At 71.7% G+C, this 41253-nt stretch carries 20 protein-coding genes and 2 pseudogenes; 10 read left to right on the forward strand and 12 right to left on the reverse strand.

Annotated elements, in window-relative coordinates; translation table 11 throughout:
- The first annotated feature begins 93 nt into the window (after nucleotides 1-93).
- From IEJ02_RS06170 to IEJ02_RS06195, 6 genes are all read left to right on the forward strand, one after another.
- On the forward strand, nucleotides 94-651 hold the full coding sequence (locus IEJ02_RS06170) for a (2Fe-2S)-binding protein (protein WP_191063758.1): 558 nt from the start codon (nucleotides 94-96) through the stop codon (nucleotides 649-651).
- Nucleotides 648-1640, forward strand: a complete 993-nt coding sequence (locus IEJ02_RS06175; RefSeq protein ID WP_191063759.1) for an FAD binding domain-containing protein — start codon at nucleotides 648-650, stop codon at nucleotides 1638-1640. The genes IEJ02_RS06170 and IEJ02_RS06175 overlap by 4 nt, the downstream gene beginning before the upstream one ends.
- Complete coding sequence (locus tag IEJ02_RS06180; RefSeq protein WP_191063760.1) at nucleotides 1637-3787, forward strand: xanthine dehydrogenase family protein molybdopterin-binding subunit; 2151 nt, start codon at nucleotides 1637-1639, stop codon at nucleotides 3785-3787. Before IEJ02_RS06175 ends, IEJ02_RS06180 begins: the two co-directional genes overlap by 4 nt.
- A 234-nt stretch (nucleotides 3788-4021) precedes the next feature.
- Entirely contained in the window at nucleotides 4022-4906 is an 885-nt protein-coding gene (locus tag IEJ02_RS06185; protein WP_191063761.1) for a DNA/RNA non-specific endonuclease, read from the forward strand.
- Nucleotides 4907-5074: 168 nt separating this feature from the next.
- The gene (locus IEJ02_RS06190) at nucleotides 5075-5608 is read left to right on the forward strand and encodes a ferritin-like domain-containing protein (RefSeq protein ID WP_137981635.1); all 534 of its coding nucleotides are present in this window, start codon (nucleotides 5075-5077) and stop codon (nucleotides 5606-5608) included.
- Nucleotides 5609-5628: 20 nt separating this feature from the next.
- Nucleotides 5629-6381 (forward strand): pentapeptide repeat-containing protein, encoded by a 753-nt coding sequence (locus tag IEJ02_RS06195; protein ID WP_191063762.1) that lies wholly within the window; start codon nucleotides 5629-5631, stop codon nucleotides 6379-6381.
- Here the strand turns inward: IEJ02_RS06195 and IEJ02_RS06200 are convergent.
- The gene (locus tag IEJ02_RS06200) at nucleotides 6294-6683 is read right to left on the reverse strand and encodes a hypothetical protein (protein WP_191063763.1); all 390 of its coding nucleotides are present in this window, start codon (nucleotides 6681-6683) and stop codon (nucleotides 6294-6296) included. The two genes, IEJ02_RS06195 and IEJ02_RS06200, sit on opposite strands and share 88 nt — an antisense overlap.
- 247 nt (nucleotides 6684-6930) lie before the next feature.
- On the opposite strand from IEJ02_RS06200, the gene IEJ02_RS06205 reads away from it, so the two are divergent.
- Nucleotides 6931-7797, forward strand: coding sequence for an AraC family transcriptional regulator (locus IEJ02_RS06205; protein ID WP_191063764.1), 867 nt, complete (start codon nucleotides 6931-6933; stop codon nucleotides 7795-7797).
- A gap of 68 nt (nucleotides 7798-7865) precedes the next feature.
- Here the strand turns inward: IEJ02_RS06205 and IEJ02_RS06210 are convergent, their stop codons facing one another.
- Nucleotides 7866-9302 carry an APC family permease gene (locus IEJ02_RS06210; protein ID WP_191063765.1) on the reverse strand — a complete coding sequence of 479 codons (1437 nt, stop codon included), beginning with the start codon at nucleotides 9300-9302 and terminating at the stop codon, nucleotides 7866-7868.
- Nucleotides 9296-10141, reverse strand: a complete 846-nt coding sequence (locus tag IEJ02_RS06215) for a carbon-nitrogen hydrolase family protein (protein WP_223863416.1) — start codon at nucleotides 10139-10141, stop codon at nucleotides 9296-9298. The genes IEJ02_RS06210 and IEJ02_RS06215 overlap by 7 nt, the downstream gene beginning before the upstream one ends.
- 114 nt (nucleotides 10142-10255) lie before the next feature.
- Between IEJ02_RS06215 and IEJ02_RS06220 the strand changes: the two genes are divergently transcribed.
- Nucleotides 10256-11017, forward strand: coding sequence for a FadR/GntR family transcriptional regulator (locus IEJ02_RS06220; protein WP_191063766.1), 762 nt, complete (start codon nucleotides 10256-10258; stop codon nucleotides 11015-11017).
- A 286-nt stretch (nucleotides 11018-11303) separates the two neighbouring features.
- A complete protein-coding gene (locus IEJ02_RS06225; protein WP_191063767.1) occupies nucleotides 11304-12584 on the forward strand; it encodes a YeeE/YedE family protein in 1281 nt (426 codons plus the stop codon).
- Nucleotides 12585-12638: 54 nt separating this feature from the next.
- On the opposite strand, the gene IEJ02_RS06230 is transcribed toward IEJ02_RS06225, so the two are convergent.
- Complete coding sequence (locus IEJ02_RS06230) at nucleotides 12639-13427, reverse strand: hydrolase (RefSeq protein ID WP_191063768.1); 789 nt, start codon at nucleotides 13425-13427, stop codon at nucleotides 12639-12641.
- A gap of 296 nt (nucleotides 13428-13723) precedes the next feature.
- Between IEJ02_RS06230 and IEJ02_RS06235 the strand changes: the two genes are divergently transcribed.
- Nucleotides 13724-14131, forward strand: a complete 408-nt coding sequence (locus tag IEJ02_RS06235) for a RidA family protein (RefSeq protein ID WP_191063769.1) — start codon at nucleotides 13724-13726, stop codon at nucleotides 14129-14131.
- A gap of 73 nt (nucleotides 14132-14204) precedes the next feature.
- Here the strand turns inward: IEJ02_RS06235 and IEJ02_RS06240 are convergent, their stop codons facing one another.
- From IEJ02_RS06240 to IEJ02_RS51350, 8 genes and pseudogenes are all read right to left on the reverse strand, one after another.
- Nucleotides 14205-15089: an alpha/beta fold hydrolase gene (locus IEJ02_RS06240; RefSeq protein WP_191063770.1), complete on the reverse strand. Its 885-nt coding sequence runs from the start codon at nucleotides 15087-15089 to the stop codon at nucleotides 14205-14207.
- A 117-nt stretch (nucleotides 15090-15206) separates the two neighbouring features.
- Nucleotides 15207-15815 carry a TetR/AcrR family transcriptional regulator gene (locus IEJ02_RS06245; RefSeq protein ID WP_191063771.1) on the reverse strand — a complete coding sequence of 203 codons (609 nt, stop codon included), beginning with the start codon at nucleotides 15813-15815 and terminating at the stop codon, nucleotides 15207-15209.
- An 89-nt stretch (nucleotides 15816-15904) separates the two neighbouring features.
- Nucleotides 15905-16954 (reverse strand): ACP S-malonyltransferase, encoded by a 1050-nt coding sequence (locus tag IEJ02_RS06250; protein ID WP_223863417.1) that lies wholly within the window; start codon nucleotides 16952-16954, stop codon nucleotides 15905-15907.
- Nucleotides 16951-18387, reverse strand: coding sequence for a class I adenylate-forming enzyme family protein (locus tag IEJ02_RS06255; protein WP_191063772.1), 1437 nt, complete (start codon nucleotides 18385-18387; stop codon nucleotides 16951-16953). The genes IEJ02_RS06250 and IEJ02_RS06255 overlap by 4 nt, the downstream gene beginning before the upstream one ends.
- A 130-nt stretch (nucleotides 18388-18517) precedes the next feature.
- Nucleotides 18518-25429, reverse strand: coding sequence for an SDR family NAD(P)-dependent oxidoreductase (locus IEJ02_RS06260; RefSeq protein WP_370466986.1), 6912 nt, complete (start codon nucleotides 25427-25429; stop codon nucleotides 18518-18520).
- A 139-nt stretch (nucleotides 25430-25568) separates the two neighbouring features.
- Nucleotides 25569-33299, reverse strand: a pseudogene (locus IEJ02_RS06265) (SDR family NAD(P)-dependent oxidoreductase); the annotation flags it as partial.
- A gap of 53 nt (nucleotides 33300-33352) precedes the next feature.
- Nucleotides 33353-36739: an SDR family NAD(P)-dependent oxidoreductase gene (locus IEJ02_RS51345; RefSeq protein ID WP_263407907.1), complete on the reverse strand. Its 3387-nt coding sequence runs from the start codon at nucleotides 36737-36739 to the stop codon at nucleotides 33353-33355.
- Between the two features lie 22 nt (nucleotides 36740-36761).
- Nucleotides 36762-41253: pseudogene (locus IEJ02_RS51350) on the reverse strand (SDR family NAD(P)-dependent oxidoreductase); the annotation flags it as partial.

The following is a 41253-nucleotide window of genomic DNA, read 5'->3' on the forward strand; positions in this document are numbered from 1 at the left end:
CGTATTTCATGTCCCCGGGACTTCCTGCCCAGGCCCCGGGCCCCTCCATCGGACGACTTCAACGCGCCCCACACCCGCGAAAGAAGGCTGATCATGGCCCCATCGACGTCCAGCGTCATCACGCTGACCATCAACGGCGAGAAACACACGCTGCCCGTCGACCACCGCACCACCCTGCTCGACGCCCTGCGGGAGCAGCTCGATCTCACCGGCACCAAGAAGGGCTGCGACCAGGGTCAGTGCGGTGCCTGCACGGTGCTGATCGACGGCCGCCGGGCCGTCTCCTGTCTCCAGCTCGCGGTGGCGGCCGAGGGCCGTGAGGTCACCACGATCGAAGGCGTGGCCGAGGGCGACGAGCTGCACCCGGTGCAGCAGGCATTCCTCGACCTCGACGGCTACCAGTGCGGTTACTGCACCCCGGGACAGATCTGTTCCGCCCTCGCCGTGATCGAGGAGCACGCGGCGGGCTGGCCGAGCGCCGCCACCGCCGACGTCCGCCCCGAAGCGGGGCCCCCGCCCCTCACCCCGGACGAGATCCGGGAGCGGATGAGCGGCAACCTGTGCCGCTGCGGCGCCTATGTGTCGATCGTCCAGGCGGTCGCGCGGGCGGCCGAGGCGCGCACGGCCGGGACCGAGGAGGCCCTCGCATGAAGGAGTTCGGCTACCAGCGGGTTCTCGAGGTCTCCGAGGCGGTCTCCGTGCTCGGCGCGGACCCCGACGCGCGTTTCCTCGGCGGCGGCACCAATCTGGTCGATCTGATGAAGACCGGCGTCGAGCGGCCGGGACGCCTGGTCGACGTGCGCGAACTGCCCCTGGACCACGTCGAGGTGACGCCGGACGGGGACGTGCGCATCGGGGCCACCGTCACCAACAGCGATCTCGCCGCCCACCCCGAGGTGCGGCGCCGCTACCCGGCCCTCGCCCAGGCCGTCCTGGCCGGTGCGTCCGGGCAGCTGCGCAACATGGCCACCGTCGGCGGCAACCTCCTGCAGCGCACCCGCTGCGGCTACTTCACCGATGTGGCCGGGCCCTGCAACAAGCGCCTCCCCGGCAGCGGTTGCCCGGCCATCGAGGGTGAGCACCACAACCACGCGATCCTCGGCGCCTCCGAGCACTGCGTGGCCACCCACCCCTCGGACATGGGGGTCGCGCTCGCCGCCTTCGACGCCGTCGTACGGTACGAAACCGCCGACGGGCCCGGCGAGTTGCCGCTCGCGGACTTCTATCTGCCCGTGGGCGACACCCCGCACCTGGAGACCGCGCTGCCGTCCGGCGCGCTGATCACCGGTGTCACCCTGCCCCCGGCCCCGGTGGCCGCCCACTCCCGCTACCGCAAGGTCCGCGAGCGCGCGTCCTACGCCTTCGCGATCGGCTCGATCGCCGCCGCCCTCGACGTCCGCGACGGGGTCGTCCACGAGGTCCGCCTCGCCTTCGGGGCCGTCGCCTCCCGGCCGTGGCGGGCCCTGGAGGCCGAGCGGGCGCTGACCGGAGGCCCGGCCACCGCCGAGGCGTTCACCGCCGCCGCGGACGCGGAGCTGACCGCCGCCGCGGCACTGCCCCACAACGGATACAAGGTGCCGCTGATGCGCAACCTCGTCGTGGCCCTGCTGACCGAACTCACCGAGGAGGCCGCCCGATGACCACGACGACCGGAACCACCACGACGACGGGCGCCTTCGGCACCGCGCGCACCCGCGTGGAGGGCCGGGAGAAGGTCACCGGAGCGGCCCGCTACGCGGGCGACATCCCCCTGCCCGACCTCGCCCACGGCTGGATGGTGCTGTCCACCGTGGCCCGCGGCCGTATCAGCTCGATCGAGTCCGAGCCGGTCCTCGCCATGCCCGGTGTCCTCGCGGTCATCCACCACCAGAACGCCCCGCGCGTCAACCTGGACTACATGGGCATGATCGGGAAGCCCGACCCGATCGTCGGGGTCTTCCAGAACGACCGCGTCCCCTTCATGGGCTGGCCGGTGGCGCTGGTCCTCGCCGAGCGGCCCGAGCAGGCCAGGGAGGCGGCGGAAGCGCTGGTGGTCCGGTACGACCAGGAGCCGCACGACATCGGCTTCACCGCCGGACACCCGGATGTGTACACCCCTCCGGATTCGCCCTTCGGGCCGGCGGTGGCGACGAAGGGCGACGTCGAGGCCGAACTCGCCGCGTCCACGTTCGTCGTGGACTCCGAGTACACCACCCCGGAAGAGCACCACAACCCCATGGAGCCGCACGCGGCGACGGCCCACTGGGACGGCGGCCGGCTCGAGGTCTTCGACTCCAACCAGGGCAGCACGATGGTGGCCGCCGAGCTCGCGCAGATCTTCTCCCTCGACGCGGAGTCGGTGCGGGTGCGGTCCGAGCACGTCGGCGGCGGCTTCGGCTCCAAGACGGTCCGCCCGCACCAGGTGGCCGCCGCCATGGCCGCGACCGTCCTCCAGCGCCCGGTGCGCGTCGTCATGACCCGCCGCCAGATGTTCTCCACCATCGGCTACCGCAGCCCCACCGCGCAGCGGGTCAGGCTCGGCGCCGACGAGTCGGGGCGGCTGCGGGCGCTCGACCACCGGTCCGAGTGCGTCACATCGACGGTCCACGAGTTCGTCGAGCGGAGCGCCTCGGTGGGCCGCGTGATGTACGACGCCGACGCGCACTACACCAGCGACCGCGTCGTACGGCTCGATGTGCCGACCCCGACCTTCATGCGCGCGCCCGGCGAGGCACCGGGCTCGTTCGCGCTGGAGTGCGCGCTGGACGAACTCGCCGAGAAGTCCGGCATCGACCCGATCGAGCTGCGCGTCCGCAACGAACCCGACCGGGGCCCGATCTCGGGCCTGCCGTTCAGCAGCCGCAATCTGGTCGCCTGCTACGAGGAGGGCGCCCGCAGGTTCGGCTGGGCGGACCGGGATCCCCGTCCGGGGGTGCGCCGCGAGGGGCGGTGGCTGCTCGGGACGGGTATGGCGGCGGCCAGCTTCCACTCCGGGGCCGGGCCGTCCACGGCGGCCGTGACGGCGGAGGCGGACGGCACCTTCACCGTGCGCATCAACGCGGCGGACATCGGCACCGGCGCCCGGACCGCCATCAACCTGGTGGCCGCGGACGGGCTGGCGGTGGATCCGGAGCGGGTCCGGGTGGTCATGGCGGACAGCGACCTCGGCCCGGCGATGCTCGCCGGTGGCTCGATGGGCACGCGCTCCTGGGCGTGGGCGGTGGCGATCGCGGTGAGCGAACTGCGCGAGCGGCTGGCCCTGGGCGGCGACATCCCGCCCGAGGGGATCACCGCGCGCTCCGACACCACCGAAGCCATCGGCGCCCTCGCGCAAAAGGAGCGGCACTCCTTCGGCGCGCAGTTCGCCGAGGTGGCCGTGGACGTCACCAGCGGAGAGGTCCGGGTGCGGCGGATGCTCGGCATCTTCGCGGCGGGCCGGATCGTCAACCCGCTGACCGCGCGCAACCAGCTCGTCGGCGGGATGATCTGGGGCATTTCCATGGCCCTGCACGAGGAGGCGGCCAGGGACCGGGCCTCGGGCGGCCTCGTCTCCCCCGACCTCGCGGGCTATCACTTCGCCGCCAACGCCGATGTGCCGATCGTCGAGGCGGACTGGGTGGACGACCCGGACCCGGACGACCCGGTCGGCATCAAGGGCGTGGGTGAGGTCGGCATCGTGGGAGCCGCGGCGGCGATCGCCAACGCGGTGTGGCACGCCACCGGCGTCCGCCACCGCAACCTGCCGATCCGCCCGGACCGGGTCCTGTCGGCGGGGACGAACGTGCCGGAGCCCGGCCACGCGGGCTGACGCTCTCACCGTCGAGTGCTCGGCGCCGGCCAGGCTTCCCGCCTGGCCGGCGCCGAGTCCGTAGGGGCGCGGTTCGGCCGCTCGGAACGCGTAAGGGCGCCGTCCGCCACGCCGGCTCGTAGGCACGCAGCCCTAACGCGGTGTGGCCTTGTGGGGCGAGTCCGCTCGACCATACGGGCGGGATGGGAGGCCCAGTCCGATTATGTGATCGGGTGGCACGGTACCGACAACGGCATGGCCACTCCCCCCGATCCCCCGCAGAACGCGGAGACCACGAGCCCCGCATCCCTGGTGGGCCGCAAGGGCTACAACGAGCGCTTCCTGGGCCCCTCCCTGCCGCTGCCCCGGCCGGTCGGCCCCGATACCCAGACGACGGTCCTGCCCTACACCCACTTCAGCGTCGTCTTCCGCCCGGACCGCCGGCTGGCCGCGGCGACGGCCGTCACGATCGACGGCGCGCACCTCGTCGATGTGGAGCGCGAGGACGAATGGCGCTTCGACCCCCGCCTGCCCGAGGCCCAGCAGGCCGGTGACCCCGTCTACCGGGACAACCCGCTGGACAAGGGACATCTGGTCCGCCGTCTCGATCCCGTATGGGGTCGGAACGCGTCCATGGCGAACGACGACACCTTCCACTACACCAACGCCGCTCCCCAGATGAACGTCTTCAACCAGGGCAAGAAGCTCTGGCAGGGGCTGGAGAACTTCCTGCTGGACCACGCCGAGGAGTTCGATAGGAAGCTGACGGTGTTCACCGGGCCCGTGCTCGAGGACTCCGATCCGCCCTACCGGGGCATCCAGGTGCCGCTGCGGTTCTGGAAGGTCGCCGCCTTCCTCCAGGACGGGGAGCTGGCGTCCACCGCCTATGTGCTCGACCAGAGCCCCGACCTCAGCCGGGACGCCGCCGCCCGGGTCATGGCGGAGGCCGCGCGAGCGGGAGACCCTCCCCCGCTCGGGGCCTTCCGCACCTTCCAGGTGCCGGTCGCCGACATCGCCCGCCTCACCGGCCTGGACCTGGGCCCGCTCCCGGCGGCCGACCGGCTGACCGCCGGAAGGCGCGCCGCACCCCGCTGGACCCTCCTGGAGTCCTACGACGACATCACCGTGCGTGCCGCATGAACCCCTCGACCGACCGCACCTGAGGCCGCGTCGACGCCGCACCGGCGCCGGATACCGCCGATCGGCTGGCGCTGTGCGGCGATCCAGTCATCTTCCCGCTCCGCCCGCTCCCCTCCGGGCCCCGGCGGGGAACACTCGCCCAAGCCGAGGAGAGCAGAGAGGGCACCGATGAGCGACGACTTCGTGCTGGACGTGACCAGGATCCGCGACGAGGCCCGCCGGAAGATGGCGGCGGGCCCGGTGACGGACGCCTACGGTCTGGACAAGGACCGGGTCATCGGCATCCTCAACGACGTCATCGCGACCGAGGTGGTGTGCTGGCTGCGCTACACCCGCCACGCCATCTCGGCCAGCGGGATCGACCGCGCCCAGGTGTCCTCGGAGTTCACCGAGCACGCGAAGCAGGAGATGCAGCACGCGCTGCGCGCCGCCGAACGCGTCTCCCAGCTCGGCGGCGACCCCGACTTCGACCCCGCCTCGCTGACCCAGCGCTCCCACACCGACTACACCACCCCGGCCAAGAACGACCTCAAGGCGATGCTGGAGCACAATCTGCTCGCCGAGCGCATCGTGATCGCCAGCTATCAGGAGATCATCCGCTGGCTGGGCGAACACGACCCGACCACCCGGCGGCTGATGGAGTCGATCCTGGAGGAAGAGGAGGAGCACGCCGACGATCTGGTGGATCTGATCGGCGTCTGACACCCGTGGTGGATCGGCCCATGACCACGCGGTGGCCCCGCTCGCTCTCCTGCCTCATGGTGGCCGCCCTGTGCTCGGCCCTGTTCGCCGGGTGCGGGGAGGGTGACGACCACGGCCGGAGCTGTACCGGCCGTACGGGCAAGGATCTCTCCAGCCGCACCGTGGCCGGTGGCGACCTGTGGCAGAAGAAGCTGCGGTGCGTCAATCTCGAACGGTCCACCCTGACCGGGTTGGTGTCCGAGGCCAATCTGCGGCGCGGCAATCTCTACGCGGCGCGGCTGACCGCGGTGTCGCTGGAGAACGTCGATCTGCGGGGCGCCGACCTCCGGCGGGCGGACCTCACCTCCGCCACCCTCTCCCAGGTCGATCTGCGCGGCGCCGACCTGAGCGGCGCCAGGCTCGGCAGGGGTCTGCTCACCGATGTCAGTTTCGAGGGCGCACGGCTGGACGGCGTGTATCTGCGGGCGGCGTCCCTCACCCATGTCGGCCTCAACGGAGCGGATCTGAGCGGCGCCGACCTGGCCGGAGCCACGGTGTCCGACTCCGATCTCCGCGGCGCGAAGCTGCGGGATGCGGATGTCTCGACGACGAGTTGGGAGAACGTCCTCTGCCCGGACGGCTCCCGGTCGAGCGCACGGGTCTCCTGCGCCGACCATCCGGCCCGGGCCGCGATGGGGGCCCCGGGTCAGCTTCCCCCGCCGTCGGCCGCCTTGTCGGTCTCCCCCTTGCCGGTCTCCCCCTTGCCGGTCTCCCCCTTGCCGGTCTCCCCCTGAGGGGTCTTCCGCGCGGCGCGATGCGCCTGTTCGAGACCCTTCATATAGGCGTCCAGATAGTCGGCGTCCGACAGCCGGGCGCAGGGCGCGGGGGCGGGGTGGGAGCGGACCGCTCCGCCCTTGTGGGCGGCGGCCCGGTCGGCGATGGCATCGACACAGGCCCGGGTGACCTCGGCCTTCTCGGCGGCGGCCGGGGTGCTGCTCGGGGTGGTCCTGTCGCGGGCGTCACCGCCGGTGGAACAGCCGGTCAGGAGCAGGGCGATGGCGATGACTGCCGCGGCTTGGACGGTGCGGGTGCCCATGTGTCTCCCCGGTGCGTGGATGGTGGGGTGCATCATGCGGCGCGGCGGCGGCGAAGTGGGAGAGTCGTGTATGCGTTGTGATGAAACGGTGACCGAACGGACGTACCGCTGAACCCACCCCGGAACCCGGGCAAAGCGACGGCCGGGCCGTGGCGAACCGGCGTACCCGACCGGACCGGGCACAGGATGTCGGGTCCGGCAGGGTGCCGGCTTCCTAACGTGATCAGCGTCAAGGAAGGAGACCGAGGTGCTGGAGCGGCTGAACGAGGCCCTGGACCACATCGACGCACATCTGGATCAGCGGATCGAGGTGGCCGAGCTGGCGCGGATCGCGATGACGTCGGAGTACCACTTCCGGCGGCTGTTCTCGGCGCTCGCGGGGATCTCGCTGTCGGAGTACATCCGGCGCAGACGGCTCACCCTCGCGGGGGCCGAGGTGCTCGCCGGGAAGCGGACGCTCCTGGAGATCGCGGTGCGCTACGGCTACGGCTCGGGGGAGGCGTTCGCGCGGGCGTTCCGGGCCATGCACGGTGTGGGCCCGGGCGAGGCCCGGCGGGCGGGTGCCTCGCTGAGCTCCCAGCCGCGGATGTCCTTCCGCCTCATCGTCGAAGGGAGCAGCAGTATGCGATACCGGGTCGTGGAGAAGGAGCGGTTCCAGGTGGTCGGCAGGAAGGTCCGGGTTCCGCTCGTCCATGAGGGGGTGAATCCGCGGATCGCGGAGTTCATCCGGGGGCTCGGCCAGGAGACGATACGGCGGATCGCCGCCCTGTCCGATCAGGAGCCGGAGGGGATCCTGGGGGTGAGCGACAACCTGGACCCGAGCCGGGCCGAGGGGACCGAACTCGACTACTACCACGGGGTGGTGACCGGGGCCGCCGCTCCGGAGGGCCTGGACGCGCTCGCCGTCCCGGCGGGGACATGGGCCGTCTTCGCGAACTCCGGGCCGTTCCCGCAGGCGCTCCAGTACCTGTGGCGGGACGTCTTCACGCAGTGGTTCCCGTCCAACCCGTACCAGAGCAGGCCGGGGCCGGAGATCCTGCGCACCCGGCTGTCGCAGGACGGGGCGCGGGCGGACGCGGAGCTGTGGATCCCCGTGGAGCGGACCGCGGTCTGACGGACCGTACCGTGGTCCGGTCCGGCCGGCCGTGGAATTGCCCGTCCGGCCGGTCGGCCGGACGGTTCTCACGCCCGCTCCCGCGCGCCGCGGTCCCCTCGGACCAGGCCCGCGATGAGCGCGAGGAAGGGGATGACGCCGAGGATGACGCTCGCGCCCACACCGACGCCGGTGACGAGGGTGAAGTTGGAGAACACCAGCCACAGCGCGGTCAGCAGTCCGGCCACGGCCAGCACCGGCGCGATCCGGGTCTGCCACGTCCTGCCCGAGGCGAGCCGGGCGTGGCGCGCGAAGAAGGCGACCACGGCGACGGAGGTGATGAGCATGAGCAGGATCATGCCGACCGTCGCCACCCCCGCCATGGAGCCGAAGACGCCCACCAGCGGATCCAGTCCGGCGATGGCGCAGCACACGACCAGGACCAGCGCGGTGCCGGTCTGGACGACCGAGGAGACGGACGGCGAGTGGTGGCGCGGATGGACGACGCCCAGCCGTGCGGGGAGGAGGTCCCTACGGGCGAGGGTGAAGGTGTAGCGGGCGATGACGTTGTGGAAGGAGAGCACACAGGCGAAGAGGCTGCTGAGCAGCAGCACCTGCATGACGTCCCGCAGCGCGGTGCCGACGTAGGCCTGGGCGGTGTCCATGAGCATGTTGCCCTGCCCGTCCAGGGTCTTCCGGGCCACGGCCGGGGCGTCACCGGTGCCCGCCGCCAGGACCAGCGCCCAGCAGGACAGCGTGTAGAACCCGCCGATGATCAGGACGGCGAGATAGGTGGCCCGGGGGATGGTCCGCTCCGGGTCGCGGGCCTCGTCCCGGAAGACGGCGGTGGCCTCGAAGCCGATGAATCCGGTGATGGCGAAGAGCACGGCCACGCCCAGCGGTCCGGAGAGGGCCGCATGCGGGGTGAACGACTCGGCGTTGACACCGTGGGCGCCGCCCCGGGCGAAGATCCCGGCGTCCAGGACGAGTACCACCGCGATCTCCAGGACGAGTGCCACACCGAGGACCTTGGAGCTGAGGTCGATATGGCGGTAGCCGAGGAAGGCCACGGTGCCGAGCGCCGCCAGCGCCCACACCCACCAGGGCAGGGACGGCCCGCCGAAGGTGTGGAGGACATCGTTCACCGCCCATCCCAGATAGCCGTAGACGCCGACCTGGATCGCCGTGTACGCGACGAGCGCGACGGCGGCCGTGCCCACTCCGACCCGGTCCCCCAGGCCACGGGTGGCGTAGGCGTAGAAGGCCCCGGCCTGCGGAACGTGGGGCGTCATGGTGACGAAGCCGACCGCGAACACCAGCAGGACCAGCGAGGCGAGGGCGAAGCCGACGGGGGCTCCGGCGCCGGGGCCGCCGGCGATGGCGAGCGGGACGTTGCCGCCGACCACCGTGAGGGGCGCGGCGGCGGCGATCACCATGAAGACGATGGCACCGGTCCCGAGCCGCCCCGAGAGATTGGTCCTGGCCTGTTGTGGGGTGGATGCGTGCACATCGGGGTCGGTCAGCATGACGGGTCCTTGGTGGCGCGGGCGGACGGGGTGAAGAGGTCGGGCCGGAGGTCGGCCAGATACGGATTGGCCTTGCGCGCTTCCCGGACCGTGTGCGGTTCCACGGTGGCGAAGAGCAGCCGGTTGCCGTGTTCGACGCTGTCCAGCACGGTCGCCGACGGGCTCACGATGGAGCTGCGGCCGACGTAGCGCAGTGAACCCTCGTCGCCGTCATGGTTGACGTAGGCGATGTAGATCTGGTTTTCCCAGGCGCGCACCCTCAGCAGGTGCTCGGCGATGAACTCGTACGGTTGCATCTGGGCGGTCGGGACCGCGACGAGGTCCGCGCCGGCGAGGGCGGCGGCCCGTACGTTCTCCGGGAACTCCACGTCGTAGCAGATCAGCATCGCGATCCGGACGCCCGCGTACGTGATGACGGGAGCGGTCCGGTCGCCCGGTGTGAAGTACCTGCGGTCGAGTTCGCCGAAGAGATGGGTCTTGCGGTGGCGGCCGAGGATCGCTCCGGCCGGGTCGATGAAGAAGGCGCTGTTGTAGTAGGCGCCGTCGTCGTACTCGGGGGCTCCGAGGACGAGCGCGATGCCGTGGGCGGCGGCGATCTCCTGTGCCGGGGTGAGCAGATCGGTGCGGGCCAGGTCGCGGACGGTGTCGCCGATGTCGTAGCCGGTGACGAACAGCTCGGTGGTGATCAGGAGTTCGGCGCCTTCGGCACGGGCCCGGCGGCACGCCGCGTCCAGTTCGCGGAGGTTGGCGTCGACGTCGCCGGGCGTTCCCGCCGTCTGCAGTCCGGAGATCTTCATCAGTGCCTTCGACAGGGGGCTCCAGGGGTGAATGCGAGCCATGAAAACATGCTCACTTTGATCAGGTAAACCCCCGGAGGTTACGGTTCCGCAAAGCGGCGGCCCCCGTGTGAGGAGCGCGCGGAGGCCGCGGGGCGGGGTGCCTACGCTGAGGGGATGGCGACCCAGGAACCGTCCGGCGCACCGAGCGCCCTGACCAGCAGCGCCCTCGCCGCGATCCGCCGCACCAGCGCCGTCGACACCGTACGGGCCCGGATCTCGCTGGCGGTTGACCTGGGACTGCTGGCGCCCGGCGAGCGGCTGCCCAATGTCCGGGCCACGGCGGCGGCGCTCGGGGTCGGCGAGATCACCGTCCGCCGGGCCCTCACCACCCTGGAGCGCGAGGGCGTCGTCCAGCGGCGCCCGGGGCGTACGGGCGGCACCTTCATCGCGGAGCGGCCGCGCCGCCGCACCGTGGCGCAGGTCGCCGCGTACCGGGAGGACAGCGAACGGGTGCACCGGCTGATCGACGAGCGCATCGTGCTGGAGGCCGGTTTCGCGCAGCTGGCCGCCGAGCGGCTCGACCAGGCGGGGCTCGACCGGCTCGACGAGTGCGTCCGGGAGATGGACGCGGCCGAGAGCTGGGCCGAGTTCCACGCCGTCGACAAGCGGTTCCACCTGGCCCTCGCCGAGGGCGCCGGGCTGCCCTCCGCGCTGGGGATGTACGAACGGGTCACCGGTGAGCTGTACGCGTACTTCCTGCCGTATCCGCTGGACTACCTCCGCGGCAGCAACGAACAGCACAAGGCCATCAGGGCCGCCCTCGCCGCGCGGGACGCCGCCTCGGCGGCCGCCCTCCTCCGGGACCATGTGGCGGAGCTGCACCACTCGATGTACGTCGGTCTCGCGGACACCGCCGAGCGGGGTGAGGACGGCTGACCCGAGGCCATCCCCGCCTGTGGCTGACTCCACAGACCGCATGGTGAGACCGGGGTCCAATTCTTGAAACCCGGACCATATCCTGGAGTACATGTCCGCACCCGCCCGTCTGCTCTGTCTCGCACTGTTCGCGAGTTCGGCGTGGTGCGTCGACGACGGCCTCTGTCGCCGCTGAGCCGGAACCAGCCGGTTTCCCCACCGCGCGCCGCCGCCTCGGCGCCGCGCCGTCCGGCCCGGCCCTCCCGCCCAGCGCCATCCCCCTCTCGCCCATCTCCGGAGACCGCCCGTGACCACCGCCCCGCCCGCCGAGGCGGCGAAGACCGCCGCACTGCTGTCCCCGTCCCCCACCTCCGTGCCGCGCCCGGAGGCGCCCGCCGCGCCACCGGTGCGGCCGGTGCCGCTCGCCGTGTCCGGGCTGCTCGCCGCGGCGCTGACCGCGTACGTATGGTCCGCCCACGGGGCCAAGCCCGGCGTCCTGCTGCTGCTCGGCCTCGCCCTGGGCGTCGCCCTCTTCCACTCCCGCTTCGGCTTCACCTCCGCCTGGCGGCAGCTGGTGGCCGTCGGCAACGGCACCGGACTGCGCGCCCACACCCTGCTGCTCGGCACAACGGCCACCCTGTTCGCCCTGCTCATCGGCACGAAGACCGGGCTGTTCGGGTCCGTGCCCGCGCCCTCGGCCGGGCCGCTGGGGCTCGGGCTGCTGATCGGCTCGTTCGTCTTCGCCGTCGGCATGCAGCTCGGTGGCGCCTGCGCCTCCGGCACCCTCTTCGCGGTCGGCTCGGGGCAGACGTCGATCGTGCTCACGCTCGGCGGCTTCATCGGCGGCGCCACCCTGGCCGCCTGGCAGTTCGACCTGTGGAAGGACCTGCCCTCGCTGGAGCCGGTCGTCATGGCGGACCACATCGGCTGGTTCGGCTCGTGGGCGGTGACGATCGCCGTGCTCGCCGCCATCGTCCTGGTCAGCCGTCGTGTCCAGGCCCGCCGCAACCCGCCGCCGATCGGTCCGGTGCCCTCCGCGCGCGGTGCCGCCGCCCGGGTGCTGCGCGGCTCCTGGCCGCTGGCGGTCGGCGCGCTGGCGCTGGCCGTGCTGGGCGCCGGTGTGCTGCTCGTCTCCGGTGGCGCGTGGGGCGTCACCAGTGCCTTCAGCCTGTGGGGCTCGGAGCTGGTGCGCGCGCTCGGCGGCCACCCGGAGAGCTGGAGCTGGTGGCAGCAGCCCGGGAACAAGGAGATGCTCGCGGGGCCCGTGCTCGCCGACAAGACCAGCCTCACCGACCTCGGCATCATGATCGGCGCGGCGGTCGCCGCGGCGCTCGGCGGCACCTGGACCCTGCACCGCGGTGTGCCGTGGCGTACGGCGACCGCGGCGGTGCTCGGCGGGGTGCTGATGGGCATCGGCGCCCGGCTGGCGGGCGGCTGCAACATCGGCGCCTATCTCGCGGGCATCGCCTCCGGCAGCCTGCACGGCTGGGTCTGGGGCGCCTTCGCCCTCCTCGGCACCTGGGCCGGGCTGAAGCTGCGGCCGCTCTTCGGGCTCGGGAACCCGAAGCCGGGCGACGGCGTCTGCTGACGGCGGCGGGCCCGTGGGCGGGGAGCCCACGGGGCCGGGAGTCCTGACGGCTGATCAGCAGCCGATGCGGGAGGTGCCGACGGCCACGTCGTCGTACCAGAGGGTGTCGTCGCCCTCGCCGTAGCTCTCCCAGCCCAGCCGCAGATCGGCCGGGGCGGGCCGCCACCCGCCCCGGTTCAGCCACTGCTGGTCGACGTCCTGGGTCGGGGTGCCGTCGACCACCAGGCCGGTGACGAGCCCGCCGTTCACCCAGGTGTCCAGGCGCCCCGCGGTGCGGTCGAGGCGGAACTCCAGACATGTCCAGGTGTTCACGGGCAGCGGGGTGCTGAGCGCGACGCCCGCCGGGCTCTGGGCGGGGAGGGTGGCGTCGTCCGACTCGCGGTTCCACTGGAGCGCCTTGTTCTGCCCGCCCATGCGCAGGTCCTTGCCGTTGTCGTTGGCGTCGCGCAGGGCGGCGAACGTGACGTGCTGAGCGGGCAGCGCGGTGGTGTGGCGGACCCAGAAGCGGGTGTAGAGGTCGCCGCCGGACGGCAGGCCGGACAGCGAGGTGCCGGCGAAGGCGTGGTTGCAGTAGCCCGCCTTGCCCGTGATCCGCACCGACTTGGTGCCGCCGTGCGCCATCGTGGTGTCCACGGTCGCGGTGCCGGTGCCCGAGCAGTTGGCGACGGCCGTGGTCCAGCGGCCCGCCGGGGTGGTCCCGGTCTGGGACTCGAAGTCCTCGCAGAAGCCGTTGGCGGCGCAGGCCGCCGGTTGTGCCGAGGCCCGTGGCGCGGCCGGGGCGGCCAGCGCCACCGCCACGGCCACCGCGGCGACGGCCAGGGCGCGGTGTGGTGTGGGGGTCATGGGAGATCCTTCGCCTGGTCGGAGGGATCGGGAGCACCGGAAGCTTGGGAGCGCTCCCACACATCGTCCGCACTGTAGCCCGTACATGACAAACCCGGAAGACCGGACGCCCGCGCGACCGGTTCGCCAACCACATCACCCCGTTGGTCACCAAAAGGTTCCTCGGTCACCGAAAAGTGCGTTCTTCCATGCCGGCGGCCACTCTCTTACGGTTTCCGAGTAACCACCAGAGAGCGCGGGCTTTCGGATTCCATGACAGCGAGCCCGTGGGCTCCCATGACGAGAAGGCAGGCAGTATGGCCATCACCCTGGTAAACCCCAGCGGATTGCCGGAGATCGACGCGTACCGACAGGTGTCGATCGCGACCGGGTCGAGGCTGATCCACATCGCCGGGCAGGTGGCCTGGGACGCCGATGGGGTCACGGTCGGCGAAGGCGATCTCGCGGCTCAGGTCGAGCGGTGCTACCTCAACATCGCCACCGCCCTGGCCGAGGTCGGCGGCTCCTTCGACGACGTGGCGAAGCTGACCGCCTACGTCGTCGACTGGACCCCCGACAAGATGCCCCAGTTCCTGGAGGGGGCCGCGCGGGCGGCCGCGAAACTGGGAGCCACCCCGGTGCCGCCGGCCACGCTGCTGGGCGTCGCGGCACTCGACGTGCCCGAGCACCTGGTCGAGATCGAGGCCACCGCGGTCCTCGACTGAGCGTGGCCGCGCGGTGGCCCCGCCTCTCGTGGTGCCACCGCGCGGCTCGGGTGAGCGCTCCGCTCGGCCCGGATCACATGAGCCGGTCGCTCAGGAACCTCAGCAGTACATCGGCCACCTCGTCCGGCACCTCCTCGGCGAGGTCGTGTCCGGCCTCGAAGACATGGCCGGTGACGTCATGGGCGAGGAGCCGCATCTGGGCCTCGTTCCGGTCGCCGATGAACGCGTCGCCGCCGAGCGCCAGCACCGGGATGTCCAGCTTCGTCCGCGCCGCCTCCCGGTTCTGCTCGGCGTCGACGAGCATCGCGCGGTAGATCGCCAGCATCGAGCGGATACCGCCGGGCATGGAGTAGCAGCGCACATATTCCTCGATCGCGTCCGCGGTGGCGGTGTCGGGGTAGCTGCGCTCGTCCTTCAGCATGTACGTGATGAGCTCGCGCTCATGCCCGGCGATCAGCATCTCGGGGACGTCCGGCTGGAAGTAGAAGCCCAGATGCCACAGGAACATCCCGCCCGAGACGTTCTCGTGGGTCAGGGCGGTGTGGTCCTCGAAGCCGAACCCGGGCAGCAACGCCTCGGCGAACACCAGGGCCTCGACGTGATCGCGGTGCCGGGCGGCGAGCTGATAGCCGACCACCGCTCCCCAGTCCTCCCCCATCACGGTGTAGCTCTCGTGACCGAGGTGGGCCATCAGCGCGGCGATGTCGTCGCTCATCGTGGCGCAGTCGAATCCCTCCGCGGGGTGGGCGGAGTCGCCCAGACCACGGAGGTCCGGCACGACGACGGTGTGCCGTGCCGTCAGCTTCGGGACCAGGTGCCGCCAGTGATAGCCGGTCTTGGGCACGCCGTGCAGCAGGACCACCACCGGGCCGGAGCCGGCCGTTCGGTAATGCAGCTTCGTCCCGTTGACGGCGGCGCGGCCGGTGCGGACAGGTGCTCCACGATGGTCGGAAATCATTGCTTCTCCATGATCTGTCTCAGGGTTTCGGGACTGAGTGGTCTCGAATGAACGCAGGACTTGGCCACGAGCGGCCACAGGTGTCTTCCGCGCTCGCGCGGCAGCGGATCGCCGCCGTCAGCCGGTGACGGCGACCGCCGGGGAGGTCAGCATCGCCATGGCGGCGTCGATGGAGGTGGTGATGCGGTCGCGCTGGTCCGCGCCCGCGCACGAGAGCACCTTCAGTCCGCTGTTGAGCGAGGCCAGCATGGTCGCCGCCGATCGCGGATCGACGCCGGGGGCCAGCTCGCCCTCCGCGTGGGCCCTCAGCAGCGCGCCGTAGAGCGCTGTTTCGAGGCGGCTTCGGTTGCCCTCGAGGCGTCGCGCGATCTCGGGGTCGGAATCGCCGTGCTCCACCGTGGCGTTGACCGCGAAACACCCCTGGGGCGTGCCCGGCTCGGGGGCCGCCGCACTGGTTTCCAGGAGATCCCGGACGGCGTCCAGGGCCGATGCGCGCGACGCCAGGATGTCGGCCGGGCTCGGCCCCGCGGCGCCGGAGAGGAAGCGGTCGAGCGCGGCCAGGTACAGCCCGCGCTTGGACCCGAAGGTCCCGTACAGACTCGCCCGCGCGATGCCCAGCTCGTCCACCAGGTCACTGGTGGACGTCCCCTCGTAGCCCTTGCGCCAGAACAGCCGCATCGCGGCGTCCAGCGCGACCTCCGGATCGAATTCCTTCTTCCGTGCCATACCGGCACGCTAACCCTTTTGAGATCGATCAGTCAATTACACGGAGCGCTTATACGGAGGGGCGCTGCCCGGGGACAGCGCCGCCTCCCTCACCGCCTCGCCCGGCGGGCACTCCTCTGCCGGACGCGCGGGCGCATCGCCTTGCGGGCGTCGATGGCCACCACCTCGAAGGTGTCCACGGTGCGGTTCACCCGGCCGAAGAGGTTGTCCGGACCCGCGATGCAGACCTTGGTGATGCCCTGCTCCCGCATCGTGTCCACCATGTCCGGCCAGCGGATCGGGTGGTTGAAGGTGTCGAGCAACATCGTGCGCACCCCCTCCGCGTCGGTCAGCAGCGCGCCGCTCTGGTCCGCGACGACCGGGAGCTTGGGGTCGGCCACCTCGAAGGTGCCGAGGACCTCCTCCTCCGCCTTGCGGCGCAGGGCGGAGAACGCCGGGGCGTGCACGGGCGGCCACATCGTGTACATGTTGTATCCGCCGAGCTCGCCGATCCGCTTCTTGAACCGGTCGAGCACCGGCTCGCGCAGGGACACGAGGTAGAAGCCCTGGTCGATGTAGCCGGAGACGTCGTGCCACTCCCCCTCGGCGTCCAGTTCGGCCAGCGCCTCGCGAAGCCGCTCCTCGGGGGTGTGGATCACGCAGTGGGTGACCGCCTCACGGTGCTCCTGCCGGAAGTACTCCTCCTCGCAGCGCGCCAGTTCGGCGGTGAGCCGCACGGTCTCCTCGAACGGCAGGGACCCCGCGTAGGTCACCGCGGCCCGCTGGCCGAAGCTCGGTCCCGCGCACAGCTCGGGCCGCTCTCCCAGCGTCTCCTCCGCCCAGTCGGCGAGGGAGAGACAGACGGTCAGGAAGGCGATCTGGGTGTGGGCGGCGTACTGCGCCTCCTCGTCGGCGTCCGACTGGCGGTACCGGTCGAACACGGAGTACCCCACCACCTCGTCCGCGATCGCCAGCCGGCGCCGGGCGTGGGGGTTGGTCAGCAGGAACTCGCCCACGTCGGTGAAGCGGAAGGGCCCCATCCCGGGGAAGACCATCGCCGTACGGCTGGTCTCCGCCTCGGATGTCCGCGCCTCCGCGGCCTGTGGCTCGGTGGTCTGTGGCTCTGTGGTCTGTGGCTCTGTGGTCTGTGGCTCGGTCATCCCTTCGCTCCCGGCGCCAGGTCCAGAGCCAGCTGCTCGAGCTGTCGTTTGTCGGGCTTGCCGTTGCGGTTCAGGGGGAATCGCTCCAGGACGTGAATGCGGTTGGGGTGCTCGAAGTCGGGCAGCAGGGAGGTGATCGGCTCCCGCCAGTGCCGCGGCTCCCGCTGCTGCTCGTCCTCCACGAAGAAGAAGAGCTGGCAGCCGCGCTGTTCGTCGGGGACGGGGACCACCTTGACGAGGCAGCCGCCCGCGGCCAGCTTGTGCTCGATGATCTCGGGGTAGAGCGTGTGGCCGTTGCGGTGCACCGCGGACTTCCGGCCGAGGACGAAGAGGTTGTCCCCGCCGTCCAGATAGCCGAAGTCGCCGGTGGGGTACCAGTCGGTCTTGGCCGGGTCGACGGGGGCCACCGTGCCGTCCTCCGTCAGATAGCCCTCCATCAGGTCGGGCGAGTGGACCTGGATCTCCCCGACCTCGCCGGAGGAGAGCACGGCGCCCTCGTCGTCGACGATCCGCAGCTTCAGGCCCTCGACGGCCCGCCCGCAGGCGACCACGTTGTCCTCGGTCGCGAAGGCCACGTTCCCGGCCTCGGTGCTGCCGTAGCTGTCCAGCAGGGGCAGTCCGAACCGCTTGACGTAGTCGGCGACCAGACCGGGGTCCAGCGGGGCCGCCCCGCTGCAGAACATGCGGACGCCGGACAGCTCGTCCGCCAGGGCGGGCTTGCGGCCGATCATGTTGAGCATGCTGCGGTAGCTGGCCGGGGTGGCGTCGACCACCGTGGCCCCGCACGTGCCCGCCATGGTCATCGCCCGGTCCAGCCGCCGGTAGGGCGCGATGACCAGCGAGCACTTGACCAGCCAGGCGATGAGCACCATGGACAGCCCGTACTGGTGGGAGAAGGGCAGCAGCGGCAGCAGGACGTCATCGGGGCGGTGGCCCACCTGCTGGGCGTTGCGCTCCAGGTTCTTCAGGAACTTCGCCCCGGTCTTGACGACGCCCTTGGGCTCCCCGGTTGACCCGGAGGACCACATGATCAGGCCGTCGGGCAGCTCGCACCAGGTGTCGAGGGACAGCCGCTGCTCGGCGGGGGTCTGCTCCATGGACGCCACGAGAAGTTCGTAGATGGTGACCCGGGCCGGGCCGCTCTCGGGCATCGGGGTGTCGTCGTCGACCACGCAGATCTTGACGCCGGCCTGGTCGCAGATGCGCTGGGTGGCCTCCGCCCGCTCCTGGTGGTCGACCATGACGATCGACGCGCCGGTGTGCATCAGGGCGAGGAGGGCCCCGACGTAGCCGGCGGAGTTGCCCGCCTTCAGCATGACCCGGGTGCCGTCGCTGACTCCGCGCTCGCGGAGCGCTTCGGCGATGGCCAGGGCCCTCTGTTCGAACTCGGGAAGCGAATGCACCGCTTCCGTCGCAAAGACCTTTGCGGTCATCGGGTTTCACTGTGCCTTTCTTCTTCTTGAAGTCTCTTGGGGTGAGAAACACCCGCGCCGCCGGGGCCCTTCGAGACGTGGCCCTGGAGTGCGAGTCCCCCCGGAGGTCTCCGGGGGGACTCGGCCGTCGTCAGTTGTCGAGATCCTCGAGCATCATGTCGATCAGGTCGTCGTCGTCCATCGCGTCGATGGAGTCCGTCTCCTTCTCCTCGGTGTCCGTCTCGGCCTGGTCCTTGCCGCTCGCCAGCTCGGTGAGCGCGTCCAGCAGACCGGAGCGGCGCAGGCGTCCCAGCGGAATCGACGTCAGAAGGGCACGGATCCTGGCCTCTTCCGGATCCATGTCCGACTCGGCCGGGCTGTCCGTCGCTACCCGGCCGCGCAGATACTCGGCGAGCGCGGCGGGCGTGGGGTTGTCGAAGATCAGCGTGGAGGGAAGGCGGAGCCCGGTGGCCGAGTTCAGCCGGTTACGGAACTCCACGCCCGCCAGCGAGTCGAAGCCGAGGCTCTGGAAGGAGCGGTCGGGCTTGATGGACTGGGCGCCGCTGTGGCCCAGCACCATCGCCGCGCTGCCACACACCAGGGCGAGCAGCGCATGGTCGAGTTCGGCTCCGGAGAGACCGGCCAGCTGCTCCTTGGCCGACTCAGGCGCGGTCGCCTTCCCGTCGGCCGCCGCCCTGCTCCGCACCCGGACCGCACCCCGCAGCAGGGTGGGGATGTCGGTCTGGCCGCTGAACGCCGAGGTCTCCAGCCGCATCGGCACGAGCAGGGCGTCCTCACTGGTCCGGCCGGCGTCCAGCAGACGCAGACCGCCCGCCATGGACAGGGCCGCCATGCCCTCGCGCGCCATGCGCACCATGTCCGCGTGGCTGAGCGTGCCGGTCATGCCGCCGGCCTGCTCCCACGGTCCCCAGGCCAGCGACACGGCGGGGAGGCCGAGCGCGCGCCGATGTGCGGCGAGCGCGTCCAGGAACGAGTTGGCCGCGGCGTAGTTGCCCTGTCCCGGGCTGCCGAACACACCGGCGACGGACGAGAACATCACGAACTCCGCCAGGTCCAGATGGCGGGTCAGCTCGTGCAGGTTCCACGCCGCGTCGGCCTTCGGCTCGAAAACCGTGTCGATCCGCTTCGGCGACAGAGTGTCGATGACACCGTCGTCGAGTACGCCCGCAGCGTGCACGACCGCGGTCAGCGGGTGGTCGGCGGGCACGTCGGACAGCACCCGCTCCAGCGAGGCGCGGTCGGCCACATCGCAGGCCGCCAGCGTCACCGACGCGCCCGCCTCGGTCAGTTCGGCCTTGAGGTCGGCGGCGCCCTCCGCGTCCGGCCCGCGCCGGGAGACCAGGACCAGGTTGCGCACTCCGCGCTCGGCCACCAGGTGGCGCGCCACCTCGCTGCCCAGGCCGCCGGTGCCACCGGTGATCAGCACCGATCCCTCGGGGTTCAGGGCGCTGGGCATGGTGAACACGTTCTTGCCGATGTGCCGGGCCTGGCTGATGTACCGCACCGCGTCCGGTGCCCGGCGCACGTCCCATGCCGTCACCGGGAGGGGGTGCAGTGCGCCACGGTCGAAGAGATCGACCAAGTCGGCCAGCATCCGCTGGACCCAGTCGTAGTCGGCCACGTCCAGGTCGTACGCGCGGTACTTCACCCCGGGGTGGTCCTGCGCGACGACCTCGGGGTCCCGCACGTCGATCTTGCCCATCTCCAGGAACCGCCCGCCTCTGGGCAGCAGCCGCAGGGAGGCGTCGACGAACTCGCGGGCGAGCGAGTCCAGCACCATGTCCATGCCCCGGCCGTCGGTGGCCTCCGTGAAGCGCCGCTCGAACTCCAGGTCACGCGTCGAGGCGATGTGCTTCTCGTCGAATCCCATCGCCCGCAGGGTGTCCCACTTGCCGGGGCTGGCCGTGGCGTACACCTCGGCGCCGAGGTGGCGTGCGAGTTGCACGGCCGCCATGCCCACACCACCGGTGGCGGCGTGCACCAGGATGGTCTCGCCCTCCTGGAGGTTGCCGAGTTCCACCAGGCCCATGTAGGCCGTCAGGAAGACCAGCGGCACCGTCGCCGCCTGCGCGAACGTCCAGCCGCTCGGCATGGGGACGATCTGCCGCCGGTCGGTGACCGCGACGGGCCCGAACGATGCGTCGATCATGCCCATGACCCGGTCACCGGGTGCCAGGTCGGTGACTCCAGGGCCGACCTCCAGGACCACACCGGCGCCCTCGCCACCCATCGTGGCGTGGTCGTCGGGGTACATGCCGATGGCGATCAGCGCGTCACGGAAGTTCAGACCGGCGGCGCGCACCGCGATCCGCACGCATCCGGGTGCCAGCGGCTCCTCCGCCGCCGGATCGGGCAGCAACGAGAGGCTGTCCAGGGTGCCGCCGCCCGTGGTGCCGAGCTTCCACGCCGAGGTGCCGGCGGGGGCCTCGAGCACCCGCCCGGCGGCGTCCCTGGCGAGCCGGGGAATCAGCCCCCGGCCCACGCGGAGCGCCACCTCGCGCTCGCCCGCCGCGAACGCGGCCGTCACCACGCCGGCGGCTGCGACGGCCGACTCGGCGTGGCGGTCGATGTCCACCAGCTGGATCCGGCCCGGGTTCTCCGTGGCCGCCGAACGCAGCAGTCCCCAGACCGCGGCGTTGGACAGTCCGGCGACGCCCTCACCCGGGCCCGTGGCGACCGCGTCGCTGGTCACCACGACCAGCCGGGACCCGTCGAACCGGTCCTCCGCCAGCCAGGACTGCACCAGGGCCAGCGCCCGGTGGGTCGCCTTCCGAGCGGCGTCGGCGAGGTTCCCGGCGTCCGGCCCAGCGGGCTCGCCGCCGCACCAGGCCCAGACCACATCCGGCACCGCGGCACCCTCGTCGACGGCGGCGACGAGCGCGTCCACCCCGGTGTACTCGGCGTACTCGACGGCGGAGGCGGTGAGCAGCTCGGCCACCCGCGCCCGGTCGGCGCCGATCACCGCCGTGGACGCGCCGTCCACGGTCCGCTCGCCGTCCCGCGCGGCGGCGAACTCGTCCCAGTTGGCCCGGAACAGCGTTCCATCGCTGCCGGTGGCGCGCGGCCCCGACGCGAACCGCTCGGCCGCCACCTCCCGCACCACCAGCGACTCCACCGAGGCGACGGGCGCACCCGTGGCGTCCGTCACCAGCAGCGCGACCGTGTCCTTGCCCTGCGGGCGCAGCCGCACCCGCACCCGTCCGGCGCCCGCCGCGTACAGGGTCACCCCGGTGAAGGAGAACGGCAGGGTCACGCGCCCGCTCTCGCCGCCGAAGTCGCCCATCTCCATGGCGTGCAGGGCGGCGTCGAGCAGGGCGGGGTGCAGGCCGAACCGTCCGGCTTCCTGGGCGGCCGAGTCCGGTAGCGCCACCTCGGCGTAGACATCGCCGTCCAGCCGCCAGACCGACTCCAGCCCCTGGAAGACCGGCCCGTATCCGTAACCGACCTGGGCCAGGCCCTCGTAGAAGCCCTCCATCGGCACCCGCTCGGCGCCCGGGAGGGGCCACCGCAGCAGGCTGTCGGTGACCGCGGCGCCGCTGTCGGCCTCGAGGACGCCCTGGGCGTGCCGCACCCACTCCTCCCCCGGCTCGTCGCTGTCGGAGCGGGAGTACACGCCGAGGGACCTGACGCCGGACTCGTCGGCGGGGCCGACCACGAGCTGGATGCGGACGCCGCCCTGCTCCGGCAGGAGGAGCGGGGTCTCGAGGGTGAGTTCGCCGAGCCGTCCCGCCCCGGTCTCGGTGCCCGCGAGCAGGCCGAGTTCCACGAAGCCGGTGCCGGGGAAGAGCACACCGCCGGCCACGGCGTGGTCGGCGAGCCACGGGTGGGTCTGCAGCGACAGGCGCCCGGTCAGCACCGTGCGGTCGCCCTCGGCCAGTTCGGTGATCCCTCCGAGCAGCGGGTGGTCCACCCCGCCGAGGCCGACGCTCCGGGCGTCGCCGGTCCCGGCGCCGCCCGACTCGAGCCAGTACCGTTTGCGCTGGAAGGCGTAGGTCGGCAGGGCGACGCGGCGGGCGCCGCGCCCGGAGTACACCGCGTCCCAGTCCACGCCCACGCCGTTCGCGTACAGGGTGGCGACCGCCTCCGCCAGCGTCTGGGCCTCGGCGCGCCCGGAGCGGGCCAGGGGCACGAAGGCCGCGTCGGCGCCGACGGCGTCCAGGCAGTCCTGGCCCATCGCGGTCAGCACGGCGTCGGGGCCGAGCTCCACGCAGGTGGTCACGCCCTGCTCGGCGAGCTGCCGCATGCCGTCGTCGAAGCGGACCGCCTCGCGCACATGGCGGACCCAGTACTCGGGGGTGGCCAGTTCGGCGCCCGCGACCTCGCCGCTGACGTTGGAGACGACCGGGATGGCCGGGGCCGAGTACGCCAGGCAGGCGGCGATCTGGCCGAACTCCTCCAGCATGGCGTCCATCCGGGGGGAGTGGAACGCGTGGCTCACCCGCAGCCGCTTGGTCTTGCGGCCCTGGGCCTCCCAGTGAGCGGCGAGTTCGAGCACCGCGTCCTCGTCGCCGGAGAGCACCACCGAGGTGGGGCCGTTCAGCGCCGCCAGCGACACCTGGTCCTCGCGGCCCTCCAGGCTCTCGGCCACCTCCTCCTCCGACGCCTGGACGGCCACCATCGCGCCGCCCTCGGGCAGTTCCTGCATCAGCCGCCCGCGCGCCGCCACCAGGGCGCACGCGTCCTCCAGGGACAGCACCCCGGCGACGTGGGCCGCGGCGATCTCGCCCACCGAGTGCCCCATCAGGAAGTCGGGGCGCACGCCCCAGGACTCCAGCAGGCGGAACAGGGCCACCTCGAAGGCGAACAGCCCGGCCTGGGCGAACATCGTCTGGTTGAGCTCGTCACCGGTGGCGGCGGCCGCGTCGTCGTCCTCGGGGCCGAAGACCACGTCGAGCACCGAGGTGCCCAGGCGCACCTCCAGATAGTCGCACGCCTCGTCGAACACGTCGGCGAAGAGCGGGTAGGTCTCGTAGAGCTCGCGGCCCATGCCCAGCCGCTGGGCGCCCTGTCCGGTGAACAGGAACGCCGTCCGCTGCGCGGTGGACCTGCCCAGCACCAGGCCCGGCGCGTCGGTGTCCTCGGCGAGCGCGGCGAGGCCGCGCAGCAGCCCCTCGCGGTCGGAGGCCACCACCACGCCCCGGTGCTTGAGTGCGGCACGTGTCACGGCGGACGACCATCCGATGTCGACCGGCCGCGCGTCGGGGTGGTGCACCACGTGCTCGCGCAGCCGCGCGGCCTGCGCCCGCAGCGCCTCCTCGCTCCTGGCGGACACCAGCCACGACACGGGCTGGGACGCCGTGTCCTCGTCGGCGTCGTCCGTCGCGGGGGCGGGCTCCACCGGCGGTGCCTGCTCGATGATGGCGTGTGCGTTGGTGCCGCTCATGCCGAACGAGGAGATACCGGCACGGCGTGGCCGCCCGGTCTCCGGCCAGGGGCGCTGCTCGGCGAGCAGCGCCACGCCGCCCGACGACCAGTCCACGTGCGGGGTCGGCACCTCCACGTGCAGCGTCTTGGGCAGGATGCCGTGGCGCATGGCCATCACCATCTTGATGACGGCACCCACACCGGCCGCCGCCTGGGTGTGGCCGATATTCGACTTGAGGGACCCCAGCCACACCGGCTGTCCCTCCGGTCGGCTCTCTCCGTAGGTGGCGATCAGCGCCTGCGCCTCGATGGGGTCGCCGAGCGAGGTTCCGGTGCCGTGCGCCTCGATCGCGTCGATCTGGTCCGCGGTCAGCTCGGCGTTGGCCAGCGCCTGCCGGATGACACGCTGCTGGGAACGGCCGTTGGGGGCCGTCAGACCGTTGCTGGCGCCGTCCTGGTTGACGGCGGAGCCACGCACGATCGCCAGCACCTCGTGGCCGTTGCGCCGGGCGTCCGAGAGCCGCTCCACCAGGAGGACGCCGACGCCCTCGGCCCACGAGGTGCCGTCGGCCTCGGCGCCGAACGCCTTGCAGCGCCCGTTGGAGGAGAGCCCGCGCTGGCGGCTGAAGAGGATGAAGTCACCCGGGGTGGGCATCGTGGCGACACCGGTGGCGAGCGCCAGGTCGCACTCCCCCTGGCGCAGCGACTGCGCCGCCTGGTGCAGGGAGACCAGCGACGAGGAGCACGAGGTGTCCACGGTCCACGCCGGGCCCTCGAAGCCGAAGGTGTAGGCGATGCGCCCGGCGGCGAGGCTGCCCGCGGTTCCGGTCAGCGCATAGCCTTCGAGACCGCTCTTGGTGCTTTGCAGGTGGGGCCCGTAGTCGTGGTGCTCCGCGCCGGTGAAGACGGCGGTCCTGCTCCCCCGCAGCTTGGTCACGTCGATGCCGGCCCGCTCGAAGACCTCCCAGCTGGTCTCCAGCAGCAGCCGCTGCTGCGGGTCCATGGCGAGCGCCTCACGCGGCGATATGCCGAAGAACTCCGCGTCGAACTCGGGCGCGTCGTGGATGAACCCGCCCTCGGTCGCGTAGCTGGTGCCGGGCTGGTCCGGGTCCGGGCTGTAGAGCGCCTCCAGGTCCCAGCCCCGGTCGGTGGGGAACGGGGTGATGGCGTCCACGCCCTCGGAGACGACCTTCCACAGGTCCTCTGGGCTGTTGACACCGCCGGGGAAGCGGCAGCTCATCCCGACGATCGCGATGGGGTCGTCCGAGCCCACGACAGCACGCGCGGGGGCGGTGTCGTCCGTGGCCACGGGGGAGATCTGCCGGTGGAGGTGGTCCACCAGCTCGCTGGGCGTCGGGTAGTCGTAGGCGAGCGACACCTCCAGCGTGAGGCCGGTGGCCGCCACCAGTCCGCGGTGCAGATTGACCGCCGCCAGCGAGTCAAGACCCAGGTCGAGGAACGAGCTCTCCGCGTCGAGCGTACGCGGCGACTCGGACCGCAGCGCCGCGGCGACATGTGCGCGCACCAGGTCGAACAGGACCCTGCGCTGCTCGTGGTCCAGCAGTTCTCGGAAGTCCGGTGCGAGTGATGGAAGTTCACCTGGGCCCTCACCGCGATCCGGCCCAGCCTGGATTCCGGACTCGCCTGAGTCGCTGGACCCGCGCAACATGCTGCTCACCTAACTCCTGCTTCGTGGAAGACCTTGCGTCAAAGCTGTGTGCCGCGCTGAGCGCGGCTTCGGCGTGGGGCGCCCGCCCGCCATTCACCGGTGCCGGGCGGGCGCGGGGCCGCTAAAGGTTGGCCACCCAGTCCTCGACGGCCTGGGCGGTGGTGTCCGCGTGCTTCTCCATCATGGTGAAGTGATCTCCGGGCACGTCGATGGCGGAGTCGGCGGGCCAGTCCGCCTGCCAGCTCTGCGCATCCGCGTCCGGAGCCGCCGCCAGCACCCGCTCCGTCGCACGAACCTGGAGGCTGGGAACCGAGATCTGCGGCGGCTTCCACCCCTCGAGCAGATGCACGTACCAGCCCATGGCGGACATCCGGACACCGTCCATGGAGACGAGTTCCTCCCGCTCGTACATTTCGTTCGTCCAGGCGTCCTCGAACTGGCCGAGCTTCGTGGTGTACGGAAGGTAGGTGTCCATCAGGACGACTCCCGCGGCCGGTGTGCCCTGGCCCTCCATGGCGGCGGCCACCGAGTGGGCGAACATTCCGCCGGCCGAGGAGCCGCACAGGACGACCGGGTCGCCCTGGGCATAATCGGCAACGAGCCGCGCCTGCAAGCGGAACAGCGCGTCCAGGGTGGCCGGAAGGCTCTCCCCCGGGACGGACCCCACGGTGCCGAGGGCCGCCACGTCCCGGTTGCCACGGAACGGCGCGGCGAACCGCGCGTACTGGTGGACGCCGCCCAGGGCGACGTGGGAGGAGAAACACACCAGCCGGGGACGTCCAGGGCCCCGGGAGAGCCGCGCGGGCCTGATGGTCCCCTCGAAGTCGGCGGGGTCCTCGAAGGTCGGACGGAGCCTTGCCGCGTTCACCAGCAGATCCATGCCGACCTGGTGCTTACCCTGCTGCGCCGCCTGCCGGTAGAGAGAGCCGAGGGTGTCGTCCGCTTGCGGCGCCGCGGGAGCGGGCTCGGTCACGGGCGCGGGCGCGGCGACCGGAGCGGCCGGGGCGGTCCGCTCCTGGACCTGGCGGTTGACGGGGCCGGCCGCGACCTCGGCCGCGAGCCGGGGCCGCAGATGGGCCACCATCTCGCCCGGGCTCGGGTAGTCGAAGACGACCGTGGTGTTCAGCCTCAGGCCGGTAAGGGCAGCGAGCTGGTTACGGAATTCCACCGCGGTAAGGGAGTTGAAGCCCATCTCCATGAACTCGTGGCCGGTGTCGATGTCATGGTGCGATGCGAACCCGAGCACCGCGGCGGCGACGGTACGCACCAGTTCGAGAAGCACCTCGTCCGTCTCGGCCTCCGACAGCCCGGCCAGCCGCTGCCGCAGCTGGGTGGCCTGGTCCACCTCGGACTCCGCCGCCCGAGCCGCACGGCGGACGGGGGCGTCCGGGACGACGGAACGGAACACGGCGGGCATCGCGGCGCCCTGGGCGCGCAGCACACCGATGTCCAGCCGGGCGGGAACCACCACGGCCGTGTCGGAGACGACGCCCGCGTCGAAGAGCTCCAGGCCCTCCTCGGAGGAGAGGGGCACCAGACCGGTGCGCGCCACATCGTTCCATGCCGTGTCCAGCCGCTGGACCTCGTAGAGATCGCTCAGGAACCGGCTGGGCCGGACCGAGGTGAACGAAGGCGCGAACCGCTCCCAGTCCACGTCCACGACCGTCACCACGCCGTCGCCGCCCGCCACCGCGCGTTCCAGACCGGCGATCGCCGGCTCCGGCGCCATCCGGGGCAACCCACGTCGCGCCAGCTGCTCCCCGGAGACGTCCCCCGCCGCCATGCCGCTCTCGGCCCAGGGGCCCCAGACCACGGACGTGCCGACGAGACCCCGTCCACGACGCTCCTCCACCAGCGCGTCCAGATAGGCGTTGGCCGCGCTGTAGGCGGCCTGGCCACCGCTGCCCCACATACCGGAGACCGACGAGAAGAGCACGAACGCGTCGAGCTCCCGGTCGCCCAGCAGCTCGTCCAGGTTGCCGGCGCCCGCCACCTTGCCCGATACCAGGGCGGCGGCATCGGCCAACCCGGTCTCCATCAGTGGCACCACCCCGGTGGCCCCCGCCACGTGCACGACCGCCGTCAGCGGATGCTCCCGCTCCACCGCGTCCAGCACCGCGGCCAGCTGCTCACGGTCGGCCACATCGCAGGCCGCCACCGTCACCCGGGCTCCCAGCGCCTCCAACTCCTCGCGCAGTTCGGACGCGCCCGGCGCGTCAGGACCACGACGGCTGGTCAGCACCAGATGTTCGGCACCGCTACGCGCCAGCCAGCGGGCCGTATGAGCACCCAGCCCGCCCGTGCCACCGGTCACCAGCACGGTGCCCCGCGCCCGCCACGTCGCCTTACCGGTGGTCGCGGCCGACCGCACCAGACGGCGTACGAAGACACCGGAACCACGCACCGCGACCTGGTCCTCGCCGCCCTCGACGGACAGCACACCGGCCAGCCGTGCCGCACCGCGCTCATCCAGCGACTCGGGCAGATCGACCACACCGCCCCACAGCGGCGGCAGCTCCAGCGCGGTCACCCGGCCCAACGCCGACACCATCGCCTGCACCGGGTTGGTGAGCCGGTCCGAACCGCCCACCGAGACGGCCCCTCGCGTACCGCTCCACAGCCGAGCCGGAATCTTCGCCTCGACCATGGCCCGCACCAGCGCCAGGCTCAGCGCGTAGCCGCCCGGCAGGGCCGGGTGCCCCGGGCAGGGCTCCTCGTCCAGGGCCAGCAGCGACAGGACACCGCCGAGCTCGGGCGCCTGCTCGGCGACCTCGCGCAACCGCTCCGCCAGCACGTTCGCGTCCAGGTCCCGCTCGTCCACCACGACCGAGACCACATCCGCACCATGCCGCTCGAGCCCGGCGACAACGCCCGAGACCAGCTCGTCCCCCGCCCGGGAGGCCGGAACCACTACCGGCCAGGTCCCTGACAGCGAGCCCCCGGCCACGTCCGGGACCGGCTTCCACGACACCTGGTAGCGCCAGTTGTCGATCTCCTCCTGCTGTGTCACTCCGCTGTCCTGGGCCCACCGGCCCCACGCCAGCGAGACACCCGGCAGTCCCTGAGCACGACGCCATGACGCGAGGCCGTCCAGGAACACATTGGCCGCGGCGTAGTTGCTCTGCCCGGCCGCGCCGAGCAGACCCGCGGTCGATGAGAACAGCACGAACGCCGACAGGTCCATGCCCGCGGTCAGCTCATGCAGGTTCCAGGCCGCGTCCACCTTCGCCCGCAGCACCGCGCTCGCCCGCTCGCGTGTCAGCGATGCGAACAGCCCGTCGTCGAGCACCTCGTCCGCATGCACTACGGCGCTCAACGCGAACTCCTCGGACAGTCCCGCCAACACCGCGGCAAGCGCTTCACGGTCCGCGGCGTCACAAGCCGCGACCACCACCTCGGCGCCCGCGGCCTCCAAATCGGCCCGCAACTCGACCGCGCCGTCCGTCTCCGCACCACGGCGGGACAGCAGCACCAGCTTCCTGACACCGTGCCGGGCCACCAGATGCCGGGCCACCAAACCGCCCAGAGCTCCCGTGCCCTCCGTCACCAGCACGGCGCCGGAACCGAACACCTCCGGCTCGGGAGCGTTGCCCGCGGGCAGCGAGCGGGCCAGACGTGGCACGCGGACCTCGCCCGAACGCACCACCACCTGCTCCTCACGAGCGGCTACCACGCCCGCGAGCAGTTTCACCGCACGCTCGACATCATCCGTGTCGACCAGCACGACCCGTCCCGGGTGCTCCGACTGCGCCGACCGCACCAAACCCCATGCCGCCGCGGCCGCCAGATCCCGCACACCGTCGCCAGTGTCAACGGCCCCCTGTGTCAGCACCACCAGCGGGGTGCCCGCGAACCGGTCGTCCGCCACCCATGACTGAACGGTCTCCAGCACCTCACCGACCCGTGTGTGGACCTCGTCCACCACAGCGGGGCCGTTCGAAGCCACCGGCAGTACCACCATTCCGGGCATGCTCGTGCCCGCCGCCACGGTGTCACTCAGCGCCGCGGGGTCCGGGTACACATCGGCGGGGTAGGTGCCCGCCGCCTCCAGAGCGGCGCCCACGCCAAGGCAGTCGTCGACCAGCACCGCCCACCAGCCGGGTGCCACGCCCTCGGCGGGCTTCACCGCGCCCGCCGTCCACTCCATGCGCAACAACGCGTCACCGGCCGTCCGGCCCGTGTTCGGCAACGTGGCGGCCTGCATGGGCCGGAAGAGGAGGGAATCGACGGAAGCCACCGGGCGGCCCGAGGTGTCGGCCATGGCCAGCGACACGGCCTGCCGTCCGTCCGGGATGATCCGGACGCGAAGCGCTTGGGCACCGACTGCTTCCAGGGAGAATCCCCGCCACGAGAACGGCATCAGACTGCCCGCGCTCGGCGCGTCGTCGCCACCGCGCAACGCGTTGTTCGCGCCCATCGCCTGCACGGCCGCGTCGAACAGGGCCGGGTGCAGACCGAAGTACTTCGCGATGCCGCGCTGATCCTCAGGCAGCTCGACTTCGGCGAACACCGCATCGCCGCGCTTCCAGGCGCGCCGCAACCCCCGGTACGCGGGGCCGTAGTGCAGCCCGTGCTCCTCGGCGTGCTCGTAGCCGCCGGAGATATCGACAGGCTTGGCCCCGGAGGGCGGCCACTTCGCGAAGTCGAAGGAGGCCGCGGGACCGGGCGGCGTGAGCACGCCGTGAGCGTGCCGCACCCACGGCTCCTCGAGGTCGGCCCTGTCGTCGGCCGGCTCCATCCGTGAGTACACGCTCACCTCGCGACGGCCCGAGGCGTCGGCCTCCCCCACCTCGACCTGGATTTGCACCCCTCCGCGCTCGGGCACCGCCAAGGGCGCCAGCAGCACCAGCTCATCGACCCGGCCGCACCCGACCTGGTCCCCCGCTTGCGCGACCATCTCCGCGAAGGCCGTCCCGGGCACGAGCGGCACCCCTTGCACCGCGTGGTCGGCGAGCCAGGCGTGCGTGGCCATCGACAGCCGCCCGCTGAACAACACTCCGCCGCCGCCCGCAAGCGAGACCGCGGCGCCCAGCAGGGGATGCCACACCGCCCCGAGGCCCACCGACCCCACGTCGCCGACGGCCGCCACCGAGTTCAGCCAGTAGCGCTGACGCTGGAAGGCGTAGGTCGGCAAATCGACCCGGCGGGCACCACGGCCCTCGTACACCGTCCGCCAGTCGACGCCGACGCCACTGACGTGCAGCTCGGCGGCGGAGGTCAGGAACCGCTCCAGGCCGCCCTCGTCCCGCCGCAGCGTGCCCACGACCACCGCCTTCTTCTCAGCGGCCTCCACCGTCTGCTGAACGGGAAGCGTGAGGACGGGGTGCGGGCTCACCTCGGCGAAGGCCGTATGACCGTCATCCAGCAACGTGCGCGTCGTGGCCTCCAGCTCAACGGTCTGCCGCAGGTTCCGGTACCAGTACTCCGCGTCCAGACCGGCGGTGTCCACCAGCTCACCGGACACCGTCGAGTAGAACGGCACCTCCGACGAACGCGGCGCGATGTCCGCCAGAACCTTCAGCAGCTCCTCGCGGATCGCCTCCACATGCGCGGAGTGCGAGGCGTAGTCCACCGGAACCCGGCGGACCCGCACCTCCTCGCCCTCCAGCTGGGCCACCATCTCATCCAGCGCCCCCGGATCACCGGAGACCACGACCGAACCGGGGCCGTTGACCGCCGCCACCGAAATCGCACCATCCCAGGAGACGATGCGCGCCTTGACCTGGTCGACCGGGAGCCCGACCGACACCATGCCACCACGACCGGCAAGATTCGCCGCGATCGCCTGCGATCGCAGCGCCACCACCTTCGCCGCATCGTCCAGCGAGAGCGCACCCGCCACACACGCCGCCGCGATCTCACCCTGACTGTGACCCATCACCGCGTCCGGCTCCACACCCACCGAACGCCACAGCCTCGCCAGCGACACCATCACCGCGAACAACACCGGCTGAACGACATCCACCCGGTCGAAACCAGGAGCACCCTCAGCCTCGCGCAGCACATCCGTCAACGACCAGTCCACATACGCCGACAGAGCCTTCTCACACTCGGCTATCGCCTCGGCGAACACCGGCGAGGAGTCCAGCAGCCCCACCGCCATCCCCGCCCACTGCGCCCCCTGACCGGGGAACACGAAGACGGTCCTGGGCCGCTTCACGGTCTGTCCCTTGACCACGCCCGGAGCGATCTCGCCCTTGGCCACGGCCTGGAGGCCGCGCAGGAGGCTGTCGCGGTCCTCGCCGATCACCACGGCACGGTGCTCGAGCGCCGACCGGGACACTGCCAGGGAGTAGCCGATGTCCGCCACCGACGCGAGCGCGAGATCGTTGTCCTGAGAAGCACCCTGGGCCGTCAGACTCGCGTGCAGCCGCTCGGCCTGTGCCCGCAGCGCGGCCTCGCCCTTGCCGGAGACCAGCCATGGCACAACGGAGGAGGCGGCAGGCGCAGGCTCACCCCCAGCACCGGCCTGCGGATCGGCCGGCCCCGGCTCCTCGGCTTCCGGGGCCTGCTCGATGATGGTGTGCGCGTTGGTTCCGCCGATCCCGAAGGCCGAGATCCCCGCCCGGCGGGGCCGGCCTGTCTCCGGCCAGGGCCGAGCCTCGGTGAGCAGCTTCACGGCCCCCGCCGACCAGTCCACATGGGGTGTCGGCTCGTCCACGTGGAGTGTCTTCGGCAGGATGCCATGCCGCATGGCCATCACCATCTTGATGACCCCGGCCACACCCGACGTCCACTGCGTATGGCCGATGTTGGACTTGAGGGCGCCCAGCCACAGCGGCTTGTCCTCCGGCCGCTCCTTGCCGTAGGTGGCGAGCAGCGCCTGCGCCTCGATCGGGTCGCCCAGCGACGTACCCGTGCCGTGTGCCTCCACCGCATCCACATCAGCGGGCGTCAGGTCGGCGTTCTTCAGCGCCTGGCGGATCACCCTGCGCTGCGAGGGGCCATTGGGAGCCGTCAGACCATTGCTGGTGCCGTCCTGGTTGATTGCCGAACCTCGGATGACGGCCAGCACCGGGTGGCCGTTGCGACGGGCGTCCGACAGCCGCTCCACGAACAGCACGCCGACGCCCTCGGACCAGTTGGTGCCGTCGGCGGCCGCCGCGAAGGGTTTGCAGCGGCCGTCGGTCGCGAGTCCTCGTTGGCGGCTGAACTCGGTGAACCCTCCCGGGAGGGCCATCACGGCGACGCCCCCGGCCAGGGCGAAGTCACACTCGCCCTGACGCAGCGCCTGCACGGCCAGGTGCAGGGCGACCAGAGACGATGAACACGCCGTGTCCACCGTCACCGCGGGGCCTTCGAGGCCGAGCACGTAGGAGATCCGGCCGGAGGTGACGGCAGGGTGTTGCCCTGTGAGCAGATGGCCTTCGACCTCTTCGGCCTCCATCGCCCCGGCCGCGCCGTACCCCGTGTTGGCACCGCCTATGAACACGCCGCCCGTGGCGCCCTTGACAGACAGCGGGTCGATGCCCGCCCGCTCCACGACCTCCCAGGACGTCTCCAGCAGCAGCCGCTGCTGGGGGTCCATCGCCAGCGCCTCACGCGGGGAGATCCCGAAGAACACGGGGTCGAAGAGCGCGGCGTCGTACAGGAACCCGCCCTCGTTCACATAGCTGGTCCCCTGGCTGTCCGGGTCGGGATTGAACAGCTCCTCGGGCCAGCCCCGGTCCTTCGGGAACGGTGAGAGCACGTCGATCTCGTCGGCGACGATGCGCCACAGCTCCTCCGGCGAGGTGACCCCACCAGGAAAACGGCAGCTCATCGCCACGATCGCGATCGGCTCCCGCTGCTTCGCCTCCACATCCCGAAGGCGCTGACGGGTGCGGTGCAGATCAGTCGTCACCCTGTTCAGGTAGTCGCGGAGCTTTGTCTCACTCATTGTTTGCCGCCACTTTCTTCGCAGTCACAAGTTCACGAGGTCTTGGGCAGGATTCAGGAAAGGCCGAGTTCCTGGTCGATGAAGTCGAACAGCTCGTCGTTGGAGGACGATCCGATCCGTTCGGCCACATCCTCGGTGGCGTCGACGCTCTCGGGGGCGTCATCCAGCTTGTTCAGGAACTCCCTCAGCCGTTCGGCCACCTTCGCCCGTACCTCACCCTCGGAGCCGAGCGCCGACAGGGTGGACTCCAGCCGGTCGAGTTCTCCGAAGACGGGCTCGGTCACGGGCCCGTCGGCGGGGGTGACCTCCTCGAGCAGAACCCGTGCGAGCGCCGTCGGGGTCGGGTAGTCGAACACCAGGGTCGCCGGCAGCCGCAGCCCGGTCTCCGCGTTGAGACGGTTCCGCAGTTCCACCGTGGTCAGGGAGTCGAATCCCATGTCCTTGAACGCGTGTTCCGGCTCGATCGCCTCTCCCGACGGGTAGCCGAGGACAACGGCCGTCTGGTCGCACACCAGGTCCATGAGGACGCGCTCGCGCTCCGCTTCGGACTTCCCGGCCAGGTGCTGCTTGAGCGCGGCGGCCGGATCGGCGGCCGGCTCCACGGCCCTCCGCGCGCGTGCGCGCACCAGTCCGCGCAGCAGCGCGTGTACCGGATCGCCCATCGAGGACATGTCCATGGTGATGGGCACCAGGACGGCGTCGTCGAGATGGCGGGTCGCGTCGAACAGCGCGAGTCCGGCCTCGGGGGTGAGGGCGACCATGCCGTTCCTGGTCATCCGGGTGATATCGCTGTCGGCCAGTTCGGTGGTCATGCCGCCGTCCTGCGTCCACGGCCCCCATGCCAGCGAGGTGGCCGGGAGCCCTTCGGCCCTGCGGTGCTGGGCCAGGGCGTCCATGAACGCGTTGGCCGCCGCGTAGTTGGCCTGGCCGGCGCTGCCGAACGTACCGGAGGCGGAAGAGAACAGGATGAAGGCGGCGAGGTCGAGGTCGCGGGTGAGCTCGTGGAGGTGCAGCGCGGCGTCCACCTTCGGACGCAGCACCTTGTCCACCCGCTCCGGCGTCAGCGACTCCACCACACCGTCATCCAGCACACCCGCCGCATGCACCACGGCCGACAGCGGATGCTCCGAACCGATCCCCGCCAGCAGCTTCTCCACCGCGGCCCGGTCGGCGACATCACACGCCACCACCCGCGCCTCGGCACCCAGCCCGGCCAGCTCCGCCACCAACTCCGCCGCACCCGGCGCCTGAACGCCACGACGACTCGTCAGCACCAGACGCCCAACACCGTGCTCCACCACCAGATGACGGGCCAGCAACGCACCCAGACCACCCGTACCACCCGTGATCAGCACCGTCCCCGGACCATCCAGCGCCCGCGGGGCGCCGCCGCCCGAGGAGACCCGCGCCATGCGCAGACCGAGCACCGTTCCCTCACGGACCGCGACCTGCGGCTCCTCGGAGGCGAGCGCCGACCGTAGCGCCGAGGACACGTCCCCGTGCTCCTCCGGGTCGAGGTCGACCAGGAGGAACTTCCCGGGATGCTCGCTCTGCGCGGAGCGCAGCAGACCCCACACGGCTGCCTCGGCAGGGGTGCGCACGTGGTCGGAGGGTCGGACACCCATCGCGCCGCGGGTCACGAACACCAGGTAGGAGTCGGCGAACCGCTCATCGGTGACCCACGACCGCACCAGGTCCAACGCCCGATAGGCGACGCCACGCACCCGCCCCGCCAGGTCGTCGTCATCATCGATGCCAACCGCCTCCGCGGTGCCCGTGACCATGACGACGTCCGGTACGGCGGCGCCGGACTCGATCGCCTCGCGCATCGCGGTCAGATCCGCGTATGCCTCCACGTCGGCACCCGCCGTCTCCAAGCCGGAGCGCACCCCCAGACCGTCCGTGCCCAGCACGGCCCACGTCCCTTCGGACGCGGGAGCCGGCGCGGCGACGGGAACGGGGGTCCACTCCAGACGGAAGAGCGAGTCATGCCCGGCCGCCCGAGAACCAGGCGCCTGGATTTGCGCGTCCGCGACCAGTCGCAGCGCCAGGGAGTCGACGGAGGCCACGGGGAGGCCGGTTCCGTCGGCGACCTGGAGGCCGATCGAGTCAGGCCCGAGCGAACTGAGGCGCACCCTCAACTCCGAGGCGCCTACGGCCCGCAGCGAGACCCCAGTCCAGGAGAACGGAAGCCTGGCGGGCATCGGCCCCTCATACGGTACGAACATGACGGCGTGAAGCGCCGCATCCAGCAGAGCCGGGTGCAGCCCGAACTCCTCGGCGTCCGCGGCGCTCTCCTTGGGCAGACGGACCTCGGCGAAGACCTCGTCACCACGGCGCCACACGGATCGCAGCCCCTGGAAGATCGGACCGTAACCGAAGCCGCCCTCGGTCATCCGGTCGTAGACGTCACCGATGTCGATCGGCTGCGCGCCCTCCGGGGGCCATACGGTGAGATCGGCCTGCCCCGTCTCTCGCGGTGCGCCGCCCGGCGCCGGCGACAGCAGACCGGAGGCGTTCTGTGTCCACGGCTGTGTCACGGTGCCGTCTTCCAGCCGCGAGTAGACGTTCAGCGCACGCGCGCCGCTCTCGTCCGGCCCGCTCACCGCGAGTTGGAGGTGCACCGCGCCCTGTTCGGGCAGCGCGAGGGGCGCCGTGAGGGTCAGCTCCTCGACCCGATCACAGCCCACCTTCTCGGCAGCGTGCAGCGCCAGTTCGAGGAAGGCGGTGCCGGGCAGGAGAATCGTGCCCTGAACCATGTGGTCAACGAGCCACGGATGGGTCTGCGGCGAGAGACGGCCGGTGAACAGGAAGCCGTCCGTGCCGGGCAGTTCGACGGCAGCGCCCAGCAACGGGTGCACCGGCGGGGTGAGCCCCACGGCGGTGACATCCCCGACGAACGTCGTCGGGGCCTCCAGCCAGTAGCGCTCCCGCTGGAAGGCGTACGTCGGCAGGTCGATCCGGCGGGCGCCGTATCCGGCGAACACCTTCGGCCAGTCGACGTCGGCCCCGTTGACATGAACCTCGGCGATCGAGGTCAGGAACCGCCCCAGACCGCCCTCGTCGCGGCGCAGCGTGCCGACGACCACGGCCCGGGCCTCGGCGGCCTCCACGGTCTGCTCAACGGGAAGGGTGAGCACCGGATGCGGGCTCACCTCGATGAACACACCGTGGCCACTGCCGAGCAGGGTACGGGTGGTGGCCTCCAGCTCAACGGTCTGCCGCAGGTTGCGGTACCAGTACTCCGCGTCCAGACCGGCGGTGTCCACCAGCTCACCAGACACCGTGGAGTAGAACGGCACCTCCGAGGAACGCGGCTGAAGGTCCGCCAGGACCTTCAGCAGCTCCTCGTGAATCGCCTCCACGTGCGCGGAGTGCGAGGCGTAGTCCACCGGGACCCGGCGAACCCGGATCTCCTCGCCCTCCAGCCGCTCGACCATCTCGTCCAGCGCCCCCGGGTCACCGGAGACGACCANTCTCCTCGCCCTCCAGCCGCTCGACCATCTCGTCCAGCGCCCCCGGGTCACCGGAGACGACCACCGAGCCGGGGCCGTTGACCGCGGCGACCGAGATCGCGCCGTTCCAGGCGGCGATACGGTCCTTGACCTGGTCGACCGGCAAGCCGACGGACACCATGCCACCGCGACCCGCCAGACCCGCCGCGATGGCCTGCGACCGCAGGGTCACCACCTTCGCGGCGTCTTCGAGTGAGAGCGCACCCGCGACACACGCCGCGGCGATCTCGCCCTGACTGTGGCCCATGACGGCATCCGGCTCAATGCCGACCGAACGCCACAGCTTCGCCAGCGACACCATCACCGCGAAGAGCACCGGCTGCACCACATCCACCCGGTCGAAGCCGGGAGCACCCTCGGCACCACGCAGCACCTCGGCCAGCGACCAGTCCACGTAAGCCGACAGGGCCGTCTCACACTCGGCCATCGCCTCCGCGAACACCGGCGAGGACTCCATCAACCCCACCGCCATGCCCATCCACTGCGCCCCCTGGCCGGGGAAGACGAACACCGTCTTACCGGCCCTCCCCGCCACACCGCGCACCACACTCGGCGCGGTCCCGCCCCGCATGACGGCCTCAAGGCCGCGCAGCAGCTCCTCACGGTCCTCACCGACCAACACGGCCCGGTGGTCGAAGAGCGATCGGGTCGCCGCCAGGGAGTAGCCGACATCCACAACGACCGCGGAATCGTCGACGGCCGAGGCCAGCTGACCGAGCAGCCGTTCGGCCTGGCCCCGAAGAGCCGCCTCGGTCTTACCGGACAGGACCCAAGGAACCGGGCCCGCGGTGAAGCCCGCGGCATCCCCCGCCTGCTCCGTACCGGACCCGTCGGCGGTCGGCGCCTGCTCGATGATCACATGCGCGTTGGTGCCACTCACCCCGAACGCGGACACTGCCGCCCTGCGCACACGACCCGTCTCCGGCCAGGGCGTCGCCTCGGTCACCAGCTCGACATCACCCGCCGACCAATCCACATGCGGCGACGCCTCATCCACATGCAACGTCTTGGGAAGCTTGCCCTCCCGCATCGCCATGACCATCTTGATCACACCAGCCACACCGGAGGCGGCCTGGGTGTGCCCGATGTTCGACTTCAACGCGCCCAGCAGCAGCGGCTGCCCCTCGGCGCGCTCCTGACCATAGGTGGCCAGCAGCGCCTGCGCCTCGATCGGGTCNCACCCGCTGCTGCGACGGACCGTTCGGCGCGGTCAGACCATTCGACGCACCGTCCTGGTTCACCGCCGAGCCCCGCACCACCGCAAGCACCTGGTGGCCGTTGCGCTCCGCGTCCGAGAGCCGCTCCACGAGCAGTACATCGACACCCTCGCTCCAGCCCGTACCGTTCGCCGCGGCCGAGAACGGCTTGCACCGGCCGTCGGGGGCGAGCCCGCCCTGCCGGCTGAACTCGACGAACGCCATCGGAGTCGCCATCACGGCCACACCGCCGACCAGCGCCATGGAGCATTCGCCCTGACGCAGCGACTGGCAGGCCAGATGCAGGGCCACCAGCGAGGAGGAGCAGGCCGTGTCCACCGTGACGGCGGGACCCTCCAGACCGTAGGTGTAGGACAGACGGCCGGAGACGACACTGCCGGAGTTACCGGTCAGCAGATGGCCCTCGACGTCCTCGGGCACCGTCTCCAGGTTGGCGCCGTAACCGGAGCCCGAGGAGCCGACGAACACGCCGACCTGGCTGCCCTTCAGCGACGCGGGGTTGATGCCCGCCCGCTCGAACACCTCCCAGGAGGTCTCCAGCAGCAGCCGCTGCTGCGGGTCGGTCGCCAGCGCCTCACGGGGCGAGATCCCGAAGAACCCGGGGTCGAACTCGGCCGCGTCGTACAGGAATCCGCCTTCACGGACGTAGAACCCGCCCGACTGCTCCGGGTCCGCGTCGTACATCCCCAGGTCCCAGCCGCGGTCCGACGGGAAGGAGGAGATGGCGTCACCGCCGCTCTCGACCAGCTGCCACAGGTCCTCCGGGCTGCGCACCCCGCCGGGGAAGCGGCAGCTCATGGCGACGATCGCGATGGGTTCGTCGTCCGCGCCGGAACCGGCGGGCGCCCCGGACCCGGCGGCGATCGCCGGGGACGACGCGCCCAGTGCCTCGGTCCGCAGATACGCCGCGAGCACCGTGGCGCTGGGGTAGTCGAAGACCAGCGTGGCGGGAAGGCTGAGACCGGTCTCCGCGGCCAGCCGGTCGCGGAACTCCAACGCTGTGAGCGAGTCGAAACCCAGCTCCTTGAAGGCCCGCCCGGGCTCAACCGCCTCCGTGCCGGTGAATCCCAGCACCGCGGCAGCGTGGTCCCGGACCAGATCGAGCAGGACCCGGTCGGTCTGGGCCCCGGTCAGCCCCGCCAGCCGCTCCCGCAACGCCGCACCCGCACCGAGCCCGGCGTCCTCGGTCTCCCCGGCCTCCGCCAGCACCCGCTCGACCTCGGGCAGATCACCGATCAGCGGACTCGGCCGCCCCATGGTGAACGAGGGGGCGAACCGCTCCCAGTCCACATCGGCGACCGCCACCACACCGTCATCACCCGCGACCGCCCCCTGCAACGCGGCGATCGCCAGGTCAGGCGCCATCGCGGGCAGACCACGCCGCGCCAACTGCTCGCCACCATCGCCCTCCGCCATACCGCCCTCGGCCCAGGGACCCCAGGCCACGGCGGTACCGGCCAGACCCCGCCCGCGACGCTCCTCCACCAGAGCGTCCAGATAGGCATTGGCCGCGCTGTACCCGGCCTGACCGCCACTGCCCCACACACCCGCGATCGACGAGAAGACCACGAACGCGTCGAGCTCCCGGTCGCCGAGCAGCTCATCCAGGTTGACGGCGCCGGCCACCTTGCCGGAGACCACGTCGGCGACATCGGCCAACCCGGTCTCCATCAGCGGCGCCACCCCGTTGGTACCCGCCGCGTGCACGACCGCCGTCAGCGGATACTCCGCAGGAACGGCGTCCAGCACCGCGGCCAGCTGCCCACGGTCGGCCACATCACAGGCCGCCACGGTCACCCGGGCACCCAGCGCCTCCAACTCATCGCGCAACTCGGACGCGCCCGGCGCGTCAAGACCCCGACGGCTGGTCAGCACCAGATGCTCGGCACCACTACGCGCCAGCCAGCGCGCCACATGACCACCCAGCGCACCCGTGCCACCGGTCACCAGCACCGTGCCACGCGCCCGCCACGAGATCCCCTCACCGACAGCCGCGGCCGACCGCACCAGACGGCGCGCCAACACACCCGAGCCGCGCACCGCCACCTGGTCCTCGCCGCCCCCGGCGGACAGCACACCCGCCAGCCGCGCCACCGCACGCTCATCCAGCGACTCCGGCAGATCGACCACACCACCCCACAGCTGGGGCAGCTCCAGCGCGGCCACCCGGCCCAGCGCCCACACCATCGCCTGCGCCGGATGGCTGAGCTTCTCGGAACGGCCCACCGACACGGCGCCACGCGTTCCGGACCACACCAAAGCCTCGACACGCGCCTCGACCATGGCCCGCACCAGGGACAGCGTCAGGGCGAGGCCGTTCGACAGCGCCGGGTGCGCCGGGCAGGGGTCCTCGTCCAAGGCGAGCAGCGACAGCACACCACCCGGCTCGGACACCTCCGCGACCGCCTCGCGCAACCGCTCCGCCAACGCGTCCGTGTCAAGGTGCCGTTCGTCCACCACGACCGGCACCACACCCGCGCCATGCCGCTCGAGCCCGGCGACAACCCCCGAGACCAGCTCGTCCTCCGCGCGGGACGCCGGAACGACCACCAGCCACGTCCCCGACAGCGAGCCGTCGGCGGCGTCGGGGACCGACTTCCACGACACCCGATAACGCCAGCCATCGACAATGGACCGGTCACGGCTGTTGCGGTGGTACGCCGACAGAGCCGGCAGCACCGCGCTCAGCGGCGTCTCGGCATCGACGTCGAGCGTCTCGGTGAGCGTTTGGAGATCCTCACGCTCGACCACCTCCCAGAACCGCGTATCCACCGACGGGGCGAACCCCGCGGCGGTGAAATCGCTGGGGAACGTCAGGCTCTCCAGCCAGTAGCGCTCCCGCTGGAAGGCGTACGTGGGCAGGTCGACCGTCCGTGCGCCACGTCCCGCGAAGGCCTGTTCCCAGTCCACTCCGACGCCGTTCACGTGGAGCTCGGCCAGCGCCGTCGTCAGCGCCCGCGTCTCGGGACGGTTCTTGCGCAGCACCGGCACCACGACGGGAGCCGAAGTCTCCTCCGCCGTCAGGCACTCGCGTGCCATCGCCGAGAGCACTCCATCGGGGCCGACCTCGACGAACCGGGAGACGCCCTGCTCCTCGAGCGCCCGCACGCCGTCCGCGAACCGCACCGCCTCCCGCACATGGCGGACCCAGTACTCCGCGGAGCACACCTCATCGGCGGCGGCCGGCTGACCGGTCACGTTGGATACCAGGGCAATCCTCGG

This window comes from Streptomyces sp. 5-10, assembly GCF_014712245.1.
Classification (GTDB): domain Bacteria; phylum Actinomycetota; class Actinomycetes; order Streptomycetales; family Streptomycetaceae; genus Streptomyces; species Streptomyces violaceusniger.

Bases quoted from the DNA above. Each gene is read 5' to 3' on its own strand.
- IEJ02_RS06170 (WP_191063758.1), top strand. From the start codon at position 94: ATGGCCCCATCGACGTCCAGCGTCATCACGCTGACCATCAACGGCGAG.
- IEJ02_RS06175 (WP_191063759.1), top strand. From the start codon at position 648: ATGAAGGAGTTCGGCTACCAGCGGGTTCTCGAGGTCTCCGAGGCGGTC.
- IEJ02_RS06180 (WP_191063760.1), top strand. From the start codon at position 1,637: ATGACCACGACGACCGGAACCACCACGACGACGGGCGCCTTCGGCACC.
- IEJ02_RS06185 (WP_191063761.1), top strand. From the start codon at position 4,022: ATGGCCACTCCCCCCGATCCCCCGCAGAACGCGGAGACCACGAGCCCC.
- IEJ02_RS06190 (WP_137981635.1), top strand. From the start codon at position 5,075: ATGAGCGACGACTTCGTGCTGGACGTGACCAGGATCCGCGACGAGGCC.
- IEJ02_RS06195 (WP_191063762.1), top strand. From the start codon at position 5,629: ATGACCACGCGGTGGCCCCGCTCGCTCTCCTGCCTCATGGTGGCCGCC.
- IEJ02_RS06200 (WP_191063763.1), bottom strand. From the start codon at position 6,683: ATGGGCACCCGCACCGTCCAAGCCGCGGCAGTCATCGCCATCGCCCTG.
- IEJ02_RS06210 (WP_191063765.1), bottom strand. From the start codon at position 9,302: ATGCTGACCGACCCCGATGTGCACGCATCCACCCCACAACAGGCCAGG.
- IEJ02_RS06215 (WP_223863416.1), bottom strand. From the start codon at position 10,141: ATGGCTCGCATTCACCCCTGGAGCCCCCTGTCGAAGGCACTGATGAAG.
- IEJ02_RS06220 (WP_191063766.1), top strand. From the start codon at position 10,256: ATGGCGACCCAGGAACCGTCCGGCGCACCGAGCGCCCTGACCAGCAGC.
- IEJ02_RS06230 (WP_191063768.1), bottom strand. From the start codon at position 13,427: ATGACCCCCACACCACACCGCGCCCTGGCCGTCGCCGCGGTGGCCGTG.
- IEJ02_RS06235 (WP_191063769.1), top strand. From the start codon at position 13,724: ATGGCCATCACCCTGGTAAACCCCAGCGGATTGCCGGAGATCGACGCG.
- IEJ02_RS06240 (WP_191063770.1), bottom strand. From the start codon at position 15,089: ATGATTTCCGACCATCGTGGAGCACCTGTCCGCACCGGCCGCGCCGCC.
- IEJ02_RS06245 (WP_191063771.1), bottom strand. From the start codon at position 15,815: ATGGCACGGAAGAAGGAATTCGATCCGGAGGTCGCGCTGGACGCCGCG.
- IEJ02_RS06250 (WP_223863417.1), bottom strand. From the start codon at position 16,954: ATGACCGAGCCACAGACCACAGAGCCACAGACCACAGAGCCACAGACC.
- IEJ02_RS06255 (WP_191063772.1), bottom strand. From the start codon at position 18,387: ATGACCGCAAAGGTCTTTGCGACGGAAGCGGTGCATTCGCTTCCCGAG.
- IEJ02_RS51345 (WP_263407907.1), bottom strand. From the start codon at position 36,739: ATGGTCGAGCGGCTGGAGGGCGAGGAGATCCGGGTTCGCCGGGTCCCG.